Origin of the sequence: Rhodococcus sp. KRD197 (genome assembly GCF_017168235.1) — a bacterium.
Lineage (GTDB): Bacteria > Actinomycetota > Actinomycetes > Mycobacteriales > Mycobacteriaceae > Rhodococcoides.
On record NZ_JABFAO010000002.1, the window covers coordinates 227,825 to 285,495 of the forward strand.

Annotated in this window: 44 protein-coding genes and 3 tRNA genes (2 of these 47 running past the window's edge); 26 read left to right on the forward strand and 21 right to left on the reverse strand. The window is 64.0% G+C overall.

Translation table 11 applies throughout. From position 1 onward, the window contains the following. The 15 genes from dnaA to J1M86_RS03415 form a co-directional block, all read left to right on the forward strand. Window positions 1-1,331 carry the 3' portion of a chromosomal replication initiator protein DnaA gene (dnaA, locus tag J1M86_RS03345; protein WP_206508813.1) on the forward strand. It extends 202 nt beyond the left edge of the window, so the window shows 1,331 of its 1,533 coding nt (coding positions 203-1,533); the start codon falls outside the window, past its left edge; the stop codon is at window positions 1,329-1,331. A gap of 535 nt (window positions 1,332-1,866) precedes the next feature. After that, window positions 1,867-3,051 (forward strand): DNA polymerase III subunit beta, encoded by a 1,185-nt coding sequence (gene dnaN / locus J1M86_RS03350; RefSeq protein ID WP_075837742.1) that lies wholly within the window; start codon window positions 1,867-1,869, stop codon window positions 3,049-3,051. A 79-nt stretch (window positions 3,052-3,130) separates the two neighbouring features. Continuing rightward, window positions 3,131-4,051 carry a phosphogluconate dehydrogenase (NAD(+)-dependent, decarboxylating) gene (gene gnd / locus J1M86_RS03355; RefSeq protein WP_075837741.1) on the forward strand — a complete coding sequence of 307 codons (921 nt, stop codon included), beginning with the start codon at window positions 3,131-3,133 and terminating at the stop codon, window positions 4,049-4,051. A 3-nt stretch (window positions 4,052-4,054) separates the two neighbouring features. After that, window positions 4,055-5,305 carry a DNA replication/repair protein RecF gene (recF, locus tag J1M86_RS03360; protein ID WP_206508814.1) on the forward strand — a complete coding sequence of 417 codons (1,251 nt, stop codon included), beginning with the start codon at window positions 4,055-4,057 and terminating at the stop codon, window positions 5,303-5,305. After that, on the forward strand, window positions 5,302-5,868 hold the full coding sequence (locus tag J1M86_RS03365) for a DUF721 family protein (RefSeq protein WP_206508815.1): 567 nt from the start codon (window positions 5,302-5,304) through the stop codon (window positions 5,866-5,868). Before recF ends, J1M86_RS03365 begins: the two co-directional genes overlap by 4 nt. 163 nt (window positions 5,869-6,031) lie before the next feature. Further along, complete coding sequence (locus tag J1M86_RS03370; protein WP_206508816.1) at window positions 6,032-6,925, forward strand: metal-dependent hydrolase; 894 nt, start codon at window positions 6,032-6,034, stop codon at window positions 6,923-6,925. A 71-nt stretch (window positions 6,926-6,996) separates the two neighbouring features. After that, window positions 6,997-8,109: a PDR/VanB family oxidoreductase gene (locus tag J1M86_RS03375; protein WP_206509124.1), complete on the forward strand. Its 1,113-nt coding sequence runs from the start codon at window positions 6,997-6,999 to the stop codon at window positions 8,107-8,109. Window positions 8,110-8,417: 308 nt separating this feature from the next. Then, complete coding sequence (gene gyrB / locus J1M86_RS03380) at window positions 8,418-10,463, forward strand: DNA topoisomerase (ATP-hydrolyzing) subunit B (protein WP_206508817.1); 2,046 nt, start codon at window positions 8,418-8,420, stop codon at window positions 10,461-10,463. Window positions 10,464-10,511: 48 nt separating this feature from the next. Further along, on the forward strand, window positions 10,512-13,061 hold the full coding sequence (gene gyrA, locus J1M86_RS03385; protein WP_075837738.1) for a DNA gyrase subunit A: 2,550 nt from the start codon (window positions 10,512-10,514) through the stop codon (window positions 13,059-13,061). Window positions 13,062-13,369: 308 nt separating this feature from the next. Continuing rightward, the gene (locus J1M86_RS03390; RefSeq protein WP_307786516.1) at window positions 13,370-14,272 is read left to right on the forward strand and encodes a DUF3566 domain-containing protein; all 903 of its coding nucleotides are present in this window, start codon (window positions 13,370-13,372) and stop codon (window positions 14,270-14,272) included. A 108-nt stretch (window positions 14,273-14,380) separates the two neighbouring features. Further along, window positions 14,381-14,454: transfer RNA gene (locus J1M86_RS03395), tRNA-Ile, on the forward strand. A gap of 210 nt (window positions 14,455-14,664) precedes the next feature. Beyond that, window positions 14,665-14,737 (forward strand) — tRNA-Ala (locus J1M86_RS03400). A gap of 212 nt (window positions 14,738-14,949) precedes the next feature. Continuing rightward, window positions 14,950-15,897 (forward strand): acyl-ACP desaturase, encoded by a 948-nt coding sequence (locus J1M86_RS03405; RefSeq protein WP_206508818.1) that lies wholly within the window; start codon window positions 14,950-14,952, stop codon window positions 15,895-15,897. Between the two features lie 106 nt (window positions 15,898-16,003). Continuing rightward, window positions 16,004-17,020, forward strand: a complete 1,017-nt coding sequence (locus tag J1M86_RS03410) for a GGDEF domain-containing protein (RefSeq protein WP_206508819.1) — start codon at window positions 16,004-16,006, stop codon at window positions 17,018-17,020. Window positions 17,021-17,142: 122 nt separating this feature from the next. Continuing rightward, a complete protein-coding gene (locus J1M86_RS03415; RefSeq protein ID WP_206508820.1) occupies window positions 17,143-18,771 on the forward strand; it encodes an alpha/beta hydrolase in 1,629 nt (542 codons plus the stop codon). 14 nt (window positions 18,772-18,785) lie between these two features. On the opposite strand, the gene J1M86_RS03420 is transcribed toward J1M86_RS03415, so the two are convergent. Further along, window positions 18,786-19,175 carry a hypothetical protein gene (locus J1M86_RS03420; protein WP_206508821.1) on the reverse strand — a complete coding sequence of 130 codons (390 nt, stop codon included), beginning with the start codon at window positions 19,173-19,175 and terminating at the stop codon, window positions 18,786-18,788. A 102-nt stretch (window positions 19,176-19,277) separates the two neighbouring features. Here J1M86_RS03420 and J1M86_RS03425 point away from each other — a divergent pair, with 102 nt between their 5' ends. After that, window positions 19,278-19,805 (forward strand): peptidylprolyl isomerase, encoded by a 528-nt coding sequence (locus J1M86_RS03425; protein ID WP_075837736.1) that lies wholly within the window; start codon window positions 19,278-19,280, stop codon window positions 19,803-19,805. 36 nt (window positions 19,806-19,841) lie between these two features. Then, window positions 19,842-20,741 carry a rhomboid family intramembrane serine protease gene (locus J1M86_RS03430; protein ID WP_206508823.1) on the forward strand — a complete coding sequence of 300 codons (900 nt, stop codon included), beginning with the start codon at window positions 19,842-19,844 and terminating at the stop codon, window positions 20,739-20,741. Window positions 20,742-20,771: 30 nt separating this feature from the next. Here the strand turns inward: J1M86_RS03430 and J1M86_RS03435 are convergent, their stop codons facing one another. After that, window positions 20,772-21,203: a PH domain-containing protein gene (locus J1M86_RS03435; RefSeq protein WP_241259527.1), complete on the reverse strand. Its 432-nt coding sequence runs from the start codon at window positions 21,201-21,203 to the stop codon at window positions 20,772-20,774. A 105-nt stretch (window positions 21,204-21,308) separates the two neighbouring features. Beyond that, entirely contained in the window at window positions 21,309-21,572 is a 264-nt protein-coding gene (gene crgA, locus J1M86_RS03440; protein WP_075837733.1) for a cell division protein CrgA, read from the reverse strand. 152 nt (window positions 21,573-21,724) lie between these two features. Between crgA and J1M86_RS03445 the strand changes: the two genes are divergently transcribed. Continuing rightward, window positions 21,725-22,471: a DUF881 domain-containing protein gene (locus J1M86_RS03445; RefSeq protein ID WP_206508826.1), complete on the forward strand. Its 747-nt coding sequence runs from the start codon at window positions 21,725-21,727 to the stop codon at window positions 22,469-22,471. A 35-nt stretch (window positions 22,472-22,506) separates the two neighbouring features. Further along, window positions 22,507-23,190: an aminodeoxychorismate/anthranilate synthase component II gene (locus J1M86_RS03450; RefSeq protein ID WP_075837732.1), complete on the forward strand. Its 684-nt coding sequence runs from the start codon at window positions 22,507-22,509 to the stop codon at window positions 23,188-23,190. On the opposite strand, the gene pknB is transcribed toward J1M86_RS03450, so the two are convergent. From pknB to J1M86_RS03485, 7 genes are all read right to left on the reverse strand, one after another. Next, window positions 23,132-25,057: a Stk1 family PASTA domain-containing Ser/Thr kinase gene (gene pknB / locus J1M86_RS03455; protein WP_206508827.1), complete on the reverse strand. Its 1,926-nt coding sequence runs from the start codon at window positions 25,055-25,057 to the stop codon at window positions 23,132-23,134. The two genes, J1M86_RS03450 and pknB, sit on opposite strands and share 59 nt — an antisense overlap. Then, window positions 25,054-26,577, reverse strand: coding sequence for a serine/threonine-protein kinase (locus J1M86_RS03460; RefSeq protein ID WP_206508828.1), 1,524 nt, complete (start codon window positions 26,575-26,577; stop codon window positions 25,054-25,056). Before J1M86_RS03460 ends, pknB begins: the two co-directional genes overlap by 4 nt. A 7-nt stretch (window positions 26,578-26,584) precedes the next feature. After that, window positions 26,585-28,072, reverse strand: coding sequence for a penicillin-binding protein 2 (locus J1M86_RS03465; protein ID WP_206508829.1), 1,488 nt, complete (start codon window positions 28,070-28,072; stop codon window positions 26,585-26,587). After that, a complete protein-coding gene (locus J1M86_RS03470; RefSeq protein WP_075837731.1) occupies window positions 28,069-29,526 on the reverse strand; it encodes an FtsW/RodA/SpoVE family cell cycle protein in 1,458 nt (485 codons plus the stop codon). Before J1M86_RS03470 ends, J1M86_RS03465 begins: the two co-directional genes overlap by 4 nt. Continuing rightward, window positions 29,526-30,944: a PP2C family serine/threonine-protein phosphatase gene (locus J1M86_RS03475; RefSeq protein WP_206508830.1), complete on the reverse strand. Its 1,419-nt coding sequence runs from the start codon at window positions 30,942-30,944 to the stop codon at window positions 29,526-29,528. The genes J1M86_RS03470 and J1M86_RS03475 overlap by 1 nt, the downstream gene beginning before the upstream one ends. Beyond that, on the reverse strand, window positions 30,941-31,405 hold the full coding sequence (locus J1M86_RS03480) for an FHA domain-containing protein (protein ID WP_206508831.1): 465 nt from the start codon (window positions 31,403-31,405) through the stop codon (window positions 30,941-30,943). Before J1M86_RS03480 ends, J1M86_RS03475 begins: the two co-directional genes overlap by 4 nt. Window positions 31,406-31,586: 181 nt before the next feature. After that, entirely contained in the window at window positions 31,587-33,020 is a 1,434-nt protein-coding gene (locus J1M86_RS03485) for a DUF3662 and FHA domain-containing protein (RefSeq protein ID WP_206508832.1), read from the reverse strand. A 162-nt stretch (window positions 33,021-33,182) separates the two neighbouring features. On the opposite strand from J1M86_RS03485, the gene J1M86_RS03490 reads away from it, so the two are divergent. The 4 genes from J1M86_RS03490 (at window position 33,183) to J1M86_RS03505 (ending at window position 41,026) form a co-directional block, all read left to right on the forward strand. Then, window positions 33,183-33,268, forward strand: a tRNA-Leu gene (locus J1M86_RS03490). Window positions 33,269-33,844: 576 nt separating this feature from the next. Next, complete coding sequence (gene gltB / locus J1M86_RS03495) at window positions 33,845-38,434, forward strand: glutamate synthase large subunit (protein WP_206508833.1); 4,590 nt, start codon at window positions 33,845-33,847, stop codon at window positions 38,432-38,434. Continuing rightward, window positions 38,427-39,878 (forward strand): glutamate synthase subunit beta, encoded by a 1,452-nt coding sequence (locus tag J1M86_RS03500; RefSeq protein WP_206508834.1) that lies wholly within the window; start codon window positions 38,427-38,429, stop codon window positions 39,876-39,878. The genes gltB and J1M86_RS03500 overlap by 8 nt, the downstream gene beginning before the upstream one ends. Window positions 39,879-40,108: 230 nt before the next feature. Further along, window positions 40,109-41,026: a cutinase family protein gene (locus tag J1M86_RS03505; protein WP_206508835.1), complete on the forward strand. Its 918-nt coding sequence runs from the start codon at window positions 40,109-40,111 to the stop codon at window positions 41,024-41,026. An 18-nt stretch (window positions 41,027-41,044) separates the two neighbouring features. On the opposite strand, the gene J1M86_RS03510 is transcribed toward J1M86_RS03505, so the two are convergent. The 5 genes from J1M86_RS03510 to J1M86_RS03530 form a co-directional block, all read right to left on the reverse strand. Next, complete coding sequence (locus J1M86_RS03510) at window positions 41,045-42,580, reverse strand: MFS transporter (protein WP_206508836.1); 1,536 nt, start codon at window positions 42,578-42,580, stop codon at window positions 41,045-41,047. Between the two features lie 73 nt (window positions 42,581-42,653). Further along, on the reverse strand, window positions 42,654-44,192 hold the full coding sequence (locus J1M86_RS03515) for a phage infection protein (RefSeq protein WP_206508837.1): 1,539 nt from the start codon (window positions 44,190-44,192) through the stop codon (window positions 42,654-42,656). Between the two features lie 146 nt (window positions 44,193-44,338). Further along, window positions 44,339-44,938 carry a histidine phosphatase family protein gene (locus J1M86_RS03520; protein WP_206508838.1) on the reverse strand — a complete coding sequence of 200 codons (600 nt, stop codon included), beginning with the start codon at window positions 44,936-44,938 and terminating at the stop codon, window positions 44,339-44,341. A gap of 33 nt (window positions 44,939-44,971) precedes the next feature. Beyond that, on the reverse strand, window positions 44,972-45,340 hold the full coding sequence (locus J1M86_RS03525; RefSeq protein ID WP_206508839.1) for a VOC family protein: 369 nt from the start codon (window positions 45,338-45,340) through the stop codon (window positions 44,972-44,974). Between the two features lie 66 nt (window positions 45,341-45,406). Further along, entirely contained in the window at window positions 45,407-46,312 is a 906-nt protein-coding gene (locus J1M86_RS03530; RefSeq protein WP_206508840.1) for a LysR family transcriptional regulator, read from the reverse strand. A 71-nt stretch (window positions 46,313-46,383) separates the two neighbouring features. Between J1M86_RS03530 and J1M86_RS03535 the strand changes: the two genes are divergently transcribed. Further along, entirely contained in the window at window positions 46,384-47,634 is a 1,251-nt protein-coding gene (locus J1M86_RS03535) for an MFS transporter (RefSeq protein ID WP_206508841.1), read from the forward strand. On the opposite strand, the gene J1M86_RS03540 is transcribed toward J1M86_RS03535, so the two are convergent. Then, the gene (locus J1M86_RS03540) at window positions 47,607-48,005 is read right to left on the reverse strand and encodes a TIGR03618 family F420-dependent PPOX class oxidoreductase (protein WP_206508842.1); all 399 of its coding nucleotides are present in this window, start codon (window positions 48,003-48,005) and stop codon (window positions 47,607-47,609) included. The two genes, J1M86_RS03535 and J1M86_RS03540, sit on opposite strands and share 28 nt — an antisense overlap. A gap of 54 nt (window positions 48,006-48,059) precedes the next feature. Here J1M86_RS03540 and J1M86_RS03545 point away from each other — a divergent pair, with 54 nt between their 5' ends. Further along, window positions 48,060-49,022, forward strand: a complete 963-nt coding sequence (locus tag J1M86_RS03545) for a DUF368 domain-containing protein (RefSeq protein ID WP_206508843.1) — start codon at window positions 48,060-48,062, stop codon at window positions 49,020-49,022. 50 nt (window positions 49,023-49,072) lie between these two features. On the opposite strand, the gene J1M86_RS03550 is transcribed toward J1M86_RS03545, so the two are convergent. The 4 genes from J1M86_RS03550 to J1M86_RS03565 all read right to left on the reverse strand — a co-directional run bounded on the left by J1M86_RS03550 (window position 49,073) and on the right by J1M86_RS03565 (window position 55,816). After that, complete coding sequence (locus J1M86_RS03550) at window positions 49,073-50,080, reverse strand: beta-ketoacyl-ACP synthase III (RefSeq protein WP_206508844.1); 1,008 nt, start codon at window positions 50,078-50,080, stop codon at window positions 49,073-49,075. Window positions 50,081-50,177: 97 nt separating this feature from the next. After that, entirely contained in the window at window positions 50,178-51,071 is an 894-nt protein-coding gene (locus tag J1M86_RS03555) for an alpha/beta fold hydrolase (protein WP_241259608.1), read from the reverse strand. A 38-nt stretch (window positions 51,072-51,109) separates the two neighbouring features. Further along, window positions 51,110-54,397 (reverse strand): bifunctional lysylphosphatidylglycerol synthetase/lysine--tRNA ligase LysX, encoded by a 3,288-nt coding sequence (lysX, locus tag J1M86_RS03560; protein WP_206509126.1) that lies wholly within the window; start codon window positions 54,395-54,397, stop codon window positions 51,110-51,112. A 177-nt stretch (window positions 54,398-54,574) separates the two neighbouring features. Further along, a complete protein-coding gene (locus J1M86_RS03565; RefSeq protein ID WP_206508846.1) occupies window positions 54,575-55,816 on the reverse strand; it encodes a fatty acid desaturase in 1,242 nt (413 codons plus the stop codon). A 578-nt stretch (window positions 55,817-56,394) separates the two neighbouring features. Here J1M86_RS03565 and J1M86_RS03570 point away from each other — a divergent pair. Beyond that, window positions 56,395-57,174, forward strand: a complete 780-nt coding sequence (locus J1M86_RS03570) for a hypothetical protein (protein ID WP_269418017.1) — start codon at window positions 56,395-56,397, stop codon at window positions 57,172-57,174. On the opposite strand, the gene J1M86_RS03575 is transcribed toward J1M86_RS03570, so the two are convergent. Next, a protein-coding gene (locus J1M86_RS03575) for a GNAT family N-acetyltransferase (RefSeq protein ID WP_241259528.1) crosses the window boundary here: on the reverse strand, window positions 57,159-57,671 show its 3' portion. It continues 30 nt past the right edge of the window; only the last 513 of its 543 coding nucleotides appear in the window; its start codon lies beyond the right edge, outside the window; the stop codon is at window positions 57,159-57,161. The genes J1M86_RS03570 and J1M86_RS03575 overlap by 16 nt on opposite strands.

A 57,671-nucleotide genomic window follows, 5' to 3' on the forward strand; every position in this document is an offset into this window, starting at 1 on the left:
GTGAGCCGATTCTGCACGCCCTGGGTCGACACCTCGGCCAGGGTGTCGAAGGACTGGGTGTCCGCATCTCGGCGCCCGAGGAGGACAAATCCGACCAGGAGCGGACGCCCCACCCCGAAACACCGAGCTCGCCGACCTACCGTCGCCGATTCTTGAACAGCACGGACCTCGAACCCTCCGACTCGGAAACCGCGGACTACGAGGAAGTCGACGACGAAAGAGAAGCACTCGCCAGTGTGCAGAACTCGTGGCCGACGTACTTCACCAAGCCGCCCGAATCGTCCACGCCGACGCCCGGTGCCGGCAGCTTGAACTCCAAGTACACCTTCGACACCTTCGTCATCGGAGCATCCAACCGTTTCGCCCATGCAGCAGCAGTAGCGATCGCCGAAGCCCCCGCCCGTGCCTACAACCCCCTGTTCATATGGGGAGCATCCGGCCTCGGCAAGACACACCTACTGCACGCAGCCGGTCACTACGCCCAACGCCTCTTTCCCGGTATGCGAGTGAAGTACGTCTCCACGGAGGAGTTCACCAACGACTTCATCAACAGCCTCCGCGACGACCGAAAAGTTGCCTTCAAGCGTCGCTACCGGGAAACCGACGTGCTACTCGTCGACGACATCCAGTTCATCGAAGGCAAGGAAGGTATCCAGGAGGAGTTCTTCCACACCTTCAACACCCTTCACAATGCAAACAAGCAGATCGTCGTGTCGTCCGATAGACCCCCAAAGCAGCTGGCAACCCTCGAGGAACGCCTGCGTACGCGCTTCGAATGGGGCCTCATCACCGATGTTCAGCCGCCAGAGCTCGAAACCCGGATCGCCATTCTCAGCAAGAAGGCCCGGATGGATCGGCTCGACGTACCCCATGACGTGCTCGAACTGATTGCCAGTCGAATCGAACGCAACATTCGAGAACTCGAGGGCGCACTCATTCGCGTGACAGCATTCGCGTCGTTGAACGGGCAGGCACTCGATCTCACTCTCGCCGAGGTCGTCCTGCGCGACCTCATGCCGGACTCCAGCAGCCTCGAGATCAACGCAGCGACCATCATGGCCGTCACTGCGGAGTACTTCAACACCTCCATCGACGATCTCTGCGGGCCGGGTAAGGCGCGCGCTCTCGCCATGGCCAGGCAGATTGCCATGTATCTCTGCCGCGAACTCACCGATCTCTCGTTGCCCAAGATCGGCCAGACATTCGGCCGCGACCACACCACCGTCATGTATGCGGACAAGAAGATCCGCAAGGAGATGACCGAGCGCCGCAAGGTCTACGACCAAGTGCAAGAACTGACTGCACGCATCAAGCAACGATCCAAGCGGTAGCTCTCGAGCGAAATCGAACCGGGTCCGATTCCAATTGGACCCGGTTTCGGGCACCTCTCCAACCGATTTTTTGTTACTTGAATCGTTGATTCACACCTGTGGATAACCATGTGGATAAGCCGATACAACTGGGGATGAATTGTGCAGTGCTGTGTACGGCTGTGATCTGTCCACAGGCCGACGACCGGCAACCTGCGATTGGTCCCGAATTCATCCCCACGACACCACGCCGACTCACCAGCACCGGATGGTGCCCGTGCACAGATTCCACAGGACCTATTAATACGAAGAATTTCTCTTGAAGAGAATCTCTTTGAAAACAGGTGTTGGGGAGCGATCGGTTCACAGGCTCCCGATGCGGCCCGGCAGTGTCCTCCGAACCTCGATGTTCGGCTTTCAAGTTGGTCTCGAAGGGCATACGGTGTGCATCTGCCGGTTGTGTCAGACTCATCGATGCACCGGTATCGAGCGCACACTGCGCTCACCGAAGCCACCTTCGACCAGACCGCTGCCGAACGAGAGGAAAAACCGAGCGATGGAGCTTGGAAGTCTGAAGTTTCGCGTTGCTCGCGAAGATTTTTCCGATTCCGTTGCCTGGGTTGCTCGAAGCCTGCCGTCCAGGCCGCCCGTTCCCGTCCTCGGTGGAGTACTTCTCGCTGCCGACGAGCAGGGGCTGACCGTTTCCGGGTTCGACTACGAAGTCTCTGCACAAGTACGCGTCTCGGCCGAGGTCGCGACGTCGGGACGCGTACTCGTATCCGGCAAACTGCTCGCAGACATCACCAAGTCGCTCCCGAACAAGCCCGTCGATGTCGGTGTCGAAGGCACTCGAGTGCTCATCACCTGCGGTAGCGCGAAGTTCTCGCTTCCGACGATGCCGGTCGAGGACTACCCGCAGCTCCCCGAACTGCCGACGCAGACCGGTTCCATCGCAGTCGACGTGTTCTCCGAAGCGATCGCACAGGTAGCCGTTGCGGCCGGCAAGGACGACACGCTCCCGATGCTGACGGGTATTCGCGTCGAGATTCACGGCACCACGGTGGTGCTGGCAGCCACCGACAGGTTCAGGCTCGCGGTCCGTGAGCTCGAGTGGACCCCTGTCGGCGGTGAGACGAAAACCGAGGTTCTCATTCCGGCGCGAACCTTGTCCGAATCAGCCAAGACGTTGTCCAGCAGCGCCACTGCTCCGGTGGAACTGGCACTGGGATCGGGCTCCTCGGTGGGCGCCGACGGTCTTCTGGGCATCATCAGCGAGGGACGCCGGACGACGACGCGACTTCTGGACGCCGACTTCCCCAAGTTCCGTCAGCTGCTTCCCCCCGAGCACACCGCCGTGGCCGTCGTCGAGATCGCACCGCTCGTCGAGGCGATCAAGCGTGTTGCACTCGTAGCGGAGCGAGGAGCGCAAGTTCGGCTCGAGTTCTCGTCCGAGGGCGTGCTGTTGTCGGCGGGCGGTGACGATGCAGGTCGCGCGGAAGAAGCGCTGATGGCCGATTTCCAGGGCGAAGCCCTCACCATCGCCTTCAACCCCGGATATCTCATCGACGGCCTGTCCTCGCTGCACAGCGAAAAGGTCACGTTCGGATTCACCACACCCAGTCGACCTGCGGTTCTGCGCCCGACCAGCGATGATGAGTTGGTACCTGACTCGTCGGGCAAGTTCGCGGCACCGCAGAGTGCGTACACGTATCTGTTGATGCCGGTTCGACTTCCGGGCTGACCGGGTATGTAACGGTTGCGGCACTGTCGATTCGCTGGTGCCCGTACCATCACCCGCACACTAGAGAGGGACACTCCGCATGCAGCTGGGACTGGTCGGACTCGGAAAAATGGGCTTCAACATGCGTGAGCGCTTGCGCGCGCACGGTCACGAAGTCATCGGATACGACCCTCGACCCGAGGTGACGGATACACCGTCACTCGAGGGGCTGGCGCAGGCATTGACTGCGCCGCGCGTGGTGTGGGTGATGGTCCCATCCGGTGAGATCACTCGGGATACGATCATCGGCCTCTCGGAGTGTCTCGACGAGGGCGACCTGGTCATCGACGGGGGTAACTCCCGGTTCACCGACGATGCGCACAATGCCGAACTGCTCGCTTCCAAGGGTGTCGGTTACATCGACGCCGGAGTATCCGGCGGTGTCTGGGGCCTCGAGAACGGTTACGGTCTGATGGTCGGCGGTGCCGAAGCCGATGTCGCGAAGGCGATGCCGATCTTCGATGCGTTGCGGCCGGAGGGCGAGCGTGCCGACGGTTTCGTGCACGCCGGGCCGGTCGGTGCCGGCCACTACTCGAAGATGGTTCACAACGGTATCGAGTACGGGCTGATGCAGGCGTATGCCGAAGGCTACGAGCTCTTGGAAGCCGAGGATCTCGTGCAGGACACCCATGGTGTCCTTCGTGCGTGGAGCAAAGGCACAGTGGTTCGATCCTGGCTGCTCGATCTCTTGGTGCAGGCGCTCGCGCAGGACCCCGAGTTCAGCGAGATCTCCGGCTACACAGAGGATTCCGGCGAAGGTCGGTGGACCGTCGAAGAAGCTATTCGCCACGCGGTGCCGGCGCCGGTCATCTCGGCGGCACTGTTTGCGAGATTTGCGTCGAGACAGGATGATTCGCCGGCGATGAAGGCGGTTTCAGCGCTCCGCAACCAGTTCGGTGGCCATGCCGTCAAGCGTGTCACCTCGGCGGAAACGCTTCGCGCACCCGATCCCAAGAAATAGATCTTGTTCGTTCGTGCTTTCACCCTGCGTGATTTTCGCTCGTGGGACGACGTCACCATCGAACCGGGGCCCGGTTCGATGGTGTTCGTCGGTCCCAACGGCCACGGCAAGACCAACCTCCTCGAGTCGCTTGGATACTTGTCGACGCTTTCCTCCCATCGGGTTTCCTCCGATGCTCCGCTGATTCGGGCGGGTGCGGACCGTGCCTTCACCGGTGCATCCGTGGTCAACCAAGGCCGTGAACTGACGATCGATGTCGAGATACTCGACGGTAAGACCAACAAGGCGCGAATCAACAGATCTCCTGCACGCCGACCTCGCGAGATTCTCGGTGTTCTGCAGAGCGTGCTGTTCGCGCCGGAGGACCTCTCCTTGGTGCGCGGGGATCCAGGGGATCGTCGTCGCTATCTCGACGAGCTGCTCACCACTCGGAGACCTCGAATTGCCGGTGTGCGAGCAGATTACGAGAAGGTTCTGCGTCAACGATCGGCCTTGCTGAAGACGGCAGGTGGGGCTCTGCGGCGCGGAATGCAGTCGAGTGACGGAGCAAGTGCCCTGGCGACCTTGGACGTGTGGGACGGCCACCTCGCTGCGCACGGTGCCGCTCTGCTGGCATCGCGCATCGGGTTGGTACACGAACTGATGCCCTTCGTTGCGCAGTCCTACTCCTCGATTGCCCCCGAGTCGCGTCCTGCCACTATCCGATACCGCAGTAGCCTGGCCGAGGCATTGCCACCCGAGTTCGCCGATCCCGAGCGTGATCCGGAACTCGATGACGTGGAGGTGCTGGAAGCGGCCTTCCTGCATCAACTTTCGCGGATGCGGCAGCGTGAGATCGAACGAGGTGTCTGCTTGGTCGGTCCGCATCGTGACGATCTGGAGTTGAATCTCGGTGATCAACCGGCGAAAGGCTTTGCCAGTCATGGTGAGTCGTGGTCGTTTGCGTTGTCGCTGAGGTTGGCGTCGTTCTCCCTGCTTCGGACCGAGGGTACCGATCCCGTGCTGATGCTCGACGACGTGTTCGCGGAGTTGGACCGCAAGCGACGCAGTGCTCTGGCCCGCGTCGCGGCCGATGCAGAACAGGTACTCATCACCGCGGCCGTGGCAGAGGACGTGCCGCCCGAGCTGGACGCGGTGAAGATGGAAGTACAAGCGGTACAACGTGATACATCCCGAGTATCGACAATCTCCAGCGCGTCGACCTCGAGGGCGTCGGTTTCCGAGGCAGCGACCGGCGGGGAGTTGGATCGATGAACGACGAGGAGCAAGACGGAACGCCGCAACCACCGCCGGATGCGGAACTCAAAGGGGTCGATCTCGCGCGCCGTGCGCTCGAGGACGCACGTAACGCGGCCAAGGCGAGCGGAAAATCCGTCGGGCAGGGTCGTTCGTCGCCGACGGGTGGTGTCCGGGCTCTGCGTGGGCGCCGCAAACGGGGCTGGTCCGGGGCCGGTCCCGACGACCGTGACCCGCAGACACTGGGCTCCCTTGCGGGGTCGATTGCGAAGAAACGCGGCTGGTCCGACAAAGTGTCGGAGGGAACCGTCCTGGGCCGGTGGCCGACGGTGGTGGGTGAGGACATTGCCGCGCATGCGGTACCGACCAAACTCGAGGATGGTGTTCTCAGTGTCACGGCAGAGTCCACGGCCTGGGCCACACAGCTACGGCTGATGCAGGCACAGATTTTGGCGAGGATAGCTGCAGCAGTCGGGCACGGCGTCGTGAAGTCCCTCAAAATTCACGGACCCACGACCAAGAGTTGGCGCAAAGGTGACCGTCACGTGAAGGGTCGCGGACCGCGCGACACGTATGGATAGACATCGCCGGCTGCTTGTACAAGCAGTCTGAGCCGCTGTTTTGCGAAAGTTGACTGTTCTTGCAGTCCCCGATGTCCATGCGTAGCGTTCCCCGGATAGCCATGTGGTCGATAGCGGAGGGGCGCCGCGCGACCGAGTTTTGACGAGGGGACAGGTGTAATCAGTGAGTAGCTCGGAAGACACGGTCGACAGCACCGACGATCGGGTGTTGCTGCATGCGAGAAACGTCTCCTTCGATTGGAGATCGCTCCCACTTCACTACGTGGACGGCGATCCACTTGCTACGCACCTGATGAACGTCATGCACCTCCTTCTGCCCGAGGGCGAGGAGTGGTTCGTCCGAACCTTCAAGGAGGCGCTCCCGCTCATCGACGACGAATCCCTGCGCGAGGACGTCATCGGGTTCATCGGGCAGGAAGCGATGCACGCGCAGGCCCACACCGAGGTGCACGAGCAGCTCAGGGCGCATGGAATCGACGTCGATCCGTTCGTCGATCAGATGAAGTTCGTATTCGGTCGCGCACTGGGCAACAGGCCAGGTCACAGCCGCAACAGTCTCGTCGAACGTCTGTCGCTCATCGCTGCGGTGGAACATCTGACTGCCTTCCTCGGTGATTGGGTACTCAACGCCGAGGAGTTGGATCGGGCCGATTTCGATCCGACGATGCTGGATCTGCTGCGCTGGCACGGAGCGGAGGAAGTAGAACACCGGGCGGTGGCCTATGAGGTCATGCGCTATTTCGATGTCCGCCATGCCCGGCGTATACGCACCTACATCGCCATTGCTCCGACTCTGGTCTATTTCTGGACCAGAGGAGTTCGCTACCTGATGGATCAAGATCCGACCCTCACCCACCTTCCACCGAAAAAGCGTCAGGCCGGATTTCGGGATTTTCGCCGCGTCACCTCGTGCGGGCTGTTTCCGAGCAGTATGCAGATGCTCAAGGCATCCCTCCGGTACTTCAAACGTGACTATCACCCCTCCAAGGAAGGTTCGACGGCGCAGGCGGTCAGATACCTTGCGACTTCTCCGGCGGCGCGATCAGCAGCACGATGAGCGCTCGGAAAACCGGTAGCAAGCGAGCATCGCGACCTTCCCTGAAAAGCAGGATCGCGCGGATGAACGAGATGGTGGCACTGTTCCGTCGAGGGCGCTCGATACCAGGAGATCTGTACGGCAAACCGGAGCCTGACGAGGCCATTTCGTTGGTGACCGATGCGCTCGACAAGTGGTTCGCGCTGTTGGACGGCACCGCGTACAACGAGGAGTACGCTGCGCCACCGATCGTCCGAACGCGGACCCTCACCCTCACCGACCGTGAAGTCATGTGCGTCGACGAACATGTCGTGCAGTTGACATTCACGGCCGATGACGACGGTGAGCTGCCACCGTGGTCACCGGGAATGCACTTGGACTTTCATCTGCCCTCCGGTCGCAAACGTCAGTATTCGCTCTGTGGTGGAAACGTGTCGTCGCATGCTGTATCTCCGCCCGAACCGGCGTCGTATCGGGTTGCGGTGCGGTTGATTCCGGATGGGGGCGGTGGCTCGAAGGAGATGCACGCCCTCGAGCTCGGCACTCGCGTCACCGTGCGCGGGCCCCGCAACGGATTTCCGTTCGTGCCAGGCGGCGCCGCAGTGTTCGTTGCCGGCGGTATCGGGATCACCGCAATCCTGCCGATGGTGCGCATGGCGATTGCAACGGACATGGACTGGCATCTCGTGTACTGCGGACGCTCGCGGCAGTCCATGCCTTTCCTCGACGAGATCGAAGCCATGGACTCCGATCGAGTGACCGTTCGCACCGACGACGTCGATGGCCTCCCGAGCGCCGAGCAACTTCTCGAGCAGGTCAGGGGCGGCGCGGTCTACTGCTGCGGACCGCCGCCGATGATCGAGGCTGTCAAGGCAGGTATCGACGACGTGCCGGCGACACATTTGTACTACGAGCGGTTCTCAGCGCCCCCGGTGCGTGACGGGGCGGAGTTCGAGGTCCAGTTGGTCGACTCCGGAACTGTCATCGCTGTGCCTGCCGACAAGACCGCACTGCAGGTGATCCGGGAGGTGAAGCCGACCGTCGCGTACTCGTGCCAGCAGGGTTTCTGCGGAACCTGCCGTACCCGTGTTCTCAGTGGTACCCCTGAGCATCGTGAGACTCGACTGACCGAGGAAGAGCAGGAGTCGGAGATGTTGATCTGTGTCTCTCGCTCGGCCGGCGGCCGGATCGTGCTCGATCTCTAGCATCACCGAACCGCAGACGCCACCGCTGGAGATCTACCGTCCATATTTGCCACGAAGGCAGGAGAAAATGCCTCTGCGGGGCATTCAGGGGCCATTTCGGGGTGCCATCGTCCCCAAGCTGCCAACGGATGCCAGTAGTATGGACCGGTAACTGCGAAGCCTTCGAAGAAGCTCCACCGATCGTCCGGCCCCTATGGGGTCCGAGGAAACGGTGGAGAAGACTCGTGCGCGTCACCGAACGGTGGACGCGGCAGCACCCATGTGGTGCGAAGGGGGCTTCCGACGCGCAGAAGGAGAACAACCGAACCGTGGCTGCTCAGAAGTCAGGTAAGACCGAGAACAAGGACTACGGCGCTTCGTCGATCACCGTGCTCGAGGGGCTCGAAGCAGTCCGCAAGCGGCCCGGTATGTACATCGGCTCCACCGGTGAGCGAGGACTGCACCACCTGATCTGGGAGGTCGTCGACAACTCGGTCGACGAGGCCATGGCCGGTTACGCCACCACCGTCGATGTGGCGATTCACGAGGACGGCAGTGTCGAGGTCAAGGACGACGGCCGCGGTATTCCTGTCGGCATGCACTCCTCCGGTGTTCCCACCGTCGAGGTCGTCATGACGCAGCTGCACGCCGGCGGCAAGTTCGACTCGGACTCCTACGCCGTGTCCGGTGGTTTGCACGGTGTCGGCATTTCCGTCGTCAACGCCCTCTCGACCAAGGTCGAGTTGCAGATCGCGCGCGACGGCCACCGCTACACACAGACCTACGACTACGCCAAGCCCGGGCCGCTCGAAACCGTCGGCGAGACCAAGGAGACAGGTACGACGGTCCGCTTCTGGCCTGACGGCAAAATCTTCGAGACCCTCGATTTCAGTTTCGAGACCGTGCACCGCCGCCTGCAGGAGATGGCGTTCCTCAACAAGGGACTGACCATCAACTACATCGACGAACGCGTCGCCTCGACGGACGCCAGCGAGGAAGAGCTCGGCGAGACCGCGCTGGCACCGAAGTCGGCGGAGGAGGAACAAGCCGAGGTCGCTTCCGTCAAGCCCGCAAAGGCGAGGAAGCGCACCTACCACTACCCCGACGGCCTGGTCGACTTCGTCAAGCACATCAACGCCAAGAAGTCGCAGACCCCGATTCACAGCTCGGTCGTGGGCTTCACCGCCAAGGGCGAAGGTCACGAGGTCGAGATCGCGATGCAGTGGAACGCCGGCTACTCCGAATCGGTACACACCTTCGCCAACACCATCAACACCCACGAGGGCGGCACGCACGAGGAGGGTTTCCGGACGGCATTGACCTCGACGGTGAACAAGTACGCCCTCGAGAAGAAGCTCGTCAAGGAAAAAGACATCAAGCTGACCGGCGACGACATCCGTGAAGGTCTCGCGGCAGTCATCTCCGTACGTGTGGGCGAGCCGCAGTTCGAAGGCCAGACCAAGACCAAGCTCGGCAACACCGAGATCCGATCGTTCGTCCAGAAGGCCTGCAACGAGCACCTCGGTCACTGGTTCGAGTCCAACCCTGCCGACGCCAAGACCATCATCAACAAGGCGGTCTCGTCCGCCCAAGCGCGCATGGCGGCCCGCAAAGCGCGAGAGATGGTGCGCCGCAAGAGCGCAACCGACATCGGTGGTCTACCCGGAAAGCTCGCCGACTGCCGCTCCAACGATCCTTCGAAGTCGGAGATCTACATCGTGGAGGGCGACTCCGCAGGCGGTTCCGCCAAATCCGGTCGTGACTCGATGTTCCAGGCGATTCTTCCGCTGCGCGGAAAGATCATCAACGTCGAAAAGGCCCGTATCGATCGCGTCCTGAAGAACAACGAAGTCCAGGCCATCATCACCGCCTTCGGCACCGGCATTCACGACGAGTTCGACATCACCAAACTGCGGTACCACAAGATCGTGCTGATGGCCGACGCCGACGTCGACGGGCAACACATCTCCACGCTGCTGATGACGCTTCTGTTCCGCTTCATGCGTCCACTCATCGAGCAAGGCCACGTCTACCTGGCGATGCCACCGCTCTACAAGCTGAAGTGGAGCCGCGGCGAACCGGACTTCGCGTACTCCGACCGCGAGCGGGACGGATTGCTTGCCGCCGGTATCGAAGCAAAGCGCAAGATCAACGTCGAGGACGGCGTGCAGCGCTACAAGGGTCTCGGTGAGATGAACGCGAAAGAACTGTGGGAGACCACCATGGATCCGTCCGTGCGCGTTCTTCGACTGGTCACGCTCGATGATGCGGCCGCCGCCGACGAGTTGTTCAGCGTCCTGATGGGTGAAGACGTCAGTGCCAGGCGCAGTTTCATCGCGCGCAACGCCAAGGATGTCCGATTCCTCGACGTGTAGTGCCGGAATTCGCCATCTTGTGAAAAGTCTTTTAGCTGAGGAGATTTCATGTCCGATATCACCGAACCACCGGTAGGACCGCCGCCGGGCTCGACCACCAACGCCGAGGGTGGCGACCGGATCGATCCGGTCGACATCCAGCAGGAGATGCAGCGCAGCTACATCGACTACGCCATGAGCGTCATCGTCGGTCGCGCGCTCCCCGAGGTTCGCGACGGACTCAAGCCCGTGCACCGCCGCGTGTTGTATGCGATGTACGACTCGGGCTTCCGTCCCGACCGCAGTTACGTCAAATCCGCACGGCCCGTTGCCGAAACGATGGGTAACTACCATCCGCACGGCGACTCCTCGATCTACGACGCGCTGGTTCGCCTGGCCCAGCCGTGGTCGATGCGCTACCCGCTCGTCGACGGTCAGGGAAACTTCGGTTCCCGCGGCAACGACGGTGCCGCCGCGATGCGATACACCGAGGCCCGGTTGACGCCGCTCGCGATGGAGATGCTGCGCGACATCGACGAGGAAACCGTCGACTTCATCCCCAACTACGACGGTAAAACCCGCGAGCCGACGGTCCTTCCGTCGCGAGTGCCGAACCTGTTGATGAACGGCTCCAACGGCATCGCCGTCGGTATGGCCACCAATATTCCTCCGCACAACCTGCGCGAACTCGGCGAGGCGGTCTTCTGGGCGCTGGACAATCACGAGGCGGACGAGGAAGCCACCCTCGCGGCATGCATGGAACGCGTGAAGGGCCCGGACTTCCCCACGCACGGTCTGATCGTCGGCGGCCAGGGCATCCAGGATGCCTACTCGACGGGTCGTGGTTCGATCCGGATGCGCGGTGTCGTCGAGATCGAAGAGGACTCGAGCGGACGCACCACCATCGTCATCACGGAGTTGCCGTACCAGGTGAACCCGGACAACATGATCACCTCGATCGCCGAGCAGGTCCGTGACGGCAAACTCGGCGGCATCTCCAAGATCGACGACGAGTCCTCGGACCGTGTCGGCATGCGGATCGTCGTCACCATCAAGCGTGACGCCGTCGCCAAGGTCGTGCTCAACAACCTGTACAAGCACACGCAGTTGCAGACCAGCTTCGGCGCGAACATGCTCTCGATCGTCGACGGGGTTCCGCGCACGCTGCGTCTGGACCAGATGATCCGTTACTACGTGGCACACCAGCTCGAAGTGATCATTCGGCGGACGCGCTACCGGCTCCGCAAGGCCGAGGAGCGCGCCCACATCCTGCGCGGTCTCGTCAAGGCACTGGACGCGCTCGACGAGGTCATCGCCCTCATTCGCGCGTCGCAAACCGTCGATATCGCTCGCGCCGGTTTGATCGAGCTTCTCGATATCGACGACATTCAGGCCGATGCGATCCTCGCGATGCAGCTGCGTCGTCTGGCAGCCCTCGAGCGACAGAAGATCATCGACGAGTTGGCCGAGATCGAAATCGAGATCGCCGAGCTGCAGGACATCCTGGCCAAGCCGGAGCGTCAGCGTCAGATCGTGCGGGACGAACTGGGCGAGATCATCGAGAAGTTCGGCGACGATCGCCGCACCCGCATCATCGCGAGCGACGGAGACGTCAACGACGAGGATCTGATCGCCCGCGAGAACGTCGTGGTCACCATCACCGAAACCGGGTACGCCAAGCGCACCAGGACCGACCTCTACCGCTCCCAGAAGCGTGGCGGCAAGGGGGTGCAGGGCGCGGGCCTGAAACAGGACGACATCGTCAGCAAGTTTTTCGTGTGCTCCACGCACGACTGGATCCTGTTCTTCACCACCAAGGGTCGCGTCTACCGGGCCAAGGCCTACGAGTTGCCCGAGGCCAATCGAACTGCGCGCGGGCAACACGTCGCGAACCTGTTGGCGTTCCAGCCCGACGAGCGGATTGCCCAGGTAATCCAGATCAAGACCTATGAGGACGCGCCCTACCTGGTGTTGGCCACCAAGGGTGGTCTGGTGAAGAAGTCCAAGCTCACCGACTTCGACTCCAACCGCAGCGGCGGAATCGTCGCTGTCAACCTCCGCGGTGAGGACGAACTGGTCGGAGCTGTGCTGGCGTCCTCGGAGGACGATCTGCTGCTCGTGTCGGCCCAAGGCCAGTCGATCCGTTTCTCTGCCACCGACGAGGTGCTACGCCCGATGGGTCGAGCCACTTCGGGTGTGCAGGGGATGCGATTCAACGGTGAGGATCAGCTGCTGGCGCTCAACGTTGTCCGTGAGGACAAGTATCTGCTGGTCGCCACATCCGGTGGTTACTCCAAGCGCACTGCGATGGAGGATTATCCACAGCAGGGTCGTGGCGGAAAGGGCGTGCTGACGATTCAGTACGACCCGAAACGTGGCACCCTGGTGGGGGCTCTGATCGTCGACGACGATGATGAGCTCTACGCAATCACCTCCGGTGGCGGCGTGATCCGTACCGCAGCCAAGCAGGTCCGGAAGGCCGGCCGACAGACGAAGGGTGTTCGGTTGATGAACCTCGGTGAAGGCGACACGCTTCTCGCCATTGCGCGCAACGCCGACGAGCACGAGCCGGAGCCGGGCGCTGTCTCCGCCGAAGATGAAGCATCGAAGGAGTTGTAGTGAGCACTCCCAACAGGCCTGGCAGCAGGCCCGGTTCGCCGAACGACCAGGGCGATCGGACTGAGCAGCCACGCCAGTCGAACCGACCGCAACCGGCTGCCAAGCCCAACCCTGCCGGCAAGCCTGCCGGACCGCAGGCAGCCCGGCCTCCTGCTGCGCCGCAACCGCCATCGGGCGCTCGGCCGCCTGCACGGCCCTCACAGGGGCCACCCCCGCAGGGTCCGGTACAGCAGGGGCCGGTTCAACAGGGCCCACCCCCGCAGCGTCCGGTTCAGCAGGGTGGGCGGCCACCGGCGGGGCGCCCACCGGTGAAGCCCCCACAAGCACCGGTCGCAGGGCAGGCACCGCCCAACAAGAGCGGTGCGCAGCATCCAGCGCCGCCGCGTCCGATGGATCCATTGCGTGCCGGCGACGGCTCGCCCCCCACCGCGGCGTTCCAGAACGTGCACAGTGGCCCGACGCAGGGGAACGGCAACGCCCCGGCCGATGAGGTCACGCAGGAGTCGCCGCCGTGGCAGCGGACCCAACGCGCTCCACAGCAGGCAGGATCACCGGCACCGAAAACCCAGCAACAGCCACAGACCAACTTGCCCACCCGAGGTGGTTCGCTTCCACACACCGCGCCGGTCGACACAGGTGCGGCAGCGTCGGGAGGGGAAAGCCCCGAGGTAGTGGCGCAACGCCGGGAGGCTGCGAAGTCGCGGGCGGCCGGTATCGACGGGCCGACACGCAACATCGAGCGCAAGGACCTGGCCAAGGACATGCCGGACCTGTCCGAGGTGCGGCATTCGGAACCCACTGCCGAAACGCAACGGGTGGCTCAGCCAGTTGCCATCGCGGCTCGTGGAGAGGGCGAAGGGCTACGCGCAACGGTTCAATTGCGAAAGATCGACCCCTGGTCGACTCTGAAGATCTCGTTGGTCATCGCCGTGTCGCTGTTCTTCGTCTGGATGGTCGCCGTAGGGCTGCTCTACGCAGTGCTCGACGGAATGGGCGTCTGGGATCGGCTGAACAGTGCATTCACCGAGATCGTCTCGGAGTCCAGTGGCGGTGGTCTCATCAGTGCCGGCCAGGTGTTCGGTTACGCCGCGGTCATCGGCATCATCAACGTCGTGCTGTTCACGGCCTTGACCACCATCGGGTCGTTCATCTACAACCTGTCCTCGGACCTGGTCGGTGGCGTCGAAGTGACGCTCGCCGATCGTGACTGAGCCACAGATCGAGTCGGGAGGATCGGGCCGTTTTGGAGTACAGCGGTTCGATGCGGTAATCTCACTCCTCGGTTCGGGAAGAGAAATTTTCTACGAACCGAGGTATGAGGGCCTATAGCTCAGGCGGTTAGAGCGCTTCCCTGATAAGGAAGAGGTCGGAGGTTCAAGTCCTCCTAGGCCCACACCAGACGCAACGAGAGGTTCGTTCACGTGAAGATAGTTCTTCTCGTTGCAGCGGTGGTAGCGGTGATTGCAGCACTATCCAAGGCGCGTTCGCTTCGCGGCAAAGATGGTGTGTGGCACGAGCTTTCCCCGTCGTGAACGTCCGGTAGCGGTATGCAGAACGAATTGTGCGAGCGTGTAGAGTAGCGTTCGCTCGCACAGAACGACCCGGGGCCTTAGCTCAGTTGGTAGAGCGCTGCCTTTGCAAGGCAGATGTCAGGAGTTCGAATCTCCTAGGCTCCACAAGAAAATGGGCGCCCAGCACACGCTGGGCGCCCATTTTTGTCTTCCACCGGCGTGCATGCCGCTTGTGAACTCGGCCAATCATGTGTGAAGGCCGGTGTGACGTGCCCAGACTTCGCCGATCCTGACGAGAACGAGCGGCGGGCGGGCCTACCGTCGAACGGTCATCATGTCTCTCCGCCGACGGAGAAGTCGCAAAGGACCTGTCACACATGCGCCACCTCGATCACACCGAACTTCTGACCGAACTCGACGAGACGTTGGAGAGCAACCTCAACCGCCATCTGACGATGGCGAAAGAATGGCATCCACACGACTACATCCCGTGGGACGAGGGGCGCAACTTCGCCGCCATGGGCGGAGACGACTGGGACCTCTCGCAGTCCTCGCTGTCCGAACTGGCGCGCACCGCGATGATCACCAACCTGCTCACCGAGGACAACCTGCCGTCGTATCACCGGGGTCTGGCCGAGAATTTCTCGCTGGACGGCGCCTGGGGAACCTGGGTGGGCCGTTGGACGGCCGAGGAGAACCGGCACGGCATCGTCATGCGGGACTATCTCGTCGTGACGCGGGCGGTGGACCCCGTCGAGCTCGAGCGTGCACGTATGCAGCACATGACGGCCGGCGTGGATGCTCCGATGGACGGCGCGAATCTGTTGCACTCCGTCGCGTATGTGACCCTGCAGGAACTGGCGACGCGTGTCTCACACCGCAACACCGGACTTGCCTGCGGTGACGAGGTTGCCGACCGGATGCTTGCGCGGATCGCCGCCGACGAGAACCTTCACATGATCTTCTACCGAAACCTCGGTGCTGCGGCTCTGGATCTCACGCCTGATCAGATGATGAAGGCAATCGCTGATGTGGCGACGGAATTCGCGATGCCGGGGCTGAACATGCCCAATTTCCGGAAGAACGCGATGGCGCTCGCCAAGCACGGAATCTACGATCTCAGGCAACATCTGGACGAGGTTCTGATGCCCGTGCTGCGCAAGTGGCAGATCTTCGAGCGCAACGACTTCACCGGCGAAGGGGAGAGAGACCGCGACCGGCTGGCGGAGTACGTCGAGGATCTCGGGCGCAAAGCAACGAAGTTCGAGGAATCCCGTGATCGTTTGCTGGCACGAGAAGCTGCACGCGCAGAAATGGCTTCCTGACGCCGTTATCGCGCGAAAGTGTTAAAGTCCCGCACGACAGTCGGCGCGAGCGCGACGTCCTGGGGGAGGTGAGAATGCCGAATCGACTTGGTCGGGGGCTGGCCTCGTGATCGGCCGCGTTCTCACCGGGACGTCCAAGCTGGACGAATCCGGTTTGACCCTGCTCGTCTACGTGGTGGCGACGACGTTGCTGTACGCGGCCGCCGGAAGTGCCTACTACGGCACGGCAGGGGTGTGGGGGCAGGTGGCGTTCCTGTGCGCCATCGCGCTCGGTGTCGCCGCGACGGTGATGATGCTGCGTACCAGGGCGCCCAGCCCCAAGCGCACCATCGGCACGGTGACCTTGATGAGCATCGTTGCCGCAGGTTTGTCGTTCGCATCGAGCACCACGCTGCCGGCCTACCTCATCTGCGTCCAGGCATCGATGTTTCTCGCGATGCACATCGGTGCGTTCTGGTCCGAACGCATTGCGGGGATATGGGCGGGTCTGCTGGCTTTGTCTGCGATCACCGGAGCGGCGATCGGCACCTATCAGTCCTCGTTCATTTCGTGCGTGTTGATCGCACTCGGGGTAGTGGGATCAACGGAGGTGTTCGGTGCGTTCGCGCGGCGGCTGCGGTACTCCGCTACCCACGATGCTCTGACGGGCTTGCTGAACAGGTTCGGTTTCGAAGCCAAGGTCGAGAAGATGCTTCCAGCGTGCGCCGCTCGGGGCCTGTCGGTCAGCCTCGCCGTTCTCGACCTCGACAACTTCAAACAGATCAACGACGAATACGGCCACATCGCCGGTGACGTCCTTCTTGCGCGGGTGTCGAAGGCGTGGAAGGCGGAGCTGAGTCGTCGTGACGTACTCGGCCGGCTCGGCGGTGACGAGTTCGTGCTGTTCATGCCAGGGGTGCTCGAAGCCGAAGCGTGGCAGATCATCGATCGTCTTCGCCGGGCCCATCGAGCCGAGTGGAGCGTGGGCATCGTCTGCATGCCGTCCTCTCGTCGCTGGACGGAGATCTACCGTGCCGCCGACGCGGACCTGTACCGCGCCAAGCGAAGCCGACCGGCCGAGCAGAAACCCCCTCGAACACAGCCGTCGGCTCCCGACGAATCGGAGTGGAGAATAGCGCGGTGACGGATTCGCTGCAGGATTCATCCACAGCCTGTGGATAGATTCTGCGCCGCTGACGCTCTGTGGTGTTGACTTCGAGGTGTATCGACCGAACAGGTTGATTTCGGCGGAGCCCCGGGGGTCGAATGGTGTTGTCGTGGAATGATATTGCGCAGTGGAGCCCGTCCGAGGTGGGACGGCTCGCGCAGCGGGTGACCGAGGCTGCCCGCGCTTTCGATGCCGGTGCGGACGTACTGACCGCAGCGGCTGCCGACTTGGACTGGCAGGGCGCCGCGGCCGACGCGGCGCGCCATGCGATCAGCGTGCTTCATCGAGGTCAACTCGATCGGGCGCGAGAGCTCGGCGCGATCGGCAGGTGCATCGCCAGGCTCGCGGACTCGATGTACCCGTTGCTGTCGGTGGTTCGTGACTGCAACGACACAGCCGCCCGGCACGATCTGACAATTCATCCCAATGGTGCTGTTGCCGCGCAGTTTCCGGTGTACGCAGTGGCCGTGGCCGAAGGCTGGGAAACCGAACGAGATCGCCTGCGGTTGCGACGCGAGCTGGGCGCGCGCGTATCGGAAGCCATGCGCCGGGCGCTCGAGATCGATGACGCCACTACAGCCGCATTGAACCGCATCGACGGCGGCGGCGACAGCGACGACGACACCTGGGTCGCCGCCGAGTACACCAGCGTCCGGCCCGCGCGAGCGGTGGTTCCGTCCGGCGGGACAGCGGCGGCGAACTCGGCGTTCTGGAAGTCACTGACCCCGGCCGAGCGAACATCGCTGATGGTTCTCGATCCTGGATCGATCGGCAATCTCGACGGCATTCCGGCGCAGGTACGCGATGCCGCGAACCGCCGCATGCTCACCCTCGAGCGGACACGGCTCGAGGCCGTCGCGCAGGACCTGGGACGGCAACTCGAAAGAAACCGTTTCGGCGGCCTCTTCGACAATGCCGATGCGGGTCTGTCGCAGACTCGGAAGCGATTGGCGGCGCTGGACTCCATCGCATCCACCCTCGACCAGGGCGGTCGGCAATTGCTGGTGTTGGACAATTCCAGTTCCGAGGACACACTCGCCGCAATCGCTGTCGGAAACGTACACACTGCGACCCATGTGGCGGTGTTCGTGCCGGGGCTCGGCTCCGATGTCCGCGACGACCTGCACCGATACGACGGTGACGTAGCGGCACTGCAGCGTACGGCCGAGGATCTACTGCCCGATGGCGACAGCGTCGCCTGCGTTACGTGGATGAACTACCAGGCCCCGCACATGGGCTGGAGTCTGTTGGACCCGAGCCGCACGGTCATCTCACCGCTGGCGGCCTCCAGGGGAGCACCCCGTCTCACCGCCTTCCTCGACGGACTCGATGCCGCCCGGGGGCCGGATCCGCACCTGACGCTGCTGGGGCACTCGTACGGCTCGCTCGTCGCGTCCCTGTCGCTGCGAGGTGCCGACACCGCAGGCGTCGACGAGTTCGTCGCCGCCGGGTCGCCCGGTCTGGGATTCGACGACAGCGCCGGATTGTCTGTCCCACCGGGACACCTGTTCGTCGCAGAAGCGCGCGGCGACCTCGTGGCAGACCTCGGCGCGTTCGGGGCCGATCCCGGTGGCCTTGGCGGGATCGAAACGATATCGACCGAGGCGAACGCAGCGCAGGGCACCAGCGAGAACGTCGGACACAGCGACTATCTGACGCCCGGAACCACCGCACAGCGAGAGACGGCCCTCGTCGTTACCGGCCAGAGCCAGGAGGTGACGGGGTGAGCCGAAACCAGGGTCTACTGCTGAGCGGAGTGTGCCGAGGATCCGTTCACGGGCGAGGTGATGTGCGCGTAGTCGTCGAGGCTCGGCGGCACATCCGCTGGGGGATCGATCGTGCTCCGACGCTTGAAGAGAACGACAGCCACCGCGGCAGTCGCGCCGAGCAGAGCGCCCAGAAGGAGCAGCTTTCGGCTTCTGGTCTTCTCCACGGGGCTCGAGGGGGGTGGCGTCGTGCGACGAGCTTTGCGGCGTTGCTTCTCGCGGCGCGCCAGGCCGACCCCGTGCTGCGCGGCACGGAACCCGACCACGGCCGGCCCGGCAGAGTAGAGCTTGGCTGCCTTGATCGCGTTTCCCCCGGTGCTCACGGCGACGTCACGGAGATGCCCGGACTTCGATGCGGTCGTCATCACTCCACTGTTCCACATCCGGCGGAAGTATCGACGCAAGGAATGTCTCTGTCGAGGCGGCCGACATGCCGGTCGACGACCCGGCAATGGCACGATAGGGGTGTGACTTCACCAAACAAGACATCCACGGCCACGCTGCACACCAACCGCGGCGACATCGTCATCGAACTGTTCGGCAATCATGCGCCGAAGACGGTCGAGAACTTCACCGGTCTCGCCGACGGATCCAAGGAATACACCACGGCGAACGCCTCCGGTGGCACCTCGGGACCGTTCTACGACGGCGCGGTCTTCCACCGCGTCATCGACGGCTTCATGATCCAGGGCGGAGACCCTACGGGCACCGGCGCAGGCGGCCCGGGCTACAAGTTCGGGGACGAGTTCCATCCCGAGCTGTCCTTCGACCGCCCGTACCTGCTCGCCATGGCGAACGCGGGCCCGGGCACCAACGGTTCGCAGTTCTTCATCACCACGGGCAAGACCCCGCACCTCAATCGCAAGCACACCATCTTCGGTGAGGTGAAGGACGAGGCCTCGAAGAAGGTCGTCGACGCGATCTCAGGCACCCCCGTCGGACGCGGCGATCGGCCCGTCGACGAGGTCGTCATCAACAGCGTCACGCTTTCCTGACGTTTCGACAACTCTCCCCAGAAGAGGATTGACACGATGACGAACCCCGGCTGGGGTGGCGCGCACGGCGATCAGCCCACCCCACCCCAGTCGCGGTGCGCATCGCACCCCGATCGGCTCACCAGCCTGTCCTGCACACGGTGTGGTCGACCTGCGTGCCCCGAATGCCTGCGGCCCGCCGCGGTGGGCCAACACTGCACCTCGTGCGTGCGCGCCGGCAACGCCACCGTTCGGCGTGCCAGGACGATCGCCGGCGCACCTACCGGTGGCACGTACGGCCTCGTGACCTACATCCTGATGGGCCTGAACGTCGCGGCATTCATGGTGACGGCTGCGCAGTCGCGGAGCTTTCTCGACAATGCTGCCGACTCGCCGCTGTTCCGTGCGTGGGCACTGTTCCCGCCCTCGGTGGCCACTGGTGACTACGAGCGTTTGCTCGGGAGCGGCTTCCTGCACATCGGGCTGTTTCACCTACTGGTCAACATGTTCGCGCTCTACATCATCGGACGTGACGTCGAGGCGATCCTGGGCCGCGCGCGGTATGTCGCGGTCTATGCGGTATCACTGCTCGGGGGCAGTGCATCGGTGATGCTGCTCGAATCGCCAATCACCGTCACCGCAGGTGCGTCCGGTGCCATCTTCGGACTGTTGGGCGCCCAGGCGGTAATCCTGGTCAAACTGAGACGCAGCGCGACGCCGGTCCTCGTCATCATCGCGCTGAACATCGTCATCAGCATCTCGATCCCCGGGATCTCGCTCTGGGGACACACGGGCGGATTGGTCGCGGGCGCGCTCGCCACCGCAGGAATCCTGTTTCTGCCCGGCAGCACGCGGTCTCCGAGAATCGGGTGGGCCGCGGTCGCCGCGGTGGCGGCACTTGCGTTGGCGATCATCGGCGTGCGAGTGCTGGACCTGCGCGCGCAAATGGGCGTGTAGCAGCCGCTACGGCCTCACCGGCCCGAGGTCTCAGGGCACCAACCCAAGCCTGTCGAGAACGTCGTACACGTCCTGTGGGTTGGTACCGAGATCCCAGCGGCCGAAGATCATCAGCCGATCCTCGTCCTCGCCGGCCCGTCGCACATCGACCTCCAACATCGGCACACGCCGCCCGAGGCGGGGGTACTTCACTACTTCGAGCCGCGAGATCTCTTCGAGCCGGTAGGTCCGAACACCCGATAGACGCTTGACCGCCAGTCGCTGGGCAGGCGGCTCCCCGGGCGAGGCCGAGCCGTCGTCTATCCACAGGCGCGGTCGTTGGTAACCGGCCAGCGCGGCAATTATCCACAGACCAAGCGCGCCGAGCCCAACCAGGAATCGTCCCGCGGTATCAGTATTGGTTACCGCAGCGGCCACGAGCAGGGCAATTCCGGCGCCGACCAGCGCAATCACGGCGGGCATCGGCGTCGCCCAAGTGAGTTTATCCACAGGCTGGGGAAAGTCTTCAGAGTTATCCACAGGCTTTATCCACATTGGGGATGAATGACACGCGTGTAAGTCTTCCGGTCATCTCCACCGCATGGTCATGATCAGACCGACGACCATGAATCCGAAACCGACGAGGAAGTTCCACGCACCCAGGTTGTTCATCCACGAGATGTTCTCGGCAGCGAGGTAGTAGACGAGCAACCACAAGAGCCCAACCAGCATGAACCCGAGCATGACGGAGACGTATAGCTGACTGGACGGTCCTGCCGCTGCGGAACCAGGGGTGCGGGTCCCGGGTGCGACCACGAAATCCTTCTTCTTCCGGACTTTCGACTTCGGCATCTGTTCTCCATTCGTTGTATCGGCGCGCCACCTGCAATTTTTGGGGCGCCACCTGGGAGGCCACGCCACGAACTTCGCGTGAGCGGGTAGCGTTCGCGGTTGAAGTACACGCTAGCTCAGCATTGCCGCACGGAAGAGCACCGGACGAGAAGATGGACTCGCATAACGCGCCCACAACAGATCGTGTGTGGCAGATCCTGGTGCTGGTGGTGTGCCTCGTCGTCGGAGTCATGTTGGCCACTACCCGCCAGTTCTCGCACGGTGACGAAATCCGCCGCACCGACACCACCAGGTTGTCGAGTCTCGTCAGATCGGCACAGGAAAGCGCGGACGAAGCGAAAGCCATCCGCGACGACATGGCAGGCCGTGTGACCGAACGCCAGCAGGCGGCCGGATCCATCGACGCGGAAGTGCAGGATCTCCTCGACAGGGTCGACGAATTGGCGGGGCCCGCTGGGATGACCGCGGCGTCGGGCCCCGGAATCGTGGTGACGATGACCGATGCACCGCGCGGTGAGGACGGTCGCTACGCCTCGGACGCCGCGCCGGACGACCTCGTCGTGCATCAACAGGACGTGCAGAGCGTGCTCAACGCGGTGTGGAGGGGCGGGGCCACTGCCGTCGCCATGCAGGATCAGCGCATCGTCGAGCGGGTGGCGCCACTGTGTATCGGCAATACGCTTCTCCTCGGTGGCCGTACCTACAGCCCGCCCTACGTCGTGACGGCCCTCGGTGATCCGGATCGGCTGGCCGCGGCACTCGCTGACGAACCGGGCGTGCGCGTGTTCCAGCAATACGCTCAGCGATACGGTCTCGGCTACCGAACCAGCATCTCCGAGAACCTCGACGTGCCTGCCTACGAGGGCAGCGTCCGCATGCGGTACGCCCAGCCTGGATGACGGTTCGGCCGATGCGCTGCCCTATCCTGGGCCTCATGCGCATCCTGGTCGTCGACAACTACGACAGCTTCGTCTTCAACCTCGTCCAGTACCTGGGCCAGCTGGGCGTCGAGGCGACGGTGTGGCGCAACGACGACGCCAACCTCGCCGACCGCGATGCCGTCGCCGAAGAGTTCGACGGCATTCTGCTCAGCCCCGGGCCCGGAACTCCGCAGCGGGCAGGTGCCACGATGGAGCTGGTCACGGCAGCCGCGAAGTCGCGCACCCCTTTGCTGGGGGTTTGCTTGGGGCATCAGGCAATCGGCGCGGCCTTCGGGGCGACCGTCGATCGCGCACCCGAACTCTTGCACGGCAAGACGAGCGAAGTTCACCACACCGGCACGGGAGTGTTGGCAGGACTGGCCGATCCGTTCACAGCCACGCGCTACCACTCGTTGACCGTCGTGGACGGCACCATTCCGGACGAGCTCGAGGTGATCGGACGGACCGATTCGGGCCTGGTGATGGCGATGCGCCACCGCGAACTGCCCATTCACGGCGTCCAGTTCCACCCCGAGTCGATCCTGACCCAGGGTGGGCACCGGATGCTCGCCAACTGGTTGGCCGTGTGCGGGGTGGAATCCGAGGATGCTCTCATCGACGAACTCGAGGCGCAGGTAGCTAGCGCGGCGGGATCCCCAGCACCCCGAGGTCGACACTCACGCTCTGTGACTTCGTGATTTCCGAACCGGCAGGCTCGGCCTGATTGACCACCCGGCCCACAGAGGTGGGATCGAGAGTGTTCTGTGTGCCGGTGGTCAGTGACGATGACGAACCCGTCCACCCGGCAGCCTGGAGCGTGGCCAATGCCTGCGCCTCGGTCTGCCCGGTCAGATCCGGCATAGAAATTTTGTCGCCGTTGGACACTCGCAAGGTGACGACGTCGCCTTCGGTGACGCTCGATCCGCCGGCCGGGACGGTGGACACGACCTCGCCGCGGGGTTGGCTCGAATCGATGTTCTCGACCTCCACTCGGAAGCCTGCCCCCTCGATGTTGGGCTGAGCGACCTCGACCTGCTGGCCGACGACATCGGGGACCCGGACCTGCGCTGGTCCGGTTCCGAGAGTGATCCTGACCGTCGATCCGACGGAGAGCCCGACCCCGGAGGAAGGGTTCTGATCGACGACTCGGTCGAGCTCCTCCGGTAGCGAGGGCGCCCGAGCGATGTTCGTATCGAGCTCGAGCTCGAGGGCGGACAGGGCGCGTTCGGCTTCCTGTTCCGTCAGACCGCGCAACTGCGGTACCTGGGCCTGTTCGGGACCGGTGGAGACCTCGAGGCTCACCGTGCTCTCGGTTTCGACCTCGGTGCCGGCGCCTGGAGTCGTCGAGATGACGTTTCCGGACGGGACGGTCGCATCGGACCGTTCCTGAACGGAGACGCGTAGATCGGCCTGCTCGAGCCGTGCTTCTGCGTCCGCGGCCGACATGTTGCTCACGTCCGGAACAGCGACGCGAGCTGGGGTGGAACCGGGTCCGAGAGACCACAGGAACGCCCCGACGATGCCGAGGACGACAAGCCCGAGGAAGGTGAGCACCGCGATCTTCAGACCACGACGACTGGGCGGTTCGTCATCATCGGCATGCCGACCGCCGGGGGCCACGGGCTGTGGGTCCGATCCGTCCGGGGACCGCGCCGCCCGTGCATCCATGGATCCGAGGATGGTGGTGCGATCCTCGTCGTTCATGACGGTCGGGGCGCCAGGACGCTGGCCGCCGAGCACCCGAACGAGGTCAGTGCGCATCTCCGCTGCCGACTGATAGCGATTGGCCGGGTTCTTGGCCATGGCCTTGAGGATGATCGAGTCGAGTTCGCGGGGAACCGAGGCATTGACTCGCGAGGGTAGTTCGGGGTCCTCGCGCACGTGTTGATAGGCGACGGCGACCGGGCTGTCGCCCTTGAACGGCGGCTCACCCGTCAGAATCTCGAACAGGACGCAACCGAGGGAGTAGACATCGGACCGGGCGTCGACCTGCTCGCCTCGGGCCTGCTCGGGCGAGAGATACTGCGCAGTTCCGATCACGGCAGCCGTCTGCGTCATAGGACTGGAGCTGTCCGACAGCGCACGGGCGATACCGAAGTCCATCACCTTGACGGCCCCGGCGTTGTTGATCATCACGTTCGCAGGCTTCACATCGCGGTGGACGATGCCGTTGCGATGACTGAAATCGAGGGCCGCGCACACATCCGCGATCACTTCCATCGCACGGCGAGGAGCCATCGGGCCTTCGGCTCGGACGATGTCGCGCAGTGTGCTGCCCTCGACGTACTCCATGACGATGAACGGCAGTGGTCCGGCTTCGGTCTCGGCCTCACCGGTGTCGTACACAGCGACGATGGCGGGGTGATTCAACGCGGCCGCGTTCTGAGCTTCCCGACGAAACCGTAGGTAAAAGGTTGGGTCACGGGCCAGATCCGCCCTCAGAACCTTGATCGCCACGTCGCGATCGAGCCGGTTGTCGCGGGCCAGGTGGACCTCGGACATGCCGCCGAATCCGAGTATCTCGCCCAGCTCGTAGCGGGAGGAGAGCTTACGGGGAGTCGTCATTGCTGTCCTTGTCGATCAATGTCCGAAAGATCGTCGTCCGAAAGATCGTCGTCCGGAAGGGTGCTGGCGGGGCGGTCGGCGTTCGAGGATTCGTTGTCGGTGGAATCACGGTCTGCGAATGGGTTTCGAGCGGCTTGCGGATCCTCCTCGTCGCCTCCACCGAATCCCGGAATGGTTGGCAGCGTGAAGGACGGGGCCGTGGGAGGAGCGCTCGTGGTCGTCGTTTCTTCGGTGGTGGTGGTGGTTTCCTCGGTGGTCGTCGTTTCTTCGGTGGTGGTGGTGGTTTCCTCGGTGGTCGTCGTTTCTTCGGTGGTGGTGGTGGTTTCTTCGGTGGTGGTGCGCTCGGCCGTGGTGGGATCCACGGTCGTTGTCGTCACCACTGGCGGTGTCGTGGTGACGGGATTGAACGGCGCAGGTTCCTGTTCCTCGCCGTTCAACAGCATGAATCCACCGATGAGAAGTGCCAGTAGGAGCAAGCCCGCACCACCCCAGGCGAGGGCCTTCTGCGCTGAGGACATGCCGGTGGGCTGCACCGATGAGGGCGCCGCTCCAGTCTGGGGGCCGGTGTACTCGTTGTGCGCCGCCGGCATCATCTGGGTGCTCGATGGAGCCGAGCCCGGCACCACACCGGGCATCATGACGCGTCCGGTACCCGAACCGCGCCCGTTCCCGGGGGCGGGTGGCCTGCGCCCGGCCCGCACCGCTGCGACAGCGTCGGCGAACTCGCCGCCGTTCGCGTACCGGGCGACCGGATCCTTGGCCATCGTGATCTCGATCAGCTCGCGCACATTCGCAGGTAGATCGGCAGGTAGCGGCGCAGGCGTCTCACGTACGTGCTTCATTGCCACGGTCAACGCGCCGTCGCCGAGGAAGGGGCGGGTGCCGGACAGAGCCTCGTAGCCGACGACTCCCAGCGAGTAGACGTCGCTGGCGGACGTCGCTTCCGAACCCAATGCCTGTTCGGGGGCGATGTACTGCGCGGTACCCATCACCATTCCGGTCTTGGTCACCGGAGAGGCGTCGACGGCCTTCGCGATACCGAAATCGGTGATCTTCACCTGACCGGCCGGGGTGATGAGGATGTTGCCGGGCTTGACGTCACGGTGGACGACGCCGGCGCTGTGTGCAACCTGCAGCGACCTGCCGGTCTGCTCGAGCATGTCGAGGGCATGACCCAGCGGGAGCCGTCCGACACGGCCGAGCACCGCGTTGAGCGGCTCGCCGTTGACCAGTTCCATCACCAGGTATGCCAACGACTCGCCCGCGGCGTCGCGGGTCTCGCCGTAGTCGTAGACCCCGGCGATGCCGGGGTGGTTGAGCTGCGCGGTGGTGCGGGCCTCGAATCGGAAGCGTTGGAGAAATTCCGGATCCTCGGAGAACTCGGCCTTGAGGACCTTGACGGCTACCTTGCGGTCGAGGCGGTTGTCCATTGCCTCCCACACCTGGCCCATTCCGCCCGTCGCGATGAGCCGCAGCAGTCGGTAGCGCTCAGCAACGACTGCACCATTACTCAGTGGCATCTTCTGGTCACCTCCCCTGCAATCCAGCAGCGATGACGGCACGGCCGATCGGCGCCGCCACCGATCCACCCGTTGCCGCGAGTGCGCGGTCGCCGCCGTCCTCCACGATGACGGCGATCGCGATCTGCGGGTCCTCGGCGGGTGCAAATGCGATGTACCAGGCATGCGGCGGTGTGTTTCGCGGATCGGTCCCGTGCTCGGCCGTTCCGGTCTTCGACGCGATCTGCACGCCGGGGATCTGGCCCTGCCCACCGGTGTTGTTCTCCGAACCGATCATCAGGCTGGTGAGAGTCTTGGCCGTTTCGGGACTGATCGCCTGACCCTGCGACTGCGGCGTGGTGGTCGCAAGGTTCGACAGATCGGGTGCCTGAAGCTGGCTGACCAGATGCGGGGCCATCCGGACACCGTTGTTGGCCACTGTCGCGGCGATCATTGCGTCCTGCAGGGGGGTCAGGGCGACGTCCCGTTGTCCGATGCTGCTCTGGCCGAGCGCGGCATCGTCCGGGATCGACCCGATGGTGCTGTCGGCGACCGGTAGCGCCAGCGACGTCGTGTCCTCACCGATACCGAAGGCGCTCGCGGTATCGCGAAGCGCGTCGGCGCCGGTGTCGATACCGAGTTCGACGAAGGCTGTGTTGCAGGATCGCGCGAACGCTTCCCGCAATGTTGCCGTCGCCCCGCCGCCACAGGTGCTGCCGTTGTAGTTCTCGAGCGAGGTTTCCGTACCGGGCAGGGTGATGGTCGGGGCCGCGGTCAGCTGATCCTCCGGGGTGGCACCGTTCTCGAGAGCGGCGGCGGTGACCAGCACCTTGAACGTCGACCCGGGCGGGTACGTCGCTGCGATCGCGCGATTGAGCAGTGGCTTGGACGGGTCCGCATTCAAGCTTTCCCACGCTTCTGCGGTGCCGGCACCCTCGTGGCTCGCCAGCAGGTTGGGGTCGTAGCTCGGGGTGCTGACCATCGCGAGGACGTTGCCCGTCGACGGCTCGATAGCCACGACCGACCCGGTGTAGCCGCGCGAGGTGAGCTCCTCGTATGCGACCTGCTGCACGAGCGGATCGATGGTGGTGACGACATTGCCGCCACGGGGATCGCGACCGGAGACCAGGTCGAACAGCCGCCGTCCGAAGAGGCGGTCGTCGGAACCGTTGAGCACGTCGTCCTCGCTGCGCTCCAGGCCGGTGCTCGAGTAGAGCATCGAGTAGAAACCGGTGACGGGCGCATTTGCAAGAGGGCTGGACGCCGCTCCGGGATTGGGCGGATACGTGCGCAGATACTTGTACCGATCTTCGGTCGGAATCGAGGCAGCGAGTACCTGCCCGCCCGCTGAGATCTGACCCCGCTGGCGGGAGTACTCGTCGAGCAGGACGCGCGAGTTGCGGGGATCCGCACGCAGATCGTCGGCCTTGATCACCTGCAGGTAGGTGGCATTGGCGAGGAGGGCGACGACCATCACCATGACGGCGATGGAGACGCGGCGCAGGGGAGTGTTCATGCGCGCTTCACCATCTCGGTCTTCGCCTCGGCGATCGGTGCGGCCGGAGTCGGCCGCTTCTTCGGCGTCGCCGGTTCGCGGGCGGCGTCGGAGATCTTGATCAACAGGGCCAGAAGCAGATAGTTCGCGAGAAGCGAGGATCCTCCGTAGGACAGGTAGGGCGTGGTGAGGCCGGTGAGCGGGATGAGCTTGGTGACGCCGCCGACGACGACGAACAACTGAATCGCGACGGTGAAGGAGAGCCCGGCGGCGAGGAGTTTGCCGAAGCTGTCACGCACCGCCAGCGCCGTCCTCAGGCCGCGGATGATGAACACCAGGTACAAGATCAGCACGGCGGTGAGACCGATGAGGCCGAGTTCCTCGCCGATCGCGGCGATGATGAAGTCGGTTTTCGCGAACGGGACCTGCGATGGGCGGCCGCTACCGAGACCGGTCCCCGCCAATCCACCGGTGGCGAAGCTGAACATCGACTGCACGATCTGATAGCCGGTGTCGTTGTAGTCCTCGAACGGGCGCAGCCAGGTGTCGGTGCGGATCTTCACGTGCCCGAACACCTGGTATGCGAACAGGTATCCCACGAGGAGGAGTCCGAAGCCGATGATCAGCCAGCCGACGCGCTCGGTGGCGATGTAGATCATCACCAGGACGGTGCCGAAGATGAGCAGCGACGAACCCAGGTCCTTCTCGAACACGAGGACCCCCACCGACACGACCCACACGAGCAGAATTGGGCCCAGATCGCGGGCACGCGGGAAATCCATGCCCAGCACATGCTTGCCTGCGGAGGTGAACAGATCACGTTTGGCGACGAGCAGCGACGCGAAGAAGATCAGCAGGAGAATCTTGGCGAACTCGCCCGGTTGAATACTGAATCCGGGAAGTCGGATCCAGATCTTGGAACCGTTGACCTCGGAGTACGCCGAAGGCAGCAAAGCCGGAATGGCCAGAAAGACAAGTCCGCACAGACCCACCGTGTAGCTGTAGCGGGCCAGCGTGCGGTAGTCGCGCAGCAGCACCAGCACGGCGATGAAACCGGCGATCGCGAGGGTCGTCCACAGCACCTGCTGGGTCGCGTCCGGGGACGGGATCTCTTGTCCGAGGTAGGCAGCGGACTGCTGGTCTGCGAGATCGAGCCGATGGATCATGACGAGTCCAAGGCCGTTGAGCAGCGCCACGATGGGTAGCAGCAGTGGATCGGCATAGGGCGCGAACCGGCGAACGGCCAGATGCGCCACGGTCACCAGGGCCAGGTAGGCGGCGCCGTACTTCGCGAGATCCCACGTGATGGCGTGCTCCTGGCTGGCCTCGACCAGCAGCAGCGAAAGTGTGGTGATGGCAACCGCGATAGCGAGCAGCAGCAACTCCACGTTGCGGCGGTTCGACAGGACGGGAGCAGGAGCAAATCCTCCCGGTGGGCTCGGAAAGGATCCCCCGCCAGACGGATTGGAACTCATCAAGAACCGGCCCTGCAGTTCTGGCCAGGTATCTGCGGTACCGACGGCGCGGGTGTCGTGGTGGGGACCGGTTCGACAGCGGCCGGCGGTGCCTCCCCCGGTGCCGGTGCTGCGGGCGGTGCGGCGGGTTCCGGAGAAGGAGTGGTCTCCGGCGTCGGCTCGCACAGTGGCAACAGGTCACCGGACGCGAGGCGCTGCATCTGGCCACGGGCATCGTCGAGCGCTCCGGACGGAAGACCGGCACGCACCTGCTCACGGGCGGAGGGTACGAGATCCTCGATCTCGAACACGTCGCATCCGGTCGACGCTTGCTCGGGCGCGGTCAACGTGAGCACGTCGTCCTCGTCGAGGCAGCCGATGGTGTGCACCGATTGGAGCGAGTAGCTGAGTATCGACGCTGGAACGCCACGCATGATCGCGACGCGGCTCTCGTCCGCACCCACGTAGTAGTTGTTCTGGATTGCGGTGTTGGCGACGAACGCGCCACCGACCAGGAGTGCGATGACCGCCAATGCTGCGAGGGACCAACGCAGCTTGTGCGAGTTCTTCTCTTCCACGGGCGGCGGTGTGGTGACGCGCTTGGGCGTCGCGCGCGGTGGACGCATCGCCGCTGCCCGGCCGGCGGCAGTGTTCGGCGGTGGCGCATCCTCTTCGTCTTCGGTGCTCGCTGCACCGCCGAGGATCGGTGAACTCTGGCCGTAGTCGAGGTCGATGACATCGGCGACGACGACGGTGACATTGTCGGGCCCGCCGCTCCGCAGCGCCAACTCGATCAGGCGATCGGCCGATGCAGCGCAGTCGCCCTCGTTCAGGGTGTTCTCGATGGTTTCGTCGCTGACGACGTCGGAGAGGCCATCGGAACACAGCAGGTAACGATCGTCCGCTCGCGCCTCGCGAACAGTCAGGGTCGGCTCGATCTCGTTGCCGGTCAACGCCCGCATGATCAGCGATCGCTGCGGGTGGGTATGGGCTTGTTCGGCGGTGATGCGTCCCTCGTCGACGAGAGATTGAACGAACGTGTCGTCTCGGGTGATCTGCGTCAGCACGCTGTCACGAAGTAGATAGGCGCGTGAATCGCCGATATGCGCGAGCCCGATCTTCTTGCCCGCGAACAGAATCGCTGTCAGCGTGGTGCCCATGCCGTCGAGGTCGGGCTCCTCTTCAACCTGGTCGGCGATGGAGGCGTTGCCTTCGCGCGTCGCTGCTGCGAGCTTGCCGAGCAGATCGTCACCCGGCTCGTCGTCGTCGAGATGCGCCAGCGCAGCGATCATCAGCTGCGAGGCGACCTCGCCGGCGGCATGACCACCCATGCCATCGGCGAGCGCAAGCAGGCGGGCACCGGCGTACACCGAATCCTCGTTGTTCGAACGGACGAGACCGCGGTCACTTCGGGCCGCATAGCGCAGTACCAGGGTCACGGGCGCAACTCGATCACGGTCTTGCCGACTCGCACCGGGGTGCCGAGTGGGACGCGCACGGCGGTGGTCACCTTTGCTCGATCGAGGTAGGTGCCGTTGGTCGACCCGAGGTCCTCGACGTACCAGTCACTGCCACGAGGAGAAATCCGCGCGTGCCGGGTGGAGGCATAGTCGTCGGTCAGCACCAAGGTCGAGTCGTCGGCACGGCCGATGAGAACCGGTTGGGTGCCGAGAGAAATCCTGGTACCGGCGAGACCGCCGTGAGTCACCACCAGGTTCTTCGCAACCTTTTGTTTGTTGAAAGACGGAAGGACTTTCGATCCGCTCGAGTACCGGGCGGGCATCCGCATCCCGGATGCCGCGTAGATGTCACTGCGGAGAGTTCGCAGAACGGCCCAGACGAAGAACCAGAGCAACAGCAGGAAACCCGCTCGTGTCAACTGCAGAATCAGACCCTGCACGGCCGTCCACCTCCTTCGCCATCATCTTCAATCGATACAGCTCTGTCGATATTGCTCTGTCGACACAGCTCGGTCGGGTACGGCTGGTGTTCGGCACAGTGTCCACCGAACCGACACGACTTCTCACGCAGCATCCTAGAGTGAAGCTGCGTGTGCCGATCACCATACTGGTGGGGTCGAACTAAACGATGCGGACCAGTATTTCCGAATGGCCGGCCCGGATGACGTCCCCGTCGGCAAGCTGCCAGTCCTGCACAGGTGCGCCGTTGACCGTGGTTCCGTTGGTCGAGCCGAGGTCGGAGAGCATCGCCACTCGACCATCCCACCGGATTTCCACATGACGCCGCGAAACACCGGTGTCGGGTAGCCGGAACTGGGCGTCCTGGCCGCGTCCGATGATGTTCTGGCCCTCGCGCAACTGGAAGTAGCGTCCGCTGCCGTCCTCGAGCTGCAGGGTCGCGGACAAGCCCTGGCCGGCGCCGTAGCTCGCGTCGTCGTACCCGTAGGACGACTGTTGCGGGTAGCCGGCCGTGGGGTAGCCGCCGGACTGCTGGTATCCACTCTGCGGCGGGTAGTCGTAGGCCGGCGCCTGATTGCCGGCGGGCTCGGCGTACGGCTGCTGGCCGTATGCCTGTTGGTCGTAGCCCTGCTGCTCGTAGCCTGGCTGGCCGTATGCCGGCTGTTCGTAACCTGGCTGGCCGTATGCCTGTTGGTCGTAGCCCGGCTCGGAGTACGCCTGCTGGCCGTAGGCCTGCCGCTCGTCGTAACCCCGCTGCTCGTAACCGGGCTGCTCGTAACCGGGTTGTCCGTATGCCTGCTGGCCGTACGCCCGCTGCTCGTCGTAACCCTGTTGTTCGTAGCCCGGCTGGCCGTATGCGGGCTGCTCATACTGCTCTTCGTGTACAGGAGCGCCCGCCGCGGGTGCGCCGTAACCGGCGGCGCCGTAGGGAGCACCGTTGCGATTGCCCTGGTCCGGCCCGTACGCGCGCGGGTCGTTGCCGTTTCGGGCGCGCGGATCGGGGCGAGAGCCGTCGGCCGGGTCACGCTGGGGGTCGTAGCCTGGGTTCTGCGTCATGTGGCCGGCTCCTGATGTCGACATGGGGTTCGCTGACGGGCGCGGAGGTCGCTGACCGGGCGCTGAGCTTGTCACGGGTACGGGGCTTTTCACCGGCGGTGATTGCACCGGTTTTGGTTTCTCGACCGGTGCTGGTGCTTTACCCGCCGCAAGCGGTGATCGTCCCACATCGGGGTCGACCGAACCACTGGCCCGGAATTGGCCCGTGTGCAATGTGGGCGATGGTTCGAATCGGACCACGACGTCGCCGTAGGTTTGCCAACCTTGGTCTCGGATGTAGTCCTGAAGGTGGCGTGAGAATGCTTTGTCGGTCAGATCGCGTTCCGCAGCCAGCTCGGCATGGTCGGAACTGTTGATCGTGATCACGTAACTGTTCGGCACCAGCAGATGTCCACCGTCGAGTGGCTGCACGCGGTCGGCGGCCTCTTGTTGGAGGGCTGCTTCTACTTCTTGTGGAACCACTCCGCCGCCGAAGACCCGGGCGAAGACGTCACCGACTGCGCCCTGGAGCTTTCGCTCGAACCGCTGGACAATGCCCATGGTGGCCTCTCCTCCCGGTGTCCGTGCCACGAGCGCGTGTCGTCTCGAGGTAGTCGTCCTCAGCATGATATACGTTGCGATTGGGCCGCTGACGCCTCCGCGGGCCCAGGCCATACGATTTCTTGGCGGCCGGATGTGCATGTTAATGTTCACCGGTCACCCGGGCGGGTGGCGGAATGGCAGACGCGCTGGCTTCAGGTGCCAGTGTCCTTCGGGACGTGGGGGTTCAAGTCCCCCTCCGCCCACCACACTGACCGCAGCTGATTCATTCGCTGCGGTCAGTAGTCATTTGAAGGGTCTTTCGGCGTTGCCGTTACGGCCGTCGAGTGGCGAAAAGCACACGCGAGCAACGTTCTTCGGGCATCGCGCTCAACGCGGAAGAGTCGCCGGGGTCGTGGAAACTACACCGATGTCATTGAATTGCCTCAGTCGGAATCACTATTCGGGCATGAGAAAGGCCTCGACGGGGTAGTTTTCTACTTTCCGGGGCGCCGACGCTGTCGCGATCGGTTTCGAAAGAGGGCGAGAGGCCCGCGCAGAGCCGGCCGAAACACCAGGTCGGGAGCCTTAATAGGCTTACCTTATTTGCGGTGTGGGCTAGGTGCTGACTTATCGTTTGTGGTTGGACCGACGTACCCATTGTCGGATCCGCCCGCACGACGTCCGCGCACTACCGAGAACCTACCCGTTCGAGGCTGGTTGAAGACCGTCGATCGGTGGTGCTGCTTCAACGGCGAACGGCACCGATCAACCGTCCGCGACGGCCGGCCACTCGCCGTGCCATCCGAACGAATTTGAAGGCTGGACTTATCCGAAGGCTAGGTATGAAGCACACTCCGGGCCCGCAAGGCCTCTACGACCCCCGAAACGAGCACGACTCCTGTGGTGTCGCATTCGTTGTGGACATGCATGGTCGTCGTAGTCGAGACATTGTCGAGAAGGCCATCACCGCGCTGGTCAACCTCGAGCACCGGGGCGCCGCCGGCTCCGAGCCGAACACCGGTGACGGCGCCGGCATTCTCATCCAGGTACCGGATGCGTTCTTCCGTGCCGTGGTCGACTTCGAGCTGCCCGCTGCGGGCGCATACGCCACCGGAATTGCATTTCTCCCCCAGGGCAAAGCCGACGTTGCACGTGCTTGCGAAGGTGTGAACAAGATCGTCGAAGACGAGGGCATGACCGTCCTCGGTTGGCGTGAAGTTCCCACCGATGATGCCTCCCTCGGAGCACTCGCCCGCGATGCCATGCCGACGTTCCGTCAGCTGTTTTTCGCCGCTCCCGATCACTCTGTTACCGACATGGACCTCGAGCGTCGCGCGTTCGTGATCCGCAAGCGGATCGAACACGAGCTCGGCGAAGAAGGCGCAGGCCAGGATGGCCCGGGCCGCGAAACCGTGTACTTCCCGTCGCTGTCCTCACAGACCTTCGTCTACAAGGGCATGCTGACGACTCCGCAGCTCAAGGGGTTCTACCTCGACCTGCAGGACGAGCGTGTCGTGAGTGCGCTGGGTCTCGTGCACTCCCGGTTCTCCACCAACACCTTCCCGTCGTGGCCGCTGGCGCACCCGTTCCGGCGCGTCGCCCACAACGGTGAAATCAACACCGCTACCGGCAACGAGAACTGGATGCGTGCCCGCGAGGCGCTCATCGAGTCCGACGTCTTCGGTGGCCCCGAGGCGTTGCGGAAGATCTTCCCCGTGGTCACCCACGGAGCCAGCGATACCGCGCGATTCGACGAGGTACTCGAGCTGCTGCACCTCGGTGGCCGCAGCCTCCCGCACTCCGTTCTGATGATGATCCCGGAGGCGTGGGAACGCCACGAGAGCATGGATCCGGCTCGTCGGGCCTTCTACCGCTACCACTCCGCTCTGATGGAGCCGTGGGACGGACCCGCATCTGTGTGCTTCACCGACGGCACCGTCATCGGTGCGGTTCTCGACCGCAACGGCCTGCGACCGAGCCGTCTGTGGGTCACCGACGACGGACTCGTCGTCATGGCGTCCGAGGTCGGCGTTCTCGACATCGACCCGTCCAAGGTTGTCCGCAAGGTACGCCTGCAGCCGGGCCGTATGTTCCTGGTCGACACCGCACAGGGCCGCATCGTCTCCGACGACGAGATCAAGGACGAACTCGCCGCCGAGCACCCCTACCAGCAGTGGCTCGACGAGGGTCTCACCGAGATCGACGATCTGCCCGCGCGTCCACACGTACACATGTCGCACGACAGGGTGTTGATTCGGCAGCAGATCTTCGGTTACACCACCGAGGAGCTGGACATGCTGGTCTCGCCGATGGCGAAGACCGGCGCAGAAGCCATCGGCTCCATGGGTACCGATACTCCGATCGCCGTGCTGTCGACCCGTCCGCGAATGCTCTTCGACTACTTCTCGCAGCTGTTTGCACAGGTCACCAATCCGCCGCTCGACGCCATCCGCGAGGAGATCGTCACCAGCCTCGGTAGCACCCTCGGTCCCGAGGGCGACCTGCTCGGACCGGGGCCCGACGCGTGCAAGCAGATCGTGCTGCCCACGCCGATCCTGCACAACGACGACCTAGCCAAGCTCGTGCACATCAACGACGACGGCACCCAGGAAGACCTCCGCTCGGTCGTCGTGCGCGGGTTGTACCCGGTGGCCGAGGGCGGCGAAGGCCTCCGAAAGTCATTGGAAGCCATCAGGGCTCAGGTTTCGGCTGCAATCTCCGGCGGCGCGCGAGTCATCGTGCTCTCCGACCGCGAGTCCAGCGAGAAGCTCGCGCCGATTCCGTCGCTGCTGCTGACCTCGGCGGTGCACCACCACCTGGTGCGCGAGAAGACGCGCACGCAGGTCGGTCTGATCGTCGAAGCCGGTGATGCCCGCGAGGTCCACCACATGGCACTGCTCGTCGGATTCGGTGCGGCAGCAGTCAACCCGTACATGGCATTCGAATCCATCGAAGACATGATCGAGCGGGGCGCCCTCACCGATATCGCGTTCGACAAGGCCGTCAGCAACTACATCAAGGCCGCCGGCAAGGGTGTGCTCAAGGTGATGTCCAAGATGGGCATCTCCACCCTCGCCTCCTACACCGGCGCCCAGCTGTTCCAGGTCATCGGTCTGTCGCAGGAACTGGTCGACGAGTACTTCACCGGGATCAACAGCCACCTCGGCGGCATCGACCTCGACCAGGTCGCGCAGGATGTTGCCACGCGCCACTCCGTCGCGTACCTGGACAACCGCCAGGAGCGCGCGCACCGCGAGCTCGAGACCGGCGGCGAGTACCAGTGGCGGCGCGAGGGTGAATACCACCTCTTCAACCCCGACACGGTGTTCAAGCTTCAGCACGCGACGCGCACGGGCCAGTACGACGTCTTCAAGGAATACACGAAGCTGGTCGACGATCAGTCCGAGCGCCTCGCCTCGCTGCGCGGCCTGTTCCGGTTCAAGACCGAAGAGCGCGAAGCTATTTCGATCGACGAAGTCGAGCCGGCATCGGAAATCGTCAAGCGGTTCTCGACGGGCGCGATGAGCTACGGTTCCATCTCCGCCGAAGCGCACGAGACACTCGCGATCGCGATGAACCGACTCGGTGGCCGGTCCAACTCCGGTGAGGGCGGCGAGAACGTCGATCGGTTCGAGCCGGACGAGAACGGTGACTGGCGTCGCAGTGCCATCAAGCAGGTTGCGTCGGGCCGCTTCGGTGTCACCTCGCACTACCTGACCAACTGCACCGACATCCAGATCAAGATGGCGCAGGGAGCCAAGCCCGGTGAGGGCGGCCAGCTTCCGGCGCACAAGGTCTACCCGTGGGTCGCCGAGGTTCGTCACTCGACGCCTGGTGTCGGATTGATTTCCCCTCCGCCTCACCACGACATCTACTCCATCGAGGATCTCGCGCAGCTGATCCACGATCTGAAGAACGCCAACCCCGAAGCCCGCATCCACGTGAAGCTGGTCTCCGAGGTCGGCGTCGGAACGGTTGCCGCGGGTGTTTCGAAGGCACACGCCGACGTGGTGCTCATCTCCGGCCACGACGGCGGGACGGGCGCAACGCCTCTCACCTCCGTCAAGCACGCAGGTGGGCCATGGGAGCTCGGCCTGGCCGAGACGCAGCAGACGTTGCTGCTCAACGGGCTTCGCGACCGGATCGTCGTCCAGGTCGACGGTCAGCTCAAGACCGGCCGTGACGTCATGGTTGCCGCACTGCTCGGCGGTGAGGAGTTCGGTTTCGCGACCGCCCCCCTCGTCGTCTCGGGCTGCATCATGATGCGCGTCTGCCACCTCGACACCTGCCCCGTGGGTGTCGCGACGCAGAACCCGGTACTGCGCAAGCGGTTCGCCGGCAAGCCGGAGTTCGTGGAGAACTTCTTCATGTACATCGCCGAAGAGGTTCGCGAACTGCTCGCCGAGCTTGGCTTCCGCACTCTGAACGAGGCAGTCGGCCAGGTCGGCCTGCTCGACACGACCGCCGCGAAGCAAGCGTGGAAGGCATCGAAGCTGGATCTGTCGCCGATCCTCGACGAGGTCGAATCGGCCTTCATGAACCAGAACCTCTACAACACAGGCGTTCAGGATCACGGGCTGGACAAGGCGCTCGATCAGCAGCTCATCGTGCAGAGCCGCAACGCGCTGGACAAGGGTGAGAAGGTCTCCTTCGAAACCAAGATCACCAACGTCAACCGCACCGTCGGCACCATGCTCGGACACGAGCTGACCAAGGCGTACGGCGGAGTCGGCTTGCCCGACAACACCATCGACATCACGTTCACCGGTTCAGCGGGCAACAGCTTCGGCGCCTTCGTACCGTCGGGCATGACACTGCGTCTGCACGGCGACGCGAACGACTTCGTCGGCAAGGGCCTCTCCGGTGGCCGCATCGTCATGCGCCCGTCGTTGAATGCGCCGAAGGGTTTCACCGCCGAGGACAACATCATCGGCGGAAACGTCTTCCTGTTCGGTGCGACGCAGGGCGAGGCCCTCATCCGCGGCGTCGTCGGTGAGCGGTTCGCCGTGCGCAACTCGGGTGCGGTGGCCGTCGTCGAAGGTGTCGGCGACCACGGTTGCGAATACATGACCGGCGGCAAGGTCGTCATCATCGGCGAGACCGGACGCAACTTCGGTGCCGGCATGTCCGGTGGCGTCGCGTTCGTCTTCGATCCGAACAAGACGTTCGAAGCCAACCTCAACACCGAACTGGTCGACATCGAAGGTATCGAGGGCGACGAATTCACGTGGCTCAAGGAGATTGTCACCCGTCACCACGACGAAACGGGATCCGAAGTCGCCGAGCGCATCCTCGCGGACTGGTCACAGCAGGTGAACCACTTCGTGAAGGTCATGCCGCGCGACTACAAGAAGGTACTGCTGGCCATCTCCGAAGCCGAGAAGAACGGCGCGGACGTGGACGAAGCGATCATGGAGGCAGCTCGTGGGTGACCCACAAGGATTTCTGAAGAACACCGTGCGCGAGTTGCCCAAGCGGCGACCCGTCGACCTGCGCCTGATGGACTGGAAAGAGGTCTACGAGGACTTCTCGAAGGACACTCTCAAGACGCAGGCCAGCCGATGCATGGATTGTGGAATCCCGTTCTGCCACAATGGCTGCCCGCTGGGGAACCTCATCCCGGAGTGGAACGACCTGGTCTACAAGGACAGGTGGCGCGAAAGCATCGACCGCCTGCACGCGACCAACAACTTCCCGGAGTTCACCGGGCGGCTGTGCCCGGCGCCGTGCGAGGCGTCGTGTGTGCTTGGCATCAACCAGGATCCGGTGACCATCAAGCAGGTGGAAGTCGAGATCATCGACAATGCGTTCGAGGAAGGCTGGGTCACACCCGTCTACCCGACGCACCTGACCGGCAAGACCGTCGCGGTCGTCGGCTCCGGGCCGGCGGGACTCGCTGCGGCGCAGCAGCTCACGCGTGCCGGGCACACCGTCACCGTCTTCGAACGGGCCGATCGCGTCGGCGGCTTGCTCCGCTACGGCATCCCCGAGTTCAAGATGGAGAAGCGGCACATCGATCGCCGTCTGGCGCAGATGGAAGCCGAGGGCACGGTCTTCCGCACCGGAGTCAACGTCGGTGTCGACATTTCTGCCGAGGATCTTCGGGCACAGTTCGATGCCGTCGTGCTCTCCGGCGGAGCCACCATGTGGCGCGATCTCCCCATCGAGGGTCGCGAACTCGAAGGCATCTACCAGGCCATGGAGTTCCTGCCCCCGGCCAACCGCGTGCAGCAAGGTGACTACGCCGAGCCGCCCGTCAGTGCCAAGGGCAAAAAGGTCGTCATCATCGGCGGCGGCGACACCGGCGCGGACTGCCTCGGTACCTCGCACCGCCAGGGCGCGGCAAGTGTGCACCAGTTCGAGATCATGGCGCGGCCGCCGGAGGAGCGCGCGACCTCGACGCCGTGGCCGCTGTACCCACTGATGTACCGCGTCGCGTCCGCGCACGAGGAAGGCGGGGAGCGGGTCTTCTCCGTCAACACCGAGCGATTCGTCGGCCAGGACGGCAAGGTCACTGCACTCCAAGCACACGAGGTCGAGTTCAAGGGTGGCAAGTTCGAGAAGATCGAGGGCAGCGAGTTCACCCTCGAAGCGGATCTCGTGCTGCTGGCCATGGGCTTCGTCGGCCCCGAGAAGCCGGGTCTGCTGACCGATCTCGGTGTAGATCTCAACGAGCGCGGCAACGTCAAGCGCACCGACGAGTGGGTCACCAACGTGCCCGGCGTGTTCGTCGCCGGCGACATGGGACGCGGACAGTCGCTCATCGTGTGGGCCATCGCGGAGGGTCGCGCCTGCGCGGCCGCCGTCGACACGTTCCTCGAGGGCGAAACTGCGCTGCCTGCACCTATCGTCCCCACCCAGGCGCCGCAGCGGTAGTTCTTCGGCTAGCTTCTTTCGGCACGCTTCTTTCGGCACGCTTCTTTCGGCATGAATGGGCCATTGCAACGGTTAGACGGTTGCAATGGCCCATTCATGCGTTCAGGGAGCGTGATATCTCACAAATCCAGGTAACTTCCGTTTACCGGGTGGGCATCGTTTCGACATCGGCGGCTGGAATCGTCGCGCTGGTACGAAGTTGAAGTGTTGGTTACCAGTGAGGCCGCTACATGCGTGTGAACAAGCTATTCGCCACCGTCGGTGTCATCGGAGCGGTCGTAGCCGGAATTTCGGTCTCGGCGTCGCCGACGGCAGTGGCCGATCCGGGCGATTGCCCCAGTTTGTATGTGGTGGCGGTACCGGGCACCTGGGAGACCAGTTCGGGCGCAGCTCCGAAACCGGGCATGCTGACTCAGGTCACCGATCGGCTCGCGAGCTCCGATATCCGCACCGACTACGTCTCATATCCAGCCACCGCCTTCCCCTGGGAGGGCGGAATCTACGGTGAGTCCCGCGCAGTCGCGACGGCCAATGCGGGCTCGATGATCAAGGCTATGGCCGACCGCTGCGGCGCAACGCGATTCGGAATCATCGGATACAGCCAGGGAGCCGACGCAGCGGGTGACCTCGCGGCGTCCATCGGCAGCGGGCTGGGCGTCGTTCCTGCCGACCGGGTGGCGGCCGTCGGGTTGATCTCCGATCCGAAGCGGTCCGACTCGGATGCGCTCGTGGGCCCGGATGTCGTCGGAACCGGTGTCGGAGGACCGCGCGTCGGGGGCTTCGGGGCCGTCAGCCCGGTGGTCCGCACCTTCTGTGCCGTCGGTGATCTGTACTGCTCGACACCGAAGGACGACTATGTCGCACGGCTCGCCGGCTTCCTGGCGGTGTCGTCGAATCCCGATCCCGATGTGGTTGCCGAGACCCAGCAGGATGTTGGTGTACTGCTCGGAGACATCGCATCGGCGGGCGGACTGCCGGTGCTGCAGGGCCAGCTCAGCGACCAGGCGAACGAACAGCGGCGACGCGAAATCGAGGCCTTCTACCGTTCGGGTGTGCATCAGGAATACGGCTCGTACGCTGTCGATGCCAACGGCACCAGCGCGACGGCGTGGCTGGCGAACTACCTGGTCGGCGCCTCGCGCATGTGAGCGGAAATACGGGCTTGGCTATGTATTTTCACGCACATGCGGCGCCAGCCGCTGATTCCTGAGCAGCAGGAACACCACCAGCGCGGACAGGGTCATACCGCCCGCGCACCAGAGCGCCGCGAGTTCGAGTCCGTCGATGAAGCTCGTTGCCGCAAGCTCTCGGAGTGCGTCGTTCAGAGGTGGCGGTAGAAGGTCGGCGACGGCGATGCCGCCACCGATCGTCTCCGACGCCGGTCCGGCGATCTCCGGGGGAGTCCCCGGCGGGAGGGCCCCCTGGACCCCGTTGCGATAGACGGTGGTCCCGATGGTTCCGAGGATCGCGATGCCGACTGCGCCACCGAGTTCTGCTCCGGTCTCCGACAGTGCCGACGCAGCACCGGCCTTCTCAGGAGCTGCTGCGGTGAGCACGATATCGGAGTTGAGCGTCGATGCTGCGCCGATGCCCAAAGTCAGGAGCGACATTCCGATGATCAGCAGCCCCGTTCCGGAGTCCGTGCCGACATAGCTGAGGGTCAGTGATCCGATCGCGATGAGAAGCAGACCACCGACGATGATCGATCGCGTCGAGATCAGCCTGCTCAGTGGCGGTGCGAGGGTGGCGCCCACACCCGCGGCAACGGCTGGGATGAGCAGCCACAAACCGGCGGCCAGCGGGCCGAGCCCGACGATCAGCTGCAGGTACTGAGAGGCGAACAGGCTGAACCCGGTGAGCGAGAAAATCACGAGGAACTGAGAGAATACGGCTGCGCCGAAGGCTCGTTCGGCGAACAGGGTGATGTCGATCAGCGGATGCTTCGCGCGCTGCTGCCGGAGCACGAAGAGGTATCCAAGGATCAGACCCGCCGTGGAAGAGGCGATCGTCGCGGCGTCGAAGCCCTCCTGTGCGCCATGCTTGATCGCGTACACGATAGCGAGCATCGAGGCGATGGACAACGCGACGCCGAGCGGGTCGAACTTGCCCGGATTCGGGTCCTTGAACTCAGGGACCAGCAGTGGAGCCGAAATGAGCAGCACCACCATCACCGGAATGTTGATCAGGAACACCGATCCCCACCAGAAGTGCTCGAGCAGGAATCCACCGATCACGGGCCCCAATGCCCCGCCGCCGGCGAACCCGGCCGTCCACAGTCCGATCGCCTCCTTCCGCTGCTTCGCATCGTGAAACATGTTGCGGATCAGCGAAAGTGTGCTCGGAGCGATAGTCGCACCACCGACACCGAGGAGCGCGCGTGCGACCAGCAGCATCTCCGGTGTCGTCGAGAACGCTGCGATCAAGGACGCGGCACCGAAGATCGACGCGCCGATCATCAACAGCCGTCGGCGACCGATCCGGTCACCGACGGAACCCATGGTGATGAGGAGCCCGGCGAGAAAGAACCCGTACAGATCGAGGATCCACAGAGTCTGATTGCTACTCGGTTCGAGATCGGCTGCCACCGCGGGCAACGCCAAGTACAGCACCGAGATGTCCATCGACACGAGAAGAATCGGGATGACGAGCACGCTCAGCCCGAACCAGTCTCGCCGTGTCGCCTTCAGCGTTGTGCCGTCCACGCCGTCCCCTTTGCTCGGATGTACCGCTGAAGTATTTCATCCGAAAAAGTCGAACCGGTTGGGCGTCCCGCAGTCAGGCGTAGGGGGGCGCTGAAGGTTTCGTCGAATCCCAGGCTGTGTCGTGGTGGGAGGTTTCCCCGCGGGCGACCGTGCTCCGGAAGACGAGACCGGAAACGATCAGCAGCACGGCGGTCAGAGCTATCGCCAACCAGCCTGTCGATGTCATCGAGCCGTACCCGATTTCGCGTGCCCCCGCGGCCGTGTAGGCCATCGGCATGAACGATGCCAGCTGACCCCAGATCGCGGCGCTGCCAGCGTATGCGGCGCCGCATACGACGACCTGGATCATCAGAAGCGCCACGTTGACGGCTTGTCCGACGGTGGCGCCGAGCAGTCGTTGGATCGAACCGGCGGCAGCGAGATAGGCGGCAGCAGAGACGACGAGGAAGGCTCCAGCTGCGAGAATGGCACCGATTCCGGCCTCAGGTGCGGTGAACGCGAAGGCCACCGCAGCGCAGATACCAAGGGCGAGGACGGCCACAGCAGCGGCGACCCAGCGGAACCGGGATTCGAAGCTGAGTACCCGCACCAGGCTGACAGCGCCGACGGCTCCGACAGCGACGAGAGCAGCAATGAGGTACGGCGCGACCGGTGTCGAGGACCCGCCAACTCCTGAACTGACGCCCGCTGCAGCGACACCCGAGGAGGAGTCGGTCACCGAGCCCCGCGCCGCCATCTCCTTCGCAGTCGGCAGGGCAGTCGTGGCGTCCTGCACGCTGGACTGAATATTGCTGACGATCCCCGACACGGGACCGACAGCCGTCACCAGCTGGTCGGTTCCGGCGCGCAACTGAGCGCCACCGTCGTCGAGCTGGCCGAGACCGTCACGCAGCTGCACCGTGGCGTCGCCGAGCTGGCCGGTAGCGGTCAGGAACTGGCTGGATGGGTCGTTGAGCTCGCCGGACAGCTGACGGGCACCGTCCTTGAGCATCTGAAGCTGGTCGAGCGTCGACGGTCCGAAACCCTCGCTGTTCAACGTGTCGATGGCAGCCCGAATTTCACCGGAAATGGCGTCGGATCCGGGGTGGGGGTAGCGATCGACCTGCTGGGCTGCCGCTTCGAGCTTGCCGGTGAACTCGGCCTGCTGAGCCCCGAATCCGGCGAGGCGGTCGACCAGTTCATCTACTCCGCCGCTGACCAGTGACGCTCCGCCGCCCAGCTGGTCGATTCCGGCGCGATACTGACCGAAACCGTCGGCCAACTGGATTGTGCCGTCGTGAGCCTGCGTGATGCCGTCGGTGAGCTGAACGACACCGTCGTTGAGCTGCACGCCGCCGTCGGTCAGCTGAGTGACACCGCCGGAGAGGAAGCTGATGGGCAACCCGGCTTCCTGCAGACTCCGCCGCGAATCCGACAGCGGGTCTCCTGTTGCGCCCTGCGCCGCACCGGTCGTCTCACCCGTCGCACCGGCATCGCTCGAGGCGAGAGCAGGCTCGGTGGCCGGGGTCAGGTCGTAGCCTGCGCCCAAGGCGAATGCACCGGCAGCTACCAGCGGGAAGGCGATGGCGACGAGCGCAGCGGTGGGTTGGCGAAGGATGCCGAGTTTAGCCATAGTGAAATCGAGGCTAACGTGCCGTGAGGGTTGCCCCGACCACACAATCGTGCAGAACGGTCCAAAAACCGCCGCTGAAATGGGACTTTAAGGACTCTATGAGGATTCTGCGCCGACTCCATCGAAGGTTGGACCCTCCGTCGAGGTCACGGGCGGTTGCGCGGCAGTAGATCCCACACGTGCTGGGTTTCGTTGATCGACGCGACGGAGCGTTTCCCGTTGCGGGAGAACAACACCCGGGTGATCGAGCAGTAGTCGATGGGGAAGCCGAGAACGGTGGGCGTCTGCAAGATGTCCTGCAGCAGGACATTGACGACGCCGCCGTGTGCGAAGACGACCACGCTGTCGGTGTGTTCGATGCCGTCCACTGCAGCAGCGATCCCGTCGAGCACCCGCGCGCGGAAGGCACGTTCGTCGACCTGTTCGGGGAGGTGTCCCGCCTTGATGCGCTCGTAGGCCTCGGCGAATTCGGTTCGCGCGTCCTCGATGGGGATGTACGCGTCGAAGTCGCGGTCGTACTCGGTCAGGCGTTCGTCGGATTCGAGCGAGAGGCCGAGCCGAGATGCCAATGCGGTGCCGGTCTGCAGCGCCCGTAGTTGAGTGCTCGAGACCGTCCTGGCGATCGGGAACCTGGCCAGGGCTTCGTGCATGCGGGAGGCCTGCTCGTGACCGAGTTCGGCGAGTGGTGGGTCCGCGGAATCCTCGGAACGCTGGGGGAGCGCGTGGCGTACCAGAATCAGCTGCACGGCACACACTTAACCACGGGTCAGCGAGCGGGGTTACTCGCCTGCCAGAACCACGAGATAGCCGTCGGGATCGCGGAGCCACAGCTCGCGGTGCCCGGCGTTCGGGTTGAAATGCACAGCGGTCACGATGGTGTCGCTATCGCGGAGGCAGTGCGTTGCACGATCGATTTCGTCGACGAGGAACCAGAGCGCCACACCATTGCCGAGCGGTACGCCGACCTCGCCGATTGCTTCGTGGTGGTGCCCCTCGTCCAGAAGGTGAAGTTGTAGCACCATCTCGCCGTCGACCAGCAACTGCTCGTACTCGCTGCCGCCGTGCCCGCTCGTCGCGCCGAGTATTCGCTGATACCAGCGGCTGGCGCGCTCGACATCGGTGACTGCAATCATCGGCTGAGGCTTCATTGCTGGGACTCTATGTAGTCGGCGAATCCGGTGGCTTGGACAAATGGTTACTGCGATTGCATGGGCCTAGCGAACCACGAGCCCGCGGCCACTGCGGACGACCATCGTTCGGAACGCCTGGACCTGGCTCGGGGACTGGCGGTGCGACCAGACCATACCGATGCGGCGTCGTGCCGCCGGGCTGTCGATGCGGACTTCGACTGTGTCGGGTCCGTGGTCTCGAAGCCGCGGCAGGATGCTGATACCCAGACCAGCGCCGACGAGTCCGCGGAGCGTGTGAATGTCCTGGCCCTCGAATGCGATGTCGGGTGTGAATCCCGCCTGCGACCAGAGTTCATCGCAGATCGATCGCATCCCGAATCCGTGGCCCATCGCGATGTAGCTTTCGCTCGCGGTGTCGGTCAGATCGACCGAGCGCGCGCCGGCGAGCCGATGATCGGCCGGGACCACCAGGACCAGACGCTCGTCGTAGAGCTGGAAGGACGTCTCGGGGGTGTGCTCGCTGCTGAGTGCAACGAACGCGAGATCCGCTTGCCCTTCGTCGAGCCTGTTCAGGCAGCGCGCTCGAGCGCCTTGGTCGAGCTCGAACGTCACAGCGGGGTGATCGTTCTTGAACGACCTGATGAGGGCGGGCACGATGTCCTCGCCGAGGGTGTTCTGGAAGCTGATGGAGATCCGGCCGCGGGCACGCGCGTCGTGCTCGCTCATCGCGTCGAGGCCGGCCTCGAGGTCGACGACGACCCGTTGCAGATACGGCACGAGGGTTCGGCCGGTTGCCGTGAGGGCGATTCCGCGGCCACGCCGCTCGACGATGTCTACCCCGAGCAGTGCCGATGCGCGAGTCATCTGACGGCTGACGGTCGGCTGCGGGATACCGAGGAGGTGAGCTGCCTCGGTGATGTGTTCGGTCTCGGCGACGGCGAGCAGTGTCGGGATGAGCGGAAGAAGTTCACGTGCCTCGTCGCGAATCATATGACAAACGTATGGGATCGCGGGTCTTCATGCATTGGACTCATGTAGTTGCGCGTCCTAACGTCGTCCGGGTGAGTTCGACGACGGATACGACGACGTGGGAAGGGCACCCACGCGGCTCCCGTGAGTACAAGCGTCTGGTGGCGGCGCTCCTGTTCGCCGGCATCGCGACATTCGCGCAGCTCTACTCGGTCCAGGGCATTCTTCCACTCATCGCGTCGAACCTGCAGATCACGCCGTCGCAATCCTCGTTGACGGTTGGGCTGGCCACCGTCGGAGTCGCGGTGGCGGTTCTGCCGTGGTCGGTCGTCGCCGACCGCATCGGCCGAGTGAAGGCGATGACCATCTCGATCGTCACGGCAACGGTGCTGGGGTTGATCGTCCCGCTGTCGTCGTCACTGCCGATGCTGCTCTCGGTCAGGTTCCTCGAGGGGTTGGCTCTGGGTGGTCTCCCGGCCATCGCAATCGCATATCTGAGCGAGGAAGTGCACCCCAGATTCACCGCTCTGGCGGCAGCAACCTACGTGTCCGGTACGACGCTCGGTGGACTTCTCGGACGGGTCGTCGCCGGCCCCGTCGCCGAGTTCACCGATTGGCGAATCGGAACGATGACCGTCTCCCTCGTCGCTGCGGTGGCCGCGGTGCTGTTTCTCGTGTTGGCGCCGAAACCCCGGCGCTTTCGCGGGCATGTCGAGGACGGCCCGTCCGTGACCACGCGGCTGTGGGCAAACCTGAAGGATCCGGGAATGCTCGCGCTGTACGCGCAGGGCTTTCTGCTGATGGGCGGGTTCGTCGCGGTCTACAACTTCTTGGGTTTCCGCCTCAACGGTGAACCGTTCGGCCTGCCGCAGTCGGCCATCAGCCTGATCTTCGTCGCATATCTGAGCGGCACGGTGTCGTCACGGGTGGCAGGTCAGCTGGCGGTGAAGTTCGATCGTGGACCCGTGCTGGCCGGATCCACGGCCGTCATGATCGCCGGCGTCGCCCTGACCATCAGCGATAACCTTGTCGTCATCCTGACCGGTCTCGTCGTGTTCACCGTCGGCTTCTTCGCCGCCCACGCCATCGCGTCGGGCTGGACCGGGCAGCGCGCCGTGGTCGGTCGCGCGCAGGCGACATCGCTGTACAACCTGTTCTACTACGGCGGATCCAGCGTCGTCGGCTGGGGCGGCGGCGTGATCTTCCAGCAGTTCGGCTGGACAGCGATGGCAGTGACGGTCATGGGTCTGGCACTGCTCGCCGCTGCCGTGATGCGTTTCGCGCATCAGCCAAGCGTTCGTCAGCCAAGCGCTGATCAGCCCATGGCGCCCCAGCCGACGTAGGCGGCGATGTCCAGGTAGCCCGTCACACGCGCGTGGTCGCGTACCGGGTACGGACGGCCCGTGTAGTGGATGGAAATGCGGTCGATGTCGACCAGGCCGGGGTCGTCCTGCAACGTGACGGTGCCGTGCACCGTCAGGTGGGTGTACCAGCTGGCCTCGTCCAACACCGACAGCGAGACCTTCGGATTGGCTCGGATGTGCTCGAGGCGTTTGCGGTCCGCCTGGAAGTTCAGCACGATCTTGCCGTCCTCCCACAGGTACCAGGTGGGTGCTGTGATGGGAGTTCCGTCCGCTCGGACGACGGCCATGACGGCAGGGTTGGGCTTCTTCAGCATCTCGACGGCGTTGTCGGGCAATGGTGGTTTCGGCATACGCGTAAGCCTAGGGCGAAACCGATCACCGCTGCGATTTGTACGATATGGGTAATGACGACGAATACGCGTACGCCCTCTACGTCCAATGACGATGAGCGCGCGCGAACAAGACCGCCTGCTCCCGAGCTGGTTGCCAACGTGGTCCGCGGCGGCGCCATCGGCCTGGCGGAGACGATTCCCGGGGTCTCGGGCGGCACCGTGGCCCTCATCACGGGCATCTACCCCCGTGCCATCGCCTCGGCCAAGCACCTCACCGATGTACCCAAGGCATTGGCGCTGCGTTCGGACTGGCGTGGCGCGCTGCGCCAAGTGGATTGGTGGCTGATCGGCCCGGTCGCGCTGGGCATGGTGCTGATGGTGTTCTCGGTCGCGGGGATCATGGCAGATTTCGTCACCAACCAGCCCACTTATTCGAAAGCCCTGTTCATGGGCATGATTGCGATGTCGGTGGCGATCCCGTTCTTGGAGATCCGGCCAGGGGCCTTCCCTACCGTCCGATCACGAATGACCGCAGCGGGCCTGTTCGTCATCCTCGCCACCGGGGTCATCATTCTCACGTCGCTGCCCAGGGGCGAAAGCACCGACCCGTCGCTGATCCTGGTGTTCGCCGCCGCGACGGTCGCCATCTGCGCTCTCGTGCTGCCCGGGGTCTCAGGATCCTTCTTTCTTCTCGTCATCGGCCTCTATGCCCCGACGCTGGCAGCCGTCGACAATCGAGACGTGTCGTATCTGGCTGTCTTCGCGCTCGGAGCGGTGGTCGGACTCGTCACCTTCGTGCGCGTGCTGGAGTGGTTGCTGGCGAACTTCTACAACCTCGCGATGATCGCCTCGGCCGGGTTGCTCCTGGGGTCGCTGCGCGCACTCTGGCCATGGCAGGCCGAGGACGGCTCACTGCTCGCGATCGGCGACGACTGGCCCGGGGCCCTCGGACTGTTCATCGTCGGCGTTCTGGTGGTCTCCGTCGTCGCAATCATCCAGCGTCGCCTGGCCAGCAAACACGCGCGTACTGCCTGACCGGATCGGTAGGCAGTACGCGCGCGGGGAAGTGACCGGATCGAAGTCGACTACAGCGTCGGGAGCTTGACGACCTGCCCTGCATAGGAAAGTCCGGCGCCGAAAGCGAGCAGCAGAGCGGTGTCGCCTGGCTTCGCCTTACCGGTGCGCAGCAGCTCCTCCATGGCCAGTGGAATCGACGCGGCCGAGGTGTTGCCCGTCTCGGCGATGTCGTTGGCCACCGTGGTCTCGTCGTTCAGGTTCAGGCTCCTGGCCAACAACTCGGTGATGCGGCTGTTCGCCTGGTGCGGAACGAAAGCGTGCAGTTCGTCGGTCTTGATGCCCGCGACGTCGAGCACCTTCTGTGCTGCTTTGCCCATCTCGAACGCAGCCCAGCGGAACACGGAGATCCCGTTCATCTTGATCCAAGGGCGTTCGATGCCCTCTTTCATGATGTAGTCGTACCAGTCCACGGTCTGGTAGATGGCGTCCGCCTGCGAACCGTCGGAGCCCCAGACAGCGGGCCCGATCTCGGTTTCGTCGCTCTGGCCGACGACCACCGCGCCCGCGCCGTCGGCGAAGATGAACCGCGTCGTACGGTCGTACGGGTCGGTTGTCTCGCTCAACTGCTCCGCGCCGATGACGAGGACATGCCGGGATGTTCCGGCTTTGACCAGGTCGGATGCGACGGCCAGGGCGTAGCAGAATCCAGCGCAGCCGGCCCCGATGTCGAATGCGGCGGGGCCGTTGGTGCCGAGTGCGTGCGCAACCTTCGCGGCGGCCTGCGGGGTCTGCTCGAGGTGCGTCGAGGTCGCGACGATGACCGTGTCGATCTGCTCGGCTGCGACGCCACTGGCCTCGAGGGCTTTCCTGCCGGCCTCGATGGACATGTACACGACGTTCTGTTCGGGCTTGGTGAAGCGCCGGTTCTTGATGCCCGATCGCGTTTGAATCCACTCGTCGCTCGAGTCGATGAACTCGCAGATCTCGTCGTTGGTCACCACCCGCTCAGGGCGGTGGACACCCAAGCCGAGCATTTTCGACTGGCGACCCTGAGTAGTGCTGATCGATGCGCCCATCTTCTGTGTTCCTCTCGTGCTACCGCGCCATCGCCGAGCGTCGGCTCGGGTCTTGGGCTACGGACTCGGACACACGTTACGTGTTGGCGAATTGGTGTCATGACACCAGTTCGGAGATCAGGGCTGCGACCTGGGCGGGTTGATCGATCATCGCGTGGTGGTGGGCGGGCGAGATCACGGTGAAGTGTGCGCCCAGGTACTCGGCGAGCCGGAGCTGCTTCGCGAGCCAGGCATGCCCCCACGGCGTCGGGTGGCCGGTGTGTGCCGCCGCGACCGTCACCGGCGCGACCCCGGCTCGGCCGACCATCGGCATGTCGCACCGGAGAGCGTTCAGTTCCGCTGCCATATCGGCATAGACGACGTTCTCCACCAGTGCAGCCGCGAGATACGACGGCCTGCGGTAGATGCGGTCGACCCAGTCGACCGTCTCGATCGGGACACCGTCCGGCGGGATCGAGTGATTGAGCACTCGCCTGACGGTGGGCCCGAACAGCCGTTGCATTCCGCTACGACTGAGCCCGTCGGCGAGTCGAGGCGCGAGGCCGAGCCGCCATCGCCGTGGAATCAAAGGACGGGGAATCAAAGGACGGGGAATCGACCACCAGGGTTCTCGTTCGACACTCGAGTCGAGCAGCAGCAACCCCGCCGTGCGTTCCGGATGCAGCCGCGCAAACGCCTCGACATAGAACCCGGCAATCGAATGCCCGACGACGACGGCAGGTCCGGTGAGGCCTAGGGCGTCGAGAACTCCGAGGATGCGGTCGGCCTCCGCCCTCACGGTCGGCGTCTGTCCCTCCGCGAGCGGCTCACTCAGCCCGAAACCGGGTCGATCGAATACAACGACGGTATGGGAAGCGGACAGGATGTGGGCACAATCGTCCCAGTCGAACCAGTTGCTCCCCAAACCTCCGCAGAGCACTACCACCGGGCCGTTCTGACTGCTTCGATCGCGGCGCACCACATGAATGCGCTGGTCACCGACCGTGACCATCTCGCCCGGCGGTCGTTGTTTCATGTGAAACATTTCTGTTATCTGCGCGGTTTGGCCAACGGGAACGCCAACGTCTCGCGAATACTGCCACCGGTGATGAGCATGACGACTCGGTCGACACCCATCCCCAGGCCACCCGTGGGCGGCATGCCGTACTCGAGAGCCTGCAGGAAGTCCTCGTCGAGCGACATCGCTTCCTCGTCGCCACCGGCTGCCAGCAACGACTGCTCGGTCAGGCGCTGACGCTGATCCACCGGGTCGGTGAGCTCGCTGTACGCGGTGCCGAGTTCGACGCCCCACGCCACCAGATCCCACTTCTCGGCGACGCCTGGGATGGACCGATGCGGTCGCGTCAGCGGTGACATCGACGTCGGGAAGTCCTTGTAGAACGTCGGAAACTCGGTGTAGTCCTCGACGAGATGCTCGTACATACCTTGCGCGATCGCGCCTGCGTCCCAGTCCTTCTCGTAGGGAATCTCGTTCTCATCGCACAGTCGCTGGAGTTCACGCAGGGGAGTGTCCGGGGCCACGTCGACACCGAGCTTTTCGGCGACCGCGCCGTGCAGGGTCTTGACGGGCCACTCGCCCGAGATGTCGATCTCGATCATCTCGCCGTCCGGGCCGTCGGGCCGCAGGACGATCTCGCGGCCGTGCGCGGCAACGGCTGCTTTCTGGATGAGTTCGCGGCACAGCACCATCGCGCGCTCGTAGTCACTGTGCGCCTCGTAGGCCTCGAGGATGGTGAACTCGGGATTGTGCTTGAAATCGGCCCCCTCGTTGCGGAACACCCGACCGATCTCGAACACCTTGTCCATGCCGCCGACGCACAGCCGCTTCAGATACAGCTCCGGCGCGATCCGAAGGTAGAGGTCCAGGTTGTAGGCGTTGATGTGGGTGATGAACGGCGCAGCGTTCGCCCCGCCGTGCACCTGCTGCAGAATCGGCGTTTCCACCTCCATATAACCGCGCTCGGACAGCGAATCCCGCATCGATTTGACGACGTTGCTACGCGCGATCATCAAATCCCGCGTACTGCGGTTGATGGCGAGGTCCACATAGCGCTGACGCACGCGCGATTCGGGATCGGTCAGGCCCTTCCACTTGTCCGGCAGCGGATGCAGGCACTTGGCGTTCATGCGCCAATCCGACGCCAACAGCGAGAGTTCGCCCTTCTTGCTGCGACCGATCGTGCCACTGACCTCGATGAGATCACCGAGGTCGTAGTCGGAGTCGAAGCTGTCGAGCTTGTCGCCGACCCGCATCCGGTCGAACAGCACCTGGATGTCGTCGGTCCAGTCACGAATGACGGCGAACGCGACACCGCCGTAGTCGCGGATCCGCAGGATGCGGCCGGCGATGCGGACCGTGGTTCCCTGCGGGGCCGCCAACGCCTCCGCGACGGAGTGCGTCGGGGGGTGGGCGACGGGATAGCCGTCGATACCGTCCTCGCCTAGGCGTTGCAGCTTCGAGATCCGGACGCGGACCTGGTCTGGACGCCGGGGTCCCGTGCTCGGCGGCTCCTCCGGCGAGGTTTCCGGTCCGCTGCCGTCCGGGTGGATCTCGGTGGACTCGGCGAGCGCCCGAGGCACCGAATCGTGGCTGCCCGTGTGTGTTCGGGCGCGCCGGAAGCTCGGCAGTGTCAGAAAGCCGAGACTCGGCAGGGTCAGAAAACCCTCGGCGATGGCGGAGGCAATTCCGGCTTTCGGCAGTACGCGACTGTCGGCGAAGCAGAGATACCGCGGCTCCCACTCCGGTTGATACTTCACGTTGGAGCGGTAGAGGGCCTCGAGCTGCCACCACCGTGAGAAGAACACCAGCGTCGAACGCCAGATCCGCAGTATCGGGCCTGCTCCGATTCGGCTGCCCTCCTCGAACACCGATCGAAAGACAGCGAAATTCAGCGAGATCTTGCTGATGCCGAACTGGTCACCGTTGGTGGCGAGCTCGGTCACCAACAGCTCGATGACACCGTTGGGGGAGTGCGGATCGCGACGCATCAGGTCCAGCGAGACACCCGTGCGGCCCCAGGGAGCCAAGGACAGGACCGCGACGGTCTTGTCGTCCTGCAGTGCCTGGACCAGCAGACAGTCACCGTCCAGCGGATCGCCGAGGCGTCCCAGCGCCATGGAAAAGCCGCGCTCGGTCTCGGTGTCCCGCCAGGAGTCGGCGCATTTGATGATCTCGGCCATCTCCGGGCCTGGGATGTCGCGGTGGCGTCTGATCAGGACGGTGACGCCCGCCTTGCGCGCCCGATTGACTGCTTGACGGACCGGGCGCATCTCGCGTCCGGTCAAATTGAATTGTTTGGTTCTGATGATGGCCTCGTCGCCGAGTTCGAGGACGTTGAGCCCGGCGCGCTTGAACGCCGTCGCCCCGGTCTCGCTGGCACCCATCACTGCAGGAGACCAGCCGTACTTCTGCGCGAGCACCAACCAGGCGTCGATGGCGTGCGGCCAGGCCTCGGGATTTCCGATGGGGTCGCCGCTGGCGAGGCATACACCGACTTCGACGCGGTAGGTCACTGCCGCTTTGCCGCTGGGTGCGAAAACGACAGCCTTGTCGCGTCGGGTGGCGAAGTAGCCGAGTGAGTCGTCGGCGCCCCATTTGTCGAGCAGCCCGCGCAGTGCGGACTCGTCGCTGCCGGTCAGTGCATTGGTCGACCGTTGCGAACGGAACAGTGTGATGACAGCGGCGAGGAGTGCGAGTGCGCCGAACAGGCCGAGCAGAGTGTTGACGAATCCGTGGGGGCGACCGTCGAACTGCTCGTTGTCCACGGTGGCGAGCGCCGTCACGCGGTTGAACGCCCACAGGAACGTCTGGCTCTCCGGAAGTGTGCCCGGGAACAAGGCAACGAGGCCCCAACCGAGAAGCGTGCCAATGGCGGCGCCGAGGATCAGAACGCCGAGAGCCTTCAGTCCGGCGCCGCGACGCACGCGCGTGTAGAACTGCTTTCGCGCGGCGACGAGAACGCCGATGACGACGATGTGGACACCGAGAGCGACCCAGGCGTTGACGTCGTTGTCGTTCAACCCGTCGCTGAGGTTGGTCAACGCGACGAGAACGAGATAGACCGTCAGGAACCACCAGGCGATGCGTTTGCGGCTCGCCAGCGCGGCGGCTGTCAGGCCGACGACCAGGGCCCACGCGAGCGAGGTGTCCGGCGCATCGAAGTAGTAGTCGTCGACGTACTCGCGAGGAACCCGAATCACTGCGCGCAGAGCCGGGGAGATGCTCCACAGGAACACTAGGACCGCGAACACTCCGAGTATCAGGCCGGCGATGTGCGGGACCTGGGACAGACGACCCCGTTCGGGCGGCTTCGCCACCCGGGACGGAGGTGCCTCGGTGGCCGCTGTGCCACTTCCGTCGACACCTGTCGTCGTGCTGGATGACACCGATGTGCTCGTCACTGCCCACTCCTGCCGTCAGCGCTACCAAGCCCCCGGAGGCAACGGTAGCGCCGACGGCAGCTACATCAGTGGTCGTTCGGCAATTTGCTGGCGCTACGAACCGTGAACGGCCGTGTGCTTTCCTGCCATCGCCAGAGCTGTGCGAAGCCCGCGACGCTTACCTGTTGCCGGGTCGGTACCGAAAACTTCCTTCATCCCGCCGCGGATGCGGAACTTGAGTTCCGAGGATGTCTCGGGTGCATCATCGGAGGTGGCCGAGAGAAAACGGTTGGGCAGCGACAGTTTCATGATGGTCCGCAAGGTCTGCCCGTACTGGTGCGGCAGCGATCCCGTGGTGTACGGGAGGTCGTACTTATCGCACAGTTGCTGGATCTTGACGGCGATCTCGGCGTACCTGTTGCTCGGCAGATCTGGAAACAGGTGATGTTCGATTTGGTAGCAGAGGTTTCCGGTCATGAACGCCAGCGTCTTGCCCGCCCGGAAGTTGGCGCTGCCCAGCATCTGTCGTAGATACCACTCCGGCTGCGTCTCGGCTTCGTACTCCTCGACCGTGAACTTCTCGGCGCCGTCCGGGAAGTGCCCGCAGAAGATGACGGCGTACGTCCAGTAGTTGCGGATGATGTTGGCCGTGGCATTCGCCGTCAGCGTCGACTTCCACGCCGGTCCGGTAAGCAGCGGGAACAGGATGTAGTCCTTGCCCACCTGGCTGCCGACCTTGCGGACCACGTCGATGGCCATCTCTTTCTTGTCCGACCACTTCACCTCACCGGTGCGAAGCTTGTCTGTCTCGAGGTGGTGCAGAGCGACACCCCACTCGAAGAACGTCGCGAGAAGCGCGTTGAACAGCGGCTGCGCGAGATATTTCGGCTCCCACTTCTGGTCACGGGTGATGCGCAGGATGCCGTAGCCGACATCGTTGTCCAGCCCGACGATGTTGGTGAATTTGTGATGGGTGAAGTTGTGCGAGTGCTTCCATCCCGACGACGGACACGTGTTGTCCCACTCCCAGTTGGTCGAGTGAATCTCGGGATCGTTCATCCAGTCCCACTGACCGTGAATGACGTTGTGTCCCAACTCCATGTTCTCGATGATCTTTCCCACCCCGAGAAGCGCGGAACCGAGCAGCCACGCAGGCTTCTTCCTGCTCGCGAACAGCACCAACCTGCCCGCCACCATCAGCGAACGTTGGAACGCGATGGTGCGTTGGATGTACTTCGCATCCCGCTCCCCACGAGATTCCTCCACGTCACGCCGAATCGCGTCCAGTTCCTGACCCAAGGCCTCGATATCGGCCTCGGTCAGGTGCGCGTATTCCTTGATGTCCGATATCGCCACACTTCCCCCTCATACTTTCGGTCAAGAACGGCCTGCTCACACGGTCCGATTACGCACGATGTGGCCCCCGTCACTCACCAGGTTACGGGGTGGGACCGACAGCGTCGACATGTGCGGCCGACAGGGGCCCGGCCGGGGTGAGGCCCGGGCGTTCGGGAGCGAATGTCACCTTCGGTCACCTTCGGTCACCTTGGCTGCACCGAATGCCACATTCGGTCACTCAGAGTGTGTGAATGTCGCATTCGCTCACCTGAACTGGAGCGAATGTGACATCCGGTCACCAGGAGCAAGCAAACTCCGCTCGAAAAGTTGTCCACAGGCGCCGACTCATCCAACGCGAGCGGCCGAATATGTCGCACCCGTGGGGTTGCATGCGCCTCATGAAACGTGGGGGCTGGGCAACAGACGAGCATTTACTACGACAACACTCGAAGAACAGTGTCATTCGTACATCGGTATTGCGAAAGATGGGGGTCGGCGCGAAGACCATTGTCGACAGGACGGCGGGTGGTCCGTGGCAACGAATATTGCCCGGGCTGGTTCTGCTTCACAATGGTCCACCGACCTGGACACAGCGCGTGACGGCTGCAGTGATGTACGGCGGCGGCGAGGCAATGCTGACAGGACGCGCGGGGCTTGCGCTTCATGGATATTCGACATCGGCTCACCACAGCCAGACGATGTTGCTGATTCCGCACGGCAGCCACCGCAAAGACACCTCGTTCGTTTCCGTCGAGAGAACATGGCGCCTGCCGGGAGCCGTCCGTAAGTCGGGTCTGTCGGTCGCGCCGCTGGACAGGTGTTTGCTCGACGCCGCACGTCGGACCGTCGACGAAAAGGCCTGCACTGCGTTGATTGCCGAGGTTGTTCAACGTGGTGATGCCGACGTCGTCTCACTGCTCACCGAGCTGAACGAAGGTTGCGGCCGGGGAAGTGCGGTGCCGCGTCGCGTCCTGCGCGATCTCGGGGCAGGCGCGCACTCTGTTGCAGAGCTCGAAGCCCAGAAGCTATACGCGCGGAGCGGGCTCCCTCCGATGGTTCACAACTGGAATGTCTATGCCGACGACGGGAAACTCATCGGATGTTTCGACAACTGGCTGGATCCAGTCGGCTTCGTATGGGAAATCGACTCGTTCGAGCATCACAGTTCACCGGCGGCATACGAGAAGACGATGACACGTCGCGCCTCGGCACAGGGCTATGGCCTGGTCGTCGTGTCGCACACTCCGCGGGCCATCCGCACGCAACCAGAGGTCGTCATTGCGGACTTGCAGCGGGCATATCAGCTGGCGCTGCAGCGACCTCGCCCGAACGTTCGAGCGGTCGATCCGGGGCAGATGAGTCACTTGGCGTCGTAGATCCAGATCATCTGACGGCCGGTCTGACCCGGCGACGTGATTGGATGATCGATCACGTGGTCCAGGCGGTATCCCAGGCGCCGGGGTACGGCAAAGCTACGTGGATTAGCCGAGTCGCAATGGATTTCGACGCGTCCAATACCGTCCAGTGTCAGCGCGATATCGGTCAGCGCTGACACGGTTCGTGTTATGACACCGTGGCCTTCGGCTTCGGTGGTCAGCCAGTAGCCGATCTCGACTGCTCCCGAGCCAGTGCGGCGCAGGCCAGCTTTGCCCAGTACGCCGTCGCTGGTGTCGGTGAGTAAGTAGTCGTAGACCGATCCCGAGTTCCACTGGACCATGGCGTCTGCGATTCTGGCTCGCTGGGTTCCTGCAGTGCCGGCGTCCGGGACGGCCCACTCCATCCATTCGGACAAGCGTTCGAGGTTCTCCGCGATGGCTTTCGCCACGGCCTCGGCATCAAATTCGCTCTCGCGACGGATGACGACACCGTCCAA

Bases quoted from the DNA above. Each gene is read 5' to 3' on its own strand.
- dnaN (WP_075837742.1), top strand. From the start codon at position 1,867: ATGGAGCTTGGAAGTCTGAAGTTTCGCGTTGCTCGCGAAGATTTTTCC.
- gnd (WP_075837741.1), top strand. From the start codon at position 3,131: ATGCAGCTGGGACTGGTCGGACTCGGAAAAATGGGCTTCAACATGCGT.
- J1M86_RS03365 (WP_206508815.1), top strand. From the start codon at position 5,302: ATGAACGACGAGGAGCAAGACGGAACGCCGCAACCACCGCCGGATGCG.
- J1M86_RS03375 (WP_206509124.1), top strand. From the start codon at position 6,997: ATGGTGGCACTGTTCCGTCGAGGGCGCTCGATACCAGGAGATCTGTAC.
- gyrA (WP_075837738.1), top strand. From the start codon at position 10,512: ATGTCCGATATCACCGAACCACCGGTAGGACCGCCGCCGGGCTCGACC.
- J1M86_RS03405 (WP_206508818.1), top strand. From the start codon at position 14,950: ATGCGCCACCTCGATCACACCGAACTTCTGACCGAACTCGACGAGACG.
- J1M86_RS03415 (WP_206508820.1), top strand. From the start codon at position 17,143: ATGGTGTTGTCGTGGAATGATATTGCGCAGTGGAGCCCGTCCGAGGTG.
- J1M86_RS03420 (WP_206508821.1), bottom strand. From the start codon at position 19,175: ATGACGACCGCATCGAAGTCCGGGCATCTCCGTGACGTCGCCGTGAGC.
- J1M86_RS03430 (WP_206508823.1), top strand. From the start codon at position 19,842: ATGACGAACCCCGGCTGGGGTGGCGCGCACGGCGATCAGCCCACCCCA.
- J1M86_RS03435 (WP_241259527.1), bottom strand. From the start codon at position 21,203: ATGCCCGCCGTGATTGCGCTGGTCGGCGCCGGAATTGCCCTGCTCGTG.
- crgA (WP_075837733.1), bottom strand. From the start codon at position 21,572: ATGCCGAAGTCGAAAGTCCGGAAGAAGAAGGATTTCGTGGTCGCACCC.
- J1M86_RS03445 (WP_206508826.1), top strand. From the start codon at position 21,725: ATGGACTCGCATAACGCGCCCACAACAGATCGTGTGTGGCAGATCCTG.
- J1M86_RS03450 (WP_075837732.1), top strand. From the start codon at position 22,507: ATGCGCATCCTGGTCGTCGACAACTACGACAGCTTCGTCTTCAACCTC.
- pknB (WP_206508827.1), bottom strand. From the start codon at position 25,057: ATGACGACTCCCCGTAAGCTCTCCTCCCGCTACGAGCTGGGCGAGATA.
- J1M86_RS03460 (WP_206508828.1), bottom strand. From the start codon at position 26,577: ATGCCACTGAGTAATGGTGCAGTCGTTGCTGAGCGCTACCGACTGCTG.
- J1M86_RS03465 (WP_206508829.1), bottom strand. From the start codon at position 28,072: ATGAACACTCCCCTGCGCCGCGTCTCCATCGCCGTCATGGTGATGGTC.
- J1M86_RS03470 (WP_075837731.1), bottom strand. From the start codon at position 29,526: ATGAGTTCCAATCCGTCTGGCGGGGGATCCTTTCCGAGCCCACCGGGA.
- J1M86_RS03485 (WP_206508832.1), bottom strand. From the start codon at position 33,020: ATGGGCATTGTCCAGCGGTTCGAGCGAAAGCTCCAGGGCGCAGTCGGT.
- gltB (WP_206508833.1), top strand. From the start codon at position 33,845: ATGAAGCACACTCCGGGCCCGCAAGGCCTCTACGACCCCCGAAACGAG.
- J1M86_RS03505 (WP_206508835.1), top strand. From the start codon at position 40,109: ATGCGTGTGAACAAGCTATTCGCCACCGTCGGTGTCATCGGAGCGGTC.
- J1M86_RS03515 (WP_206508837.1), bottom strand. From the start codon at position 44,192: ATGGCTAAACTCGGCATCCTTCGCCAACCCACCGCTGCGCTCGTCGCC.
- J1M86_RS03525 (WP_206508839.1), bottom strand. From the start codon at position 45,340: ATGAAGCCTCAGCCGATGATTGCAGTCACCGATGTCGAGCGCGCCAGC.
- J1M86_RS03530 (WP_206508840.1), bottom strand. From the start codon at position 46,312: ATGATTCGCGACGAGGCACGTGAACTTCTTCCGCTCATCCCGACACTG.
- J1M86_RS03540 (WP_206508842.1), bottom strand. From the start codon at position 48,005: ATGCCGAAACCACCATTGCCCGACAACGCCGTCGAGATGCTGAAGAAG.
- J1M86_RS03545 (WP_206508843.1), top strand. From the start codon at position 48,060: ATGACGACGAATACGCGTACGCCCTCTACGTCCAATGACGATGAGCGC.
- J1M86_RS03550 (WP_206508844.1), bottom strand. From the start codon at position 50,080: ATGGGCGCATCGATCAGCACTACTCAGGGTCGCCAGTCGAAAATGCTC.
- J1M86_RS03555 (WP_241259608.1), bottom strand. From the start codon at position 51,071: ATGGTCACGGTCGGTGACCAGCGCATTCATGTGGTGCGCCGCGATCGA.